The sequence below is a fragment of the Streptomyces sp. NRRL F-6676 genome (assembly GCF_000725625.1).
GTDB lineage: Bacteria > Actinomycetota > Actinomycetes > Streptomycetales > Streptomycetaceae > Streptomyces.
In genome coordinates this window covers 345,603-403,273 of sequence record NZ_JOHS01000010.1, presented here as the reverse complement: position 1 = coordinate 403,273, position 57,671 = coordinate 345,603, and the positions used below count along the sequence as shown (strand labels likewise).

At 72.7% G+C, this 57,671-nt stretch carries 48 protein-coding genes and 2 tRNA genes (2 of these 50 cut by a window edge); 15 read left to right on the top strand and 35 right to left on the bottom strand.

The annotated features are described in order from the left end of the window. The 6 genes from IO29_RS10585 to IO29_RS10560 form a co-directional block, all read left to right on the top strand. Positions 1 to 458 carry the end of a GH1 family beta-glucosidase gene (locus IO29_RS10585; protein ID WP_267882000.1) on the top strand. The gene continues 943 nt to the left of window position 1, outside the view, so 458 of the gene's 1,401 nt are visible here — the last part of the coding sequence; its start codon lies off the left edge, out of view; its stop codon occupies positions 456 to 458. A gap of 156 nt (positions 459 to 614) precedes the next feature. After that, positions 615 to 1,709, top strand: a complete 1,095-nt coding sequence (locus IO29_RS10580; RefSeq protein WP_078618461.1) for a PhoH family protein — start codon at positions 615 to 617, stop codon at positions 1,707 to 1,709. Positions 1,710 to 1,724: 15 nt separating this feature from the next. Then, on the top strand, positions 1,725 to 2,222 hold the full coding sequence (ybeY, locus tag IO29_RS10575) for an rRNA maturation RNase YbeY (protein WP_030382051.1): 498 nt from the start codon (positions 1,725 to 1,727) through the stop codon (positions 2,220 to 2,222). After that, positions 2,219 to 3,526 (top strand): hemolysin family protein, encoded by a 1,308-nt coding sequence (locus IO29_RS10570; protein WP_030382050.1) that lies wholly within the window; start codon positions 2,219 to 2,221, stop codon positions 3,524 to 3,526. The genes ybeY and IO29_RS10570 overlap by 4 nt, the downstream gene beginning before the upstream one ends. After that, positions 3,523 to 3,882 carry an MmcQ/YjbR family DNA-binding protein gene (locus tag IO29_RS10565; protein ID WP_030382049.1) on the top strand — a complete coding sequence of 120 codons (360 nt, stop codon included), beginning with the start codon at positions 3,523 to 3,525 and terminating at the stop codon, positions 3,880 to 3,882. Before IO29_RS10570 ends, IO29_RS10565 begins: the two co-directional genes overlap by 4 nt. Positions 3,883 to 3,919: 37 nt before the next feature. Further along, positions 3,920 to 4,273, top strand: a complete 354-nt coding sequence (locus IO29_RS10560) for a cytidine deaminase (RefSeq protein WP_030382048.1) — start codon at positions 3,920 to 3,922, stop codon at positions 4,271 to 4,273. Between the two features lie 175 nt (positions 4,274 to 4,448). Here the strand turns inward: IO29_RS10560 and era are convergent, their stop codons facing one another. The 15 genes from era to hrcA all read right to left on the bottom strand — a co-directional run bounded on the left by era (position 4,449) and on the right by hrcA (position 21,339). After that, positions 4,449 to 5,402 (bottom strand): GTPase Era, encoded by a 954-nt coding sequence (gene era / locus IO29_RS10555; RefSeq protein ID WP_030382047.1) that lies wholly within the window; start codon positions 5,400 to 5,402, stop codon positions 4,449 to 4,451. 101 nt (positions 5,403 to 5,503) lie between these two features. Beyond that, positions 5,504 to 6,631 (bottom strand): carbohydrate kinase family protein, encoded by a 1,128-nt coding sequence (locus tag IO29_RS10550; protein WP_030382046.1) that lies wholly within the window; start codon positions 6,629 to 6,631, stop codon positions 5,504 to 5,506. A gap of 106 nt (positions 6,632 to 6,737) precedes the next feature. Then, the gene (locus tag IO29_RS10545) at positions 6,738 to 8,033 is read right to left on the bottom strand and encodes a glucarate dehydratase family protein (protein WP_030382045.1); all 1,296 of its coding nucleotides are present in this window, start codon (positions 8,031 to 8,033) and stop codon (positions 6,738 to 6,740) included. Continuing rightward, positions 8,030 to 8,926 carry a 5-dehydro-4-deoxyglucarate dehydratase gene (locus IO29_RS10540; RefSeq protein WP_051707913.1) on the bottom strand — a complete coding sequence of 299 codons (897 nt, stop codon included), beginning with the start codon at positions 8,924 to 8,926 and terminating at the stop codon, positions 8,030 to 8,032. The genes IO29_RS10545 and IO29_RS10540 overlap by 4 nt, the downstream gene beginning before the upstream one ends. Positions 8,927 to 9,025: 99 nt before the next feature. Further along, the gene (locus IO29_RS10535) at positions 9,026 to 9,913 is read right to left on the bottom strand and encodes a methyltransferase domain-containing protein (RefSeq protein ID WP_030382043.1); all 888 of its coding nucleotides are present in this window, start codon (positions 9,911 to 9,913) and stop codon (positions 9,026 to 9,028) included. A 205-nt stretch (positions 9,914 to 10,118) separates the two neighbouring features. Then, the gene (locus IO29_RS10530; RefSeq protein WP_030382042.1) at positions 10,119 to 11,111 is read right to left on the bottom strand and encodes an adenosine deaminase; all 993 of its coding nucleotides are present in this window, start codon (positions 11,109 to 11,111) and stop codon (positions 10,119 to 10,121) included. A gap of 20 nt (positions 11,112 to 11,131) precedes the next feature. Beyond that, positions 11,132 to 12,037, bottom strand: a complete 906-nt coding sequence (locus IO29_RS10525) for a ribonuclease Z (protein WP_030382041.1) — start codon at positions 12,035 to 12,037, stop codon at positions 11,132 to 11,134. Positions 12,038 to 12,052: 15 nt separating this feature from the next. Next, on the bottom strand, positions 12,053 to 12,406 hold the full coding sequence (locus IO29_RS10520; protein WP_030382040.1) for a histidine triad nucleotide-binding protein: 354 nt from the start codon (positions 12,404 to 12,406) through the stop codon (positions 12,053 to 12,055). A 395-nt stretch (positions 12,407 to 12,801) separates the two neighbouring features. Beyond that, complete coding sequence (locus IO29_RS10515) at positions 12,802 to 16,002, bottom strand: S41 family peptidase (RefSeq protein ID WP_030383347.1); 3,201 nt, start codon at positions 16,000 to 16,002, stop codon at positions 12,802 to 12,804. A 46-nt stretch (positions 16,003 to 16,048) separates the two neighbouring features. Next, a complete protein-coding gene (locus IO29_RS10510; RefSeq protein WP_234307707.1) occupies positions 16,049 to 16,594 on the bottom strand; it encodes a hypothetical protein in 546 nt (181 codons plus the stop codon). A 76-nt stretch (positions 16,595 to 16,670) separates the two neighbouring features. Then, the gene (locus IO29_RS10505) at positions 16,671 to 17,063 is read right to left on the bottom strand and encodes a VOC family protein (protein WP_030383349.1); all 393 of its coding nucleotides are present in this window, start codon (positions 17,061 to 17,063) and stop codon (positions 16,671 to 16,673) included. A gap of 22 nt (positions 17,064 to 17,085) precedes the next feature. Beyond that, positions 17,086 to 17,835: a 16S rRNA (uracil(1498)-N(3))-methyltransferase gene (locus tag IO29_RS10500; RefSeq protein WP_030383350.1), complete on the bottom strand. Its 750-nt coding sequence runs from the start codon at positions 17,833 to 17,835 to the stop codon at positions 17,086 to 17,088. Next, a complete protein-coding gene (locus IO29_RS10495) occupies positions 17,832 to 18,917 on the bottom strand; it encodes a nitronate monooxygenase (protein WP_030383351.1) in 1,086 nt (361 codons plus the stop codon). The genes IO29_RS10500 and IO29_RS10495 overlap by 4 nt, the downstream gene beginning before the upstream one ends. Before the next feature lie 264 nt (positions 18,918 to 19,181). Continuing rightward, entirely contained in the window at positions 19,182 to 20,318 is a 1,137-nt protein-coding gene (dnaJ, locus tag IO29_RS10490; RefSeq protein WP_030383352.1) for a molecular chaperone DnaJ, read from the bottom strand. Position 20,319: 1 nt separating this feature from the next. Then, complete coding sequence (hrcA, locus tag IO29_RS10485; protein ID WP_030383353.1) at positions 20,320 to 21,339, bottom strand: heat-inducible transcriptional repressor HrcA; 1,020 nt, start codon at positions 21,337 to 21,339, stop codon at positions 20,320 to 20,322. Positions 21,340 to 21,516: 177 nt separating this feature from the next. Between hrcA and IO29_RS10480 the strand changes: the two genes are divergently transcribed. Both IO29_RS10480 and IO29_RS10475 read left to right on the top strand, forming a co-directional pair. After that, positions 21,517 to 22,290, top strand: coding sequence for an MBL fold metallo-hydrolase (locus IO29_RS10480; RefSeq protein WP_030383354.1), 774 nt, complete (start codon positions 21,517 to 21,519; stop codon positions 22,288 to 22,290). A 31-nt stretch (positions 22,291 to 22,321) separates the two neighbouring features. After that, a complete protein-coding gene (locus IO29_RS10475) occupies positions 22,322 to 23,143 on the top strand; it encodes a DUF3097 domain-containing protein (protein WP_030383355.1) in 822 nt (273 codons plus the stop codon). A 236-nt stretch (positions 23,144 to 23,379) separates the two neighbouring features. Here IO29_RS10475 and hemW read toward each other — a convergent pair whose 3' ends face one another. Both hemW and IO29_RS39360 read right to left on the bottom strand, forming a co-directional pair. Continuing rightward, positions 23,380 to 24,612 carry a radical SAM family heme chaperone HemW gene (gene hemW / locus IO29_RS10470; protein WP_033226283.1) on the bottom strand — a complete coding sequence of 411 codons (1,233 nt, stop codon included), beginning with the start codon at positions 24,610 to 24,612 and terminating at the stop codon, positions 23,380 to 23,382. 67 nt (positions 24,613 to 24,679) lie between these two features. After that, positions 24,680 to 26,968 (bottom strand): ATP-binding SpoIIE family protein phosphatase, encoded by a 2,289-nt coding sequence (locus IO29_RS39360; RefSeq protein WP_234438076.1) that lies wholly within the window; start codon positions 26,966 to 26,968, stop codon positions 24,680 to 24,682. Positions 26,969 to 27,435: 467 nt separating this feature from the next. Between IO29_RS39360 and IO29_RS10460 the strand changes: the two genes are divergently transcribed. The 3 genes from IO29_RS10460 to IO29_RS10450 are packed head-to-tail and all read left to right on the top strand — an operon-like array spanning position 27,436 to position 32,343. Next, positions 27,436 to 31,353 (top strand): HAMP domain-containing protein, encoded by a 3,918-nt coding sequence (locus tag IO29_RS10460; RefSeq protein WP_234307615.1) that lies wholly within the window; start codon positions 27,436 to 27,438, stop codon positions 31,351 to 31,353. After that, positions 31,260 to 31,727, top strand: coding sequence for a response regulator (locus tag IO29_RS39355; RefSeq protein ID WP_234307616.1), 468 nt, complete (start codon positions 31,260 to 31,262; stop codon positions 31,725 to 31,727). The genes IO29_RS10460 and IO29_RS39355 overlap by 94 nt, the downstream gene beginning before the upstream one ends. A 28-nt stretch (positions 31,728 to 31,755) precedes the next feature. Continuing rightward, positions 31,756 to 32,343, top strand: a complete 588-nt coding sequence (locus IO29_RS10450) for a response regulator (RefSeq protein WP_030381688.1) — start codon at positions 31,756 to 31,758, stop codon at positions 32,341 to 32,343. 81 nt (positions 32,344 to 32,424) lie between these two features. Here the strand turns inward: IO29_RS10450 and IO29_RS10445 are convergent, their stop codons facing one another. Further along, positions 32,425 to 34,311, bottom strand: coding sequence for an AMP-dependent synthetase/ligase (locus IO29_RS10445; protein WP_030381689.1), 1,887 nt, complete (start codon positions 34,309 to 34,311; stop codon positions 32,425 to 32,427). Positions 34,312 to 34,635: 324 nt separating this feature from the next. After that, positions 34,636 to 36,504: a translation elongation factor 4 gene (lepA, locus tag IO29_RS10440; protein WP_030381690.1), complete on the bottom strand. Its 1,869-nt coding sequence runs from the start codon at positions 36,502 to 36,504 to the stop codon at positions 34,636 to 34,638. 256 nt (positions 36,505 to 36,760) lie between these two features. On the opposite strand from lepA, the gene rpsT reads away from it, so the two are divergent. Continuing rightward, a complete protein-coding gene (gene rpsT / locus IO29_RS10435) occupies positions 36,761 to 37,027 on the top strand; it encodes a 30S ribosomal protein S20 (protein WP_030381691.1) in 267 nt (88 codons plus the stop codon). Between the two features lie 342 nt (positions 37,028 to 37,369). On the opposite strand, the gene holA is transcribed toward rpsT, so the two are convergent. From holA to leuS, 8 genes are all read right to left on the bottom strand, one after another. Continuing rightward, positions 37,370 to 38,362, bottom strand: coding sequence for a DNA polymerase III subunit delta (gene holA / locus IO29_RS10430; RefSeq protein ID WP_030381692.1), 993 nt, complete (start codon positions 38,360 to 38,362; stop codon positions 37,370 to 37,372). 48 nt (positions 38,363 to 38,410) lie between these two features. Next, entirely contained in the window at positions 38,411 to 38,656 is a 246-nt protein-coding gene (locus IO29_RS10425; protein ID WP_030381693.1) for a hypothetical protein, read from the bottom strand. A 61-nt stretch (positions 38,657 to 38,717) separates the two neighbouring features. Next, on the bottom strand, positions 38,718 to 39,599 hold the full coding sequence (locus tag IO29_RS10420) for a YceI family protein (RefSeq protein WP_030381694.1): 882 nt from the start codon (positions 39,597 to 39,599) through the stop codon (positions 38,718 to 38,720). A 241-nt stretch (positions 39,600 to 39,840) separates the two neighbouring features. Continuing rightward, complete coding sequence (locus IO29_RS10415; RefSeq protein ID WP_234307617.1) at positions 39,841 to 42,390, bottom strand: ComEC/Rec2 family competence protein; 2,550 nt, start codon at positions 42,388 to 42,390, stop codon at positions 39,841 to 39,843. A gap of 326 nt (positions 42,391 to 42,716) precedes the next feature. Continuing rightward, positions 42,717 to 43,781, bottom strand: coding sequence for a helix-hairpin-helix domain-containing protein (locus tag IO29_RS40195; RefSeq protein WP_420705392.1), 1,065 nt, complete (start codon positions 43,779 to 43,781; stop codon positions 42,717 to 42,719). Positions 43,782 to 44,128: 347 nt separating this feature from the next. Then, positions 44,129 to 44,974, bottom strand: a complete 846-nt coding sequence (locus tag IO29_RS10405) for a DegV family protein (protein WP_030381697.1) — start codon at positions 44,972 to 44,974, stop codon at positions 44,129 to 44,131. Between the two features lie 108 nt (positions 44,975 to 45,082). After that, complete coding sequence (locus tag IO29_RS10400; protein WP_030381698.1) at positions 45,083 to 45,877, bottom strand: hypothetical protein; 795 nt, start codon at positions 45,875 to 45,877, stop codon at positions 45,083 to 45,085. 205 nt (positions 45,878 to 46,082) lie between these two features. After that, positions 46,083 to 48,968: a leucine--tRNA ligase gene (leuS, locus tag IO29_RS10395; protein ID WP_030381699.1), complete on the bottom strand. Its 2,886-nt coding sequence runs from the start codon at positions 48,966 to 48,968 to the stop codon at positions 46,083 to 46,085. Positions 48,969 to 49,422: 454 nt separating this feature from the next. Here leuS and IO29_RS10390 point away from each other — a divergent pair, with 454 nt between their 5' ends. Beyond that, on the top strand, positions 49,423 to 50,715 hold the full coding sequence (locus IO29_RS10390; protein WP_051707864.1) for a ferric reductase-like transmembrane domain-containing protein: 1,293 nt from the start codon (positions 49,423 to 49,425) through the stop codon (positions 50,713 to 50,715). Beyond that, positions 50,712 to 52,343, top strand: coding sequence for an NADH-quinone oxidoreductase subunit NuoF family protein (locus tag IO29_RS10385; protein ID WP_030381701.1), 1,632 nt, complete (start codon positions 50,712 to 50,714; stop codon positions 52,341 to 52,343). The genes IO29_RS10390 and IO29_RS10385 overlap by 4 nt, the downstream gene beginning before the upstream one ends. A gap of 114 nt (positions 52,344 to 52,457) precedes the next feature. On the opposite strand, the gene IO29_RS10380 is transcribed toward IO29_RS10385, so the two are convergent. The 3 genes from IO29_RS10380 to IO29_RS38860 all read right to left on the bottom strand — a co-directional run bounded on the left by IO29_RS10380 (position 52,458) and on the right by IO29_RS38860 (position 53,100). After that, positions 52,458 to 52,530: transfer RNA gene (locus IO29_RS10380), tRNA-Ala, on the bottom strand. A gap of 159 nt (positions 52,531 to 52,689) precedes the next feature. Then, on the bottom strand, positions 52,690 to 52,923 hold the full coding sequence (locus tag IO29_RS10375) for a hypothetical protein (protein WP_006137425.1): 234 nt from the start codon (positions 52,921 to 52,923) through the stop codon (positions 52,690 to 52,692). Positions 52,924 to 52,926: 3 nt separating this feature from the next. After that, positions 52,927 to 53,100 carry a hypothetical protein gene (locus IO29_RS38860; RefSeq protein WP_199806918.1) on the bottom strand — a complete coding sequence of 58 codons (174 nt, stop codon included), beginning with the start codon at positions 53,098 to 53,100 and terminating at the stop codon, positions 52,927 to 52,929. 346 nt (positions 53,101 to 53,446) lie between these two features. Here IO29_RS38860 and IO29_RS10370 point away from each other — a divergent pair, with 346 nt between their 5' ends. Next, entirely contained in the window at positions 53,447 to 54,103 is a 657-nt protein-coding gene (locus tag IO29_RS10370; RefSeq protein WP_030381702.1) for an eCIS core domain-containing protein, read from the top strand. 110 nt (positions 54,104 to 54,213) lie between these two features. Here IO29_RS10370 and IO29_RS10365 read toward each other — a convergent pair. The 5 genes from IO29_RS10365 to nadD form a co-directional block, all read right to left on the bottom strand. Beyond that, a tRNA-Ala gene (locus IO29_RS10365) sits at positions 54,214 to 54,286 on the bottom strand. A gap of 76 nt (positions 54,287 to 54,362) precedes the next feature. Next, positions 54,363 to 55,049: a histidine phosphatase family protein gene (locus IO29_RS10360; protein WP_030381703.1), complete on the bottom strand. Its 687-nt coding sequence runs from the start codon at positions 55,047 to 55,049 to the stop codon at positions 54,363 to 54,365. Then, positions 55,046 to 55,492 carry a ribosome silencing factor gene (rsfS, locus tag IO29_RS10355; RefSeq protein ID WP_030381704.1) on the bottom strand — a complete coding sequence of 149 codons (447 nt, stop codon included), beginning with the start codon at positions 55,490 to 55,492 and terminating at the stop codon, positions 55,046 to 55,048. Before rsfS ends, IO29_RS10360 begins: the two co-directional genes overlap by 4 nt. Before the next feature lie 160 nt (positions 55,493 to 55,652). Next, positions 55,653 to 57,437, bottom strand: coding sequence for an LCP family protein (locus IO29_RS10350; protein ID WP_030381705.1), 1,785 nt, complete (start codon positions 57,435 to 57,437; stop codon positions 55,653 to 55,655). Positions 57,438 to 57,453: 16 nt separating this feature from the next. Then, on the bottom strand, positions 57,454 to 57,671 hold the 3' end of the coding sequence (nadD, locus tag IO29_RS10345) for a nicotinate-nucleotide adenylyltransferase (RefSeq protein ID WP_030381706.1). Its footprint extends 457 nt past the window's final position; 218 of the gene's 675 nt are visible here — the last part of the coding sequence; its start codon lies beyond the right edge, outside the window; the stop codon is at positions 57,454 to 57,456.

Below are 57,671 nucleotides of genomic sequence, written 5' to 3'. Positions count from 1 at the left end.
TGGGCGCCCCGCAGGGCACCGAGATCGAGTTCGGGGGCGTGCAGATGCCCGCCGAACTGCCCTTCTCGGTGCGGGAGATCGAGGGCCGCCCGGTGACGGACTTCGGCTGGCCGGTGGTCCCGGAGGGGCTCACCGAACTGCTCACCGCCTTCCGCGACCGCTACGGCGACCGGCTGCCCCCGGTGACGATCACGGAGAACGGCTGCTCCTACGAGGGCCTCGACGACCGGGAGCGGATCGCCTACCTCGACGGGCATGTGCGCGCGCTGCACGAGGCGATCGAGGCGGGCGTGGACGTACGGGGCTACTTCGTGTGGTCGCTGCTCGACAACTTCGAGTGGGCCGAGGGGTACGCCCGGCGCTTCGGTCTGGTGCACGTCGACTTCGCGACGCTGGAGCGGACCCCGAAGGCGTCGTACCACTGGCTGCGGGAGGCACTGCGGGCCCAGCGCGGCTGAACCGGACGGTCCCGCCCTCATGCGGGGCCGCTCCCGGAAAAGTCCTACGGCAGTGTCAGTCCCGCGTCGTACCCTGGAATGACTGGAATCACCAGGGCGCCCGTGTGGCGGGCGAGACGTTCCGAGGAGGACGAGCAAGGCCTACAGAGCCGGCCCATGACTCAGACATCCACAGCGCACGACCCCGCGAAGGGGCAGGCACGAGCGCAGATCACCGTGCCCGCTCAGCACCCCATGGTGACCGTGCTGGGCTCCGGAGACTCCCTGTTGCGCGTGATCGAGAAGGCGTTCCCCGAGACGGACATCCATGTCCGGGGCAACGAAATCAGCGCGGTCGGCGACACCCACGAGGTGGCCCTCGTCCAGCGCGTGTTCGACGAGATGATGCTGGTGCTCCGCACCGGACAGCCGATGACGGAGGACGCGGTGGAACGGTCGATCGCCATGCTCAAGGCGAGCGAGAACGGGGAGGGCGACGGCCAGGAGACGCCGGCACAGGTGCTCACCCAGAACATCCTGTCCTCGCGCGGCCGCACGATCCGCCCCAAGACGCTCAACCAGAAGCGGTACGTCGACGCGATAGACAAGCACACGATCGTCTTCGGCATCGGCCCCGCCGGCACGGGCAAGACGTATCTCGCGATGGCCAAGGCGGTCCAGGCCCTGCAATCCAAGCAGGTCAACCGGATCATCCTGACCCGCCCGGCGGTCGAGGCCGGCGAGCGTCTGGGCTTCCTGCCCGGCACGCTCTACGAGAAGATCGACCCGTATCTGCGCCCGCTCTACGACGCGCTGCACGACATGCTCGACCCCGACTCGATCCCGCGGCTGATGGCGGCGGGCACGATCGAGGTCGCCCCGCTGGCGTACATGCGCGGCCGGACACTGAACGACGCCTTCATCATCCTGGACGAGGCCCAGAACACCTCGCCCGAGCAGATGAAGATGTTCCTCACCCGGCTCGGCTTCGACTCCAAGATCGTGATCACGGGTGACGTGACGCAGGTGGACCTGCCGAGCGGCACCAAGTCCGGTCTGCGGCAGGTGCAGGACATCCTGGAGGGCGTGGACGACGTCCACTTCTCCCGGTTGTCGTCGCAGGATGTCGTCCGGCACAAGCTGGTCGGCCGTATCGTCGACGCCTACGAGAAGTACGACAGCACGCACGGCACCGAGAACGGCACCCACAAGAGCCCCGAACGGGGCGACAAGGGCGGCCGGGGCCGGTCGTCCGCGCACAAGGGGAAGTAGAGACACGGCACGACCATGTCGATCGACGTCAACAACGAGTCCGGAACCGAGGTCGACGAGCAGGCGATCCTCGACATCGCCCGCCACGCCCTCGCGCGGATGCGCATCCACCCGCTCTCCGAGCTCTCGGTGATCGTCGTGGACGCCGACGCCATGGAGCAGCTGCACCGGCAGTGGATGGACCTGCCGGGGCCCACGGACGTGATGTCCTTCCCGATGGACGAACTGCGTCCGCCGGGCAAGGACGACGACGAGCCCCCGCAGGGCCTCCTCGGTGACATCGTGCTCTGTCCCGAGGTCGCGGCCAAGCAGGGCGCCGAGGCGCCCACGCAGCACTCCATGGACGAGGAACTGCAACTGCTCACCGTGCACGGGGTGCTGCACCTGCTGGGCTACGACCACGAGGAGCCCGACGAGAAGGCCGAGATGTTCGGTCTCCAGGCCGCCATCGTGGACGGCTGGCGGGCGGAGAAGGGCATGACCGGCCCGTCCCCGGCTCCGACCGTCTCATGACCCAGCTGATCGCCGGGGCCGTCGCCCTGGTCGTCGTCGCCTGGCTCGCCGCCTGCGCGGAGGCGGGCCTGGCACGGATCTCCAGCTTCCGCGCCGAGGAGGCCGTGCGGTCCGGGCGGCGGGGCGGCACCATGCTGGTGCAGGTCGCCGCCGACCCGACGCGCTACCTCAACCTGGCGCTGCTGCTGCGGGTCGCCTGCGAGATGGCCGCCGCGGCCGTGGTGACGTACGCCTGCCTGAAGGAGTTCGACGGCACGGCGGAAGCGCTGACCGTCGCCATCGCGGTGATGGTGCTGGTGTCGTACGTGGCGGTCGGCGTCTCGCCGCGCACCATCGGCCGCCAGCACCCGCTCAACACGGCGACGGTGGCCGCGTACGTGCTGGTGCCGCTGGCCCGGGTCCTCGGCCCGCTCCCGTCGCTGCTCATCCTCATCGGCAACGCGCTCACCCCCGGCAAGGGCTTCCGGCGGGGCCCGTTCGCCTCCGAGGCGGAGCTGCGGGCGCTGGTGGACCTCGCGGAGGCGGAGTCGCTGATCGAGGACGAGGAGCGCCGCATGGTGCACTCGGTCTTCGAGCTGGGCGACACGCTGGTGCGCGAGGTGATGGTGCCGCGCACGGACCTGGTGGTCATCGAGCGGTACAAGACGATCCGGCAGGCGCTGACGCTGGCGCTGCGCTCCGGTTTCTCGCGCATCCCGGTCACCGGGGACAGCGAGGACGACATCGTCGGGATCGTCTACCTCAAGGACCTGGCCCGCAAGACGCACATCAGCCGGGACGCGGAGAGCGACCTGGTCTCCACGGCGATGCGGCCGGCGTCCTTCGTGCCCGACACGAAGAACGCGGGCGATCTGCTGCGCGAGATGCAGCAGGAGCGCCACCACGTGGCCGTCGTGATCGACGAGTACGGCGGCACGGCGGGGATCGTCACCATCGAGGACATCCTGGAGGAGATCGTCGGCGAGATCACCGACGAGTACGACCGCGAGCTGCCGCCGGTGGAGAAGCTGGACGGGGACCGCTTCCGGGTCACCGCGCGCCTGGACATCGGCGACCTCGGCGAGCTGTACGGCGTCGAGGAGTACGACGACGAGGACGTGGAGACGGTGGGCGGCCTGCTCGCCAAGGCGCTCGGCCGGGTGCCGATCGCGGGCGCGTCCTCGGAGGTCGAGCTGCCCGACGGGCGCCGGCTGCGGCTGACGGCGGAGGCGGCGGCCGGGCGGCGGAACAAGATCGTGACGGTGCTGGTGGAGCCGGTGGTGCCGGCGGCGGTGCCGGACCGGGAGGAGGCCAGGTCCGAGTGACCCCGCAGCGGCTGCGCGCACTGTGCCTGTCCTTCAACGCGGCGGTGGAGGACTTCCCCTTCACCCCCGACGCCTCGGTCTTCAAGGTGCTGGGCAAGATGTTCGCGCTGACGGACCTGGGCGCGCGGCCGCTGACGGTCAACCTGAAGTGCGACCCGGAGGACGCGGTGCGGCTCCGGGAGGAGCATCCGGGGCTGATCATCCCCGGGTACCACATGAACAAGCGGCACTGGAACACCGTCACGGTGGACGGGCCGCTTCCGGACCGGCTGGTGCGGGAGCTGGTGGAGGACTCCTACGACCTTGTGGTGGCGGGGTTGCCGCGCGCCGAGCGGCTCCGCCTCGACCGCCCCTGAAGCACGCGCCGGGCGGCCGGGTTCGTATGCTCGGCTCATGACCGACAGCAACGCGCTCGACGCCGAGGACCGCAAGATCGTCACCCTGGCCCGTTCGGCCCGGGCCCGCAACGGTGTGCCCGAGGGGGCGGCCGTGCGGGACGAGACGGGGCGTACGTATGTGGCGGGGAGTGTGGAGCTTGCCTCGCTGCGGCTGAGCGCGCTGCGCACGGCGGTGGCGATGGCGGTGGCGTCCGGGGCGAAGTCCCTGGAGGCGGCGGCGGTGGTGTCCGAGGCGGACGGGGTTCCGGCGGAGGATCTGGCGGCGGTGCGGGATCTCGGCGGGTCCGGCACGCCGGTCCACCTGGCGGGGCCGGACGGGGTGGTGCGGGCGTCGCTCGCGGCGGGCTGACCAGGGAATTTTCGCCCCCGCCGCCCCCGCCGCCCCCGCCGCCCCTGCCCGTCCCGTCCTCAAGGGGCTCAGCCCCTTGGACCCCGGCATGGGGCTTCGCCCCGTTTCGCGCCCACGCGGCGGAGCCGCATGGCGACACAGCCCCGCGCCCCTTTCAGGGGGGCGCGGGCGGCTGCTAGAAGCCCAGGCGTCGGAGTTGCTTGGGGTCCCGTTGCCAGTCCTTGGCGACCTTGACGTGCAGGTCGAGGAAGACCGGCGTGCCCAGCAGCGCCTCGATCTGTTTGCGGGACTTGATGCCGACGTCCTTCAGCCGCTTGCCCTTGGGGCCGATGATGATGCCCTTCTGGCTGGGGCGCTCGATGAAGACGTTGGCGTGGATGTCGAGGAGGGGCTTGTCGGCGGGGCGGTCCTCGCGCGGCAGCATCTCCTCGACGACCACCGCGATCGAGTGCGGCAGCTCGTCGCGGACGCCTTCCAGCGCCGCCTCACGGATCAGCTCGGCGACCATGACCTGCTCGGGCTCGTCCGTCAGGTCGCCCTCCGGGTAGAGCGCGGGGCCCTCGGGGAGCAGCGGGACGAGCAGGTCGGCGAGGAGGCCGACCTGCTTGCCGGCCGTCGCCGACACCGGCACGATCTCCGCCCAGGTGATCCCGAGCTCCGCCCCGAGCTGGTCGACGGCGATGAGCTGCTCGGCCAGCGCCTTGGCGTCCACGAGGTCCGTCTTGGTGACGACGGCGACCTTGGGCGTCTTGCGGATCCCGGCCAGTTCCTTGGCGATGAAACGGTCGCCGGGGCCGAGCTTCTGGTCGGCGGGCAGGCAGAAGCCGACGACGTCGACCTCGGCCCAGGTGGTCCGCACGACGTCGTTGAGGCGCTCGCCGAGCAGCGTGCGCGGCTTGTGCAGTCCGGGGGTGTCGACCAGGATGAGCTGGGCGTCCGGCCGGTGCACGATGCCGCGGACCGTGTGCCGGGTCGTCTGCGGCCGGTTGGAGGTGATCGCCACCTTCTGGCCGACCAGAGCGTTCGTCAGGGTGGACTTGCCCGCGTTGGGGCGGCCCACGAAGCAGGCGAAACCGGCGCGGTGGACGGCCTCGGCCGGCTCTTCGGATGACTGGGTAGCAACGCTCATGGCGCCCATTGTCCCTGATCCCCGGAGCCCCGCCGCACCGTCGTGCCCCGCACCGTCCCGCCCGCCGCGGTGTCCCTCCTCACGCCGGCCCCACGCCGGCCTCACGCCGAGCGGCCGAAGCCGATCGTCGGGACCGCGCGGCGCAGGGGCCAGGGGCGTACGTGGTCCTTGGGGAGCAGGTCGGCCAGGAAGGCGTAGCGGCGCAGCGCGGCCGGGTCCTGGTCGTCGTAGGACTGCACCCGGCGCCACCAGGCCGCCACCTCCGACCAGCCGGGTGCCGACAGGGAGCCGCCGAACTCCTGGACGGAGAGCGCGGCGGTGAGGCCGGCGAAGGCGAGGCGGTCCGCGAGCGGCCAGCCGGCCAGGGAGCCGGTGACGAAACCGGCCACGAAGACGTCACCGGCGCCGGTCGGATCGAGGGCCTCGACCGCGATCGCCGGGACCTCCGCCGTCTCGCCGGTGCGCGCGTCCACCGCGTACGCCCCTTCCGCGCCCAGGGTCACCACGGCCACCGGCACATGCGCGGTGAGCGCGCGGGCGGCGGCGCGCGGGCAGTCGGCGCCGGTGTAGCGCATGGCCTCCTCCGCGTTGGGCAGGAACGCCTCGCAGTGGGCGAGGTCGGTGAGGCCTGCCAGGTCCCAGGCGCCGGTGTCGTCCCAGCCGACGTCGGCGAAGATCCGCGTGCCCGTGCGGGCGGCCTCGGCGATCCAGGGGGCCGGGACGCCCGGTACGAGCGAGGCGATCGCGGCGCGGGCGCGCGGCGGGTGGTCGGGGGCGCTCTCCTGGGCGAGCGCTGCCTCCTGCGGCGGCTCGTGCCCGTGGGAGACCATCGTGCGCTCCCCCTCGTACGCCATGGAGACGGTGACCGGGGAGTGCCAGCCGGGGACCGTCCGGGAGAGGGCGAGGTCGATGCCCTCGCCCCGTGCGAGGGCGTCCCAGCAGTACTCGCCGTAGTGGTCGTCGCCAAACGCGGCGGCGAGGGAGGTGCGCAGACCGAGCCGGGCGAGCGCGGTGGCCATGTTGGCGACGCCGCCGGGGCTGGAGCCCATGCCGCGCGCCCAGGACTCGGTGCCGCGCACGGGGGCGGAGTCGAGTCCGGTGAAGACGATGTCCAGGAAGACGGTGCCGGTGAGGTACACGTCCCAGGGCGGATCGCCCGGGGCGCGCAGGGCGGCCAGCGGGTCGACGTGGGCGGGGCTGTGCGGTCCCTCTCCGGTGGACGGGGTCACGGTGCGCTCCCTGAACGTGGTGCGGTTCCGGCCAGTGTGCACCACCGGGCCCGTCCTGCGGGGGTACGCGCGCCCGCGCACCCCCGTCCCCGTACGGCAGGGCCCGCTACCAGCGCGGTACGGCCGGGGTGACCCACGCCGGGTCGGCGATCCGCATGGCGGCCGCGTCGTCCCGCTCGCGCAGTCGGCCGTCGTCGTCCAGCCAGCGGCGGTGCAGGAACTCGAGCCGGTCGCGGTCGAGTTCGACGCCGAGCCCGGGGGCGTCGGAGACCGTCACCCGGCCGCCGTCGAACGTCAGCCGTTCGGTGAGGACGTCCTCGGACTGCCAGGGGTAGTGCGAGTCGCAGGCGTGGTGGAGGTTCGGGACGGTGGCCGCGACATGGGTCATGGCGGCGAGGCTGATGCCGAGGTGGGTGTTGGAGTGCATGGAGACCCCGACGCCGAACGTGCGGCACAGCGCGGCGAGTTGCTGGGTCTGGCGCAGCCCGCCCCAGTAGTGGTGGTCGGAGAGGACGACCTGGACGGCGTCCTTGGTGAACGCCTCCTTGATCTCCGCGAACGTCGTCACGCACATGTTGGTGGCGAGGGGGACGTCGGTGCGGGCGGCGACCTCGGCCATGGCGGGGGTGCCGAGCGCCGGGTCCTCCAGGTATTCGAGGACGTCGCCGAGTTCCGCCGCCACCTTCAGCGAGGTCGGAACGGACCAGGCGCCGTTGGGGTCGAGCCGCAGCGGGTGGCCGGGGAAGGCCTCGGCGAGCGCGCGGATCGCGGCGATCTCCTGCTCGGGCGGGAAGACACCGCCCTTGAGCTTGAAGGAGGTGAAGCCGTACCGCTCGGTGAACTTCCGTGCCTGCGCGACGATTCCGGCCGGGTCGAGGGCGGCGCCCCAGTCGTCCCGCTCCGAGGGGACGCCCTCGGGGTGGGCGGCCCACTTGTAGAAGAGGTAGGCGCTGTACTCGACGGCGTCGCGCACCTTGCCGCCCAGCAGCGCGTGCACGGGCAGGCCGAGTGAGGTGCCGAGCGCGTCCAGGCAGGCCACCTCGAAGCCGGAGACGACGGACAGCCGCAGCTTGTCGGCGGTCTGGACGCCGCGCAGTCCGCCGACGTCGACCTGTCCGGAGACATGGGAAGAGTCGACGGCGACCTCGTCCATGAGTGTGAACAGCCCGTTGAGGTCGGTGAGCCGGTGACCGACCAGCTTCGCGGCGAACGGCCGGGCCAGTTCCAGGTACTTGGTGTCGCCGTAGGTCTCGCCGACGCCGGTGACGCCGTCGGCGGTGGTGACCTCGATGATCAGCCGGGGGGTGTACGGCTGGTGCACGCCCTGGGTGTTGAGCAGTGGCGGGTCGGCGACGAGGATCGGCGTCAGCCGGACGTCCGTGAGGGTGAGATCGCGGGTCACAGGGCGGCTCCTACGAGGTCGAGTCCGGTCGTCAGCAGGGCGGTGAGGTCGGCCAGGTCGGCGGCCGAGGGGTCGGTGAGCGGGGCGCGCACGGGGCCGACCGGGCAGCCGCGCAGCCGGGCGGCGGCCTTGACCAGGGACACGGCGTACCCGGGCACACGGTCGCGCAGTTCGACGAGCGGGACGTAGAAGTCGCGCAGCAGCTTCTCCACGGTGCCGTCGTCGCCGTCGCGGAGGGCGGCGAAGAAGGCGTTCGCGATCTCGGGCGCGAAGGCGTGCACGGCGGACGAGTAGGCGGGGATGCCGACGGTGGCGTAGGCGCGGGCCTGCATCTCGGCGGTGGAGGCGCCGTTGAAGAAGAGGAAGCCGTCGGGGGCGGTGAGGGTGAGGCGCTGGAGGCGGTCGAGGTCGCTGTGCCCGTCCTTGAGCCCGATGACGCCGGGGTTCTCCGCGATCCGCCGGAAGGCGTCGAGCCCGTAGGCGACCTGGCCGCGCTGGTAGGCGATCAGCGGCAGCCGGGTGCGGGCGGCCAGCTGTTCGAGCTGGGCGACCAGGCCGTCCTGCGGGGCGGCGGTGAGGTAGTGCGGCAGCACGAGCAGCGCGTCGGCGCCGGCCTCCTCGGCGATCCGCGCGAACCGGGCGGCCTGCGCCCAGCCGTACCCGGTCCCGGCCACGACGGGCACGCGGCCCGCCGCGGCCTCGACGGTCGCCGTGACGACCTGCCGGTACTCCTCCTCGTCCAGCGAGAAGAACTCGCCCGTCCCGCAGGCCGGGAAGACGGCCCCGGGCGCGGTGGCCAGCCGCCCGGCGACGTAGTCCCGGAACCCGTCGGGATCGAGCGAGCCGTCCTCGTGGAAGGAGGTCAGCGGAAAGGACAGCACACCCCCCGCCATCCCGTCCCGCAACCGTTGCGCCACGCCACTGGTACCGCCATCGGGGCTCACCCTCGCTCATCTCCCTACGTAGACGTCATTCACGTATACAAATGAAGGTTAGATACTCGAACGACGTCCCGTCAATCGTGGGCGGACCCGGTAGGCGGTGGCCAGCACGGAGACGGTGACCCGGCCGCCCAGAAGGCCGCCGCTCTCCAGTTCGGCCCGGCTCACGTGCCGGGCGGACGGCGTCATCCCCACGAGGTCCAGGGCCTCCGCCGCGCCCAGAGCCATGACGTACTCGACCCGCCCGGCGGCGGCGACCTCGAAGAAGGGGTCGAGCGCCCGGTGCAGACGCCGCTCCTTCCCCGGATCGACCGCGACCATCGCGGGCACCCGGCCCCGCAGCTCGGCCAGGTGCCGCTCGGTGGGGCGGACCACGACCAGCCGGCCGGCCGGCCGGAGCACCCGGTGGAACTCGGCCGGATTGCGCGGCGCGAACACGTCCAGCACGACATCGGCCACCGCGTCGGCCAGCGGGAGGGGACGGAAGACGTCCCAGGCCGCCGCGGCGGCACGCTCATGGGCCCGGGCCGCCGCGCGCAGTGCGCGCACGGAGGTGTCCAGCCCGAGGCCGCGGGCGCCGGGCAGCCGGTCGAGCACACCGGCCAGGTAGTAGCCGGTGCCGCACCCGACGTCCACCACCGTGCCCGGCCGCCCGGCCGGGCCCCCGGCCGCGAGGCGGGCCACGGCCCGGCGGACGGGCGTGTAACCGCCCCCGGCAAGGAACCGCTCCCGGGCCCGGACCATGCCGGCGTCGTCGCCGCTGGTGGCACGGACCCCCGTCAGCAGCCCGGCATAGCCCTGACGGGCGACGTCGAAGGCATGCCCCGCCGGGCAGCGCAGCGCGCCCCGCGGGTCAGGGGACAGAGGGTGCGTGCGGCACGCCGGACAGCGCAGCAGGTCGAGGGAGCGTACGAGGGCAGGGGGAAGCGACACGGGCACGGGGCACTCCTGGCCGGGGCGAAGGGAAGGAACCGTGCCTGCACGCGCGCGGAAGGCCGCCGCCTCACGGGAGAACGGGCAGCGCCGGAAAGGTCATGCACGCCCAGGCACGCCGAGGAGGGCGGTGCCGTCCGGCGCCGCCCTCAGTGTCTTCCGGTCACAGGAAGCAGCAGTGCGGGGTGCTCATGAATGCCACGCCGCGAGTCTACGAGAACGCGTACGCCTCCACCTCCGCCAGATACCGCGCCCGCAGTTCCTCGTCGTCGTCCAGGAAGGAGGCGAGGAAGGAGTTGCGGGCCAGTTCGCGGAGGCGGTCCTCGGGGAGGGCGAGGGTGTCGCGGAGGGCGGTGAAGTTGTCGCCGGCGTAGCCGCCGAAGTAGGCCGGGTCGTCGGAGTTGACCGTGCAGAGGAGGCCGGCGTCGAGCATGGCGGGGAGGGGGTGGTCCGCCAGCCTGTCCACGGTGCGCAGGCGGACGTTGGAGAGGGGGCAGAGGGTGAGCGGGACGCGGTCGCGGACCAGGCGTTCGACCAGCGCCGGGTCCTCCACGCAGCGCAGGCCGTGGTCGACGCGTTCCACGCCGAGGACGTCGAGGGCCTCGGTGATGTACTCCGGCGGGCCCTCCTCCCCCGCGTGCGCCACCCGGCGCAGGCCGAGCGCGGCGGCGGCCTCGTAGACCTCGCGGAACTTCGCGGGCGGATTGTCGACCTCGGCGGAGTCGAGTCCGATGCCGGTGATGCGGTCCAGGTAGGGCTTGGCCTCGTCCAGGGTGCGCAGGGCCGACTCGGCGGACTCGTCGCGCAGGAAGCAGAGGATCAGCCGGGTGGAGATCCCGTGGTTCCAGGCGCTGCTGCCCAGCGCCCGCCACAGCCCCTCGACGACCGTGCCCATCTCCACGCCGCGCGCGGTGTGGGCCTGCGGGTCGAAGAAGATCTCCGCGTGCCGCACGCCCTGGGCGGCGGCCCGGGCGAGGTAGGCGTCGGCGAGGTCGGCGAAGTCCCGCTCGGTCCGCAGAACGGTCATCAGCTCGTAGTACAGGTTCAGAAAGGATTGCAGGTCCTCGAACCGGTACGCCTCGCGGAGGGCGTCCGTGTCGGCGTACGGCAGGGACACGCCGTTGCGCGCGGCGAGCTCGAACACGAGCTCCGGTTCCAGGGTGCCTTCGATATGCAGGTGCAGTTCGGCTTTGGGGAGGGACATCAGAGCATTTTACGGCTCTTTCATACCCGTTTCGGAACCGGTACGCGTTGGAGATCGCGGGCGACGGTCAGCTCGCCCGTGAAACCGGCGGCCCGGGCCTGCCGCTCGAACTCGGCGGGGTCGGGGTAGCGCTGGCTGAAGTGGGTGAGGACGAGATGCCGTACCCCGGCGTCCCGGGCGACGCGGGCCGCCTGGCCCGCCGTGAGGTGGCCGTGGTCGGTGGCCAGCTCCTCGTCCTCGTCGAGGAAGGTCGACTCGATGGCGAGCAGGTCGCAGCCCTCGGCGAGCGCGTGCACGCCCTCGCACAGCCGGGTGTCCATGATGAACGCGAACCGCTGTCCGCGCCGTTCCTCGCTCACCGCCTCCAGCGGGACCCCGTCGAGGGAGCCCTCGCGCTGGATGCGGCCGATGTCGGGGCCCGCGATGCCGTGCGCGGCGAGCCGGTCCGGCAGCATGCGGCGGCCGTCGGGCTCGACGAGGCGGTAGCCGTAGGACTCGACGGGGTGGTCGAGGCGGTGCGTGTGCAGGGTGTACGCGGGGGTCCGCGCCAGGACGCCGTCGGTGTCGACGGGGGCCTCGGTGAGCGCGACCGTCTCGCGGTACGCCGTCGCGTACCGCAGCCGCTCGAAGAACCGCTGCCCGGAGGCCGGGTAGTGGGCGGTGATCTCGTGCGGGACGCGGTCGAGGTTGATGCGCTGGATGACACCGGCGAGGCCGAGGGAATGGTCGCCGTGGAAGTGGGTGACGCAGATCCGGTTCAGGTCGTGCGCGGCGACGCCGGCGCGCAGCATCTGCCGCTGGGTGCCCTCGCCGGGGTCGAACAGGATGCCCTCGGCGTCCCAGCGGAGCAGGTAGCCGTTGTGGTTGCGGTGCCGGGTCGGGACCTGGCTGGCGGTGCCGAGGACGACGAGTTCGCGGGCGGACATGGTGGGTGCTCCGGGCTAGCCGGGGGGCCACTGGAGGCCGCGGCCGCCGAGGACGTGGGCGTGGGTGTGGAAGACGGTCTGGCCGGCGTCGGCGCCCGTGTTGAACACGATGCGGTAGCTGTCGAGTCCCTCGTCGGTGGCGACCGCCTGAGTCTCGCGGAGGACGTCCGCGGCGAGGGCGGGGTCCGCGGTGGCGAGGGTGGCGGCGTCGCGGTGGTGGGCCTTGGGGATGACGAGGACGTGGGTGGGGGCCTGGGGGTTGATGTCGCGGAACGCGAGGGTGGTGTCGGTCTCGCGGACGATGGTGGCGGGGACCTGGCCCGCGACGATCTTGCAGAACAGGCAGTCGTCCTGCGGCTCTCCGGCCATGGGGTTCCTCCTCGCGGGCGGGTGGATCACGCTGCGGGCATGCTATCGGCCGCACCGGGCAGTTTTTTTCGCCCCCGCCGCCCCTACCCTTCCCGTCCCTTCAAGGGGCTCCGCCCCTTCGACCCCGGCGCCCTCCGGGCGGGGATAGGCGGAAGGACTCGGGTGGGTGGGTGCGTTGGCGGGTGCGGGTGCGTCGTGGTTGTTCGCGCAGTTCCCCGCGCCCCTAAAAAGCCGGGGGGTGCCCCCGGCTTCCAAGGGGCGCGGGGAACTGCGCGAGAAGTCCCCACCCACCCGCACGCCCCCACACAACCCCACCCACCCGAGCTCTCCGGGGTGCAAGGGGCGGAGCCCCTTGAAGGGACGGGAAGGGTAGGGGCGGCGGGGGCGGAAAACCCCTACGGAAGCGTCGGCGGCTGCTTCGCCGGCGTCTCCTCCAGGGCCGCCAGGGCCAGCCGGATCGCTTCGTCCAGTTGAGGGTCGCGGCCCGCCGCATAGTCCTGCGGCGCCATCACCACCTCCACGTCCGGGTCGACGCCGTGGTTCTCCACGCCCCACCCGTACCCCTCCAGCCAGAACGCGTACTTCGGCTGCGTCACCAACGTCCCGTCCACCAACCGGTACTTGCTGTCGATGCCGATGACACCGCCCCACGTCCGGGTGCCCACCACCGGCCCGATCCCGAGCGCCTTCACCGCCGCGTTCACGATGTCCCCGTCCGACCCGGAGAACTCGTTCGCGACGGCCACGACGGGGCCGCGCGGCGCGTCCTCCGGGTAGCTGTACGGCCGCATCCCGCGCGGCAGGTCCCAGCCCACGATGCGCCGCGCCAGCTTCTCCACCACGAGCTGGGACGTGTGCCCGCCCCGGTTCTCCCGTACGTCGACCACCAGGCCCTCCCGGACGACCTCCACCCGCAGGTCGCGATGGAGCTGGGCCCAGCCGGAGCCGACCATGTCCGGCACGTGCAGATAGCCGAGCCGACCGCCGGACTTCTCGTGGACGTAGGCCCGCCGGTCGGCGACCCACGCGTGGTAGCGCAACGGCTCCTCGTCCTCCAGCGGCACCACGACCGCGTGCCGCAGGTCGCCGCCGCCCGCCGGGGACACCGTCAGCTCCACCGGCTTGCCCGCCGTGCCGACGAGCAGCGGCCCGGGCCCGGTCACGGGGTCGACCGGCCGCCCGCCGACGGCGACGATCGCGTCGCCCGCGCGCACGGCGACGCCCGGTGCGGCGAGCGGGGCGTGCGCGTCGGGGTCGGAGGTCTCCGAGGGCAGCACCCGGTCGATGCGCCAACTGCCGTCCTCGTGACGGGAGATGTCCGCACCGAGCAGCCCCTGCCGCCGGTCGGACCAGCCGCCCCAGGCTCCGCCGGGGGTGACGTAGGCGTGCGAGGTGCCCAGCTCGCCGTGGACCTCCCAGAGCAGGTCGACGAGGTCGTCGTGGGTGGCGAGCCGGTCCAGGACCGGCCGGTAGCGGTCGAGCACGGCGGACCAGTCGGTGCCGCCGAGGTCGGGCCGCCAGAAGTTGTCGCGCATGAGGCGGCCGGTCTCGTCGTACATCTGCCGCCACTCGGCGGCCGGGTCGACGGTCCCCCGGACGCGGGTGAGGTCGACGGAGATGTTGGTGTCGCTGTCCTCGTCGGCGGAGGCGCGGCGGTCGCTGGGGACGACCTTGAGCCGGCTGTCGGTCCACAGCAGCACCCGCTTGCCGTCGCCGGTGACGGCGTAGTGGTCGGCGTCCCCGGAGAGGTGTTCGACGCGCTGCTGGACGAGGTCGTAGCGCTCCAGGTCGGTCTTGGGATCGGGGTCCTCGGGGGTGGCGCGCGAGGAGCCGAGGACGCCCTGGAGGGGGTGGCGCAGCCACAGCACGCCGTCCTTGGCGGCCCGCAGGGTGGAGTAGCGGGCGGCCTCGACGGGGAACGGGACGATCCGGTCGGCGAGTCCGTCCAGGTCGATACGGGTGGTGGGGGTGCCCTCGCTGTCGGGGGTCTCGTCCTTGTCGGGCGCGTCGAAGGGGCGGCCGTGCCGCTGCGGTCCGAACGGGGACGGGGTGGTCGCCGCGAGCGTGATCAGATGCGGGCGTACGCCGCCGACGAACGCCAGGTCGAAGACGTGTTCGTCGTAGACCGGGTCGAAGGAGCGGGCGGAGAGGAACGCCAGGTGCTTGCCGTCGAGGGTGAAGGCGGGCGAGAAGTCGCGGAAGCGCAGCGGGGTGGCCTCGGTCACCGACAGATCGGCGGTGTTGGCGAGCTTGAGCTGGCGCAGCGGGCGCGCGCCGGGGTGGGACCAGGCGAGCCAGGCGGAGTCGGGCGAGAAGACCAGCCCGCTCGCCTCGCCGTCCTCGCTGCGGTCGACCTCACGGACCTCGCCGCTGTCCCGTTCGACGAGCAGGATCCGCCCGTCGTGCGAGGCGACGGCGGCCTTGCTGCCGTCGGGCGCCATGGCGAGCCCGAGCACCCGGCCGAGCTGCCCGGCGGCGAGCCGGCGCGGGGTGGCGCCGGGGGCGCTGCCGGTGGCGGGCGCGAACTCCAGCGCGTCCTCGCCCTCGGCGTCGGTGACCCACACCACCCACTCCTCGCCCTCCGAGCGGAAGGTGCGCGGCAGCCGGGCGCGTACGCCGTGCTCGTCGGCGAGCGCGCGGGCGGGGCCCGAGCGGTGGGTGACCCAGTGCACGGCACCGCGTACGGCTACGGCGCTGCCGCGGCCGGTGTGGTCGGGGGCGGCGGCACCGAACCAGCGGGCGGCGCTAACCGGTTGGGGCTGGAGGTCGACGCGCTGCCCGCCGAGCCGGATCTCCAGGCGGCGCGGCTCGGCGCCGTCGAGGTCGTCCAGGATCCACAGCTCGCCGGCGGAGGAGTAGACGACACGGGTGCCGTCGGTGGCCGCGTGGCGGGCGTAGAAGCCGTCGATCGGGGTGTGGCGGCGCAGGTCGGAGCCGTCGGCGAGGGAGGAGTAGAGGGCGCCGGTGCCCTCGTGGTCGGAGAGGAACGCCAGCCGGTCACCGACCCACGACGGGTACTCCAGGTTGCCGTCCAACTCCTCGTGCAGCCGGACGAATTCGCCGTCGCCCTCGCGGTCGATCCACAGCTTGCCCGCGGTGCCGCCGCGGTACCGCTTCCACCAGGCGGCCTCCCGGCCCATGGTGGCGGAGAGCAGCACCGTGTGCGGCCCGTACGCGACGTCGCCGACCGGGCCGTAGGGCAGGGTGGTGGCGGGGCCGCCGTCGAGCGGGATCGCGCGGGCCCAGGTGCGGCGCAGCGAGGACTGGCCGTGGGTGCTGAGCGCGAGCACCTCGCCGTCGGGGGTCCAGCCGCGGACCTGGGTCCTGGTCCCCCAGTACGTGAGACGGGTCGCGGACCCGCCGTCCAGGGGCGCGAGGTGCACCTCGGGGGCGCCGTCGCGGGTGGAGGTCCAGGCGAGCCGGGTGCCGTCCGGGGAGATGCGGGGATGGTTCACGGGGACGTTGTCGGCGCTGACGCGCCAGGCGCGGCCACCGTCCAGGGGCGCGACCCAGACGTCGTCCTCGGCGGTGAAGGCGACCGTGTCGCCGTGCAGATGCGGGAACCGGAGATACGCGGGCGATGCGGGCTGTGTCACCAGCTCACCCTATGCACCGACCGGGCCGCGCGGACAGGGTTCCGGATCACTTGCCCTCCACGGGCCAGCAGGTGGGGTCGCCGTGGCACCAGATGGTGCGGGTGGCGGTGACCGTGACGGTGGGTCCGGGGCGGCCGGGGGTGTTCGGCCGGTAGGTGGCCGGCGGGGTGGGGGTCGCGCCCTCGCAGTCGCCGAGGCCGTCGACGCGGAAGACCTGCTTGCCGCCGACGGTGGCCCGCAGCCCGCCGCGGACGCACTTGCCGTCCACCGCACGGGTGATGCGGCCCTTGACGGTGACGTCCTTGCCGTCGTCCGTCCTGCCCCGGCAGTCGACGGAGACGACCGTCTTCGCGGCGGCGGACGGGGACTTGGTGCCGGACGCCCTGTCCCCGTAGTCGGCGGTGCAGCTCAGCCAGCTCAGGTCGACATGCCGTCGTTCGAGCTCGTGGGTGGCGGCCTGGTCGGTGGTGTAGGCGACCGACATCCCGCCCAGGGCGCCGGGTTCGCAGGCGACCACGGCACCGACGGCGACCACGACGAGACCGGCGACGGCGGCCGCCCGGCCGCCCTTCGAGCGCGTCATTGCCCTCATGCGCGGCAGCCTGCCACCGCCCCCGGCGCGGCGGTAGGGCGCATACGGCCACCCCCGGCGGCAAAGGGCGCGCGCGTCAGGCGCGCAGCAGCAGCCACTCCTGCAACTCGACGACGTTGCCCTCGGGGTCCTTGAGGTGGGCCACGCGCATCCGGTCCGTCATGGGCGCGGGACCGTGCAGCACGGTCGCGCCCCGGGAGGCGAGTTGTGCGCAGTAGGCGTCCAGGTCGTCGACGCGCAGTACCACCAGTGAGCGGTGGCCGGTCGCCTCGTCGCCCAGTTCGTCCAGGATCCGCGCCATCATCGCCCGGTCCTGCAACGCGATGCCCGCGGAGCCGGTGGCCGGGCTGAACTTCTCGTACGGTCCGTCCGCCGCGCCCGACTGGGGCCTGAGGCCGAGGACGTCGGCGTAGAAGCGGTAGCAGGCGGCGAAGTCGCTGACGAGCAGCCGGACTTGGGCGAGTTCCATGGACGAGGTCCCCCGAGGACTTCTACGACCAGCGGCCGGTGCGGCCGAGGAGCAGGGCGGCGGCCGCCGTGCCGGCGGTCGAGGTGCGCAACACGCTACGGCCCAGCACGTACGCCTTCGCACCCGCCTCCCGGAACAGCGCCAGCTCGTCGGCGGCGACGCCGCCCTCGGGGCCGACGACCAGCACGATCTCGCCGTCGGCGGGGAGTTCGGCGGTGGCGAGCGGTGTGCTGCCGTACTCGAAGTCCGAGTGCAGTACGGCGGCGAGGTCGGCTTTGGCCAGAAGTGCGGCAACCTGTCTGGTCGTCGCGGCGTCCGCGACCTCCGGGAAGCGGACCCGGCGGGACTGCTTGCCGGCCTCGCGCGCGGTGGCCCGCCACTTGGCGAGCGCCTTCAGGCCCCGCTCGCCCTTCCACTGGGTGATGCAGCGGGCGGCCTGCCAGGGGACGATCGTGTCGACGCCGACCTCGGTCATGGTCTCCACGGCGAGTTCGCCCCGGTCGCCCTTGGGCAGCGCCTGGACGACGGTGATCCGGGGCTGCTCCGCCGGCTCCTCGCGCACATGTGCCAGGCCGGTGACGATGAGCCGGTCCTTGCCCTCGGCGGCCTTGACGACGCCCTCGGCCCAGCGGCCCCGGCCGTCGGTGAGGACGACCTCCTCGCCGGGCCGCAGCCGCTTCACCGAGACGGCGTGCCGTCCCTCGGGGCCGTCCAGTACGAACTCGGGTTCCGCGTCGCGCAGTTCGTCCACGACGAACACCGGTGCCGTCATCGGGTCGTGCCTCCCGCCGGGTGGGACGGCAGGCCGGCCGCCGCCGCGTCGAGTTCCGCCGCCAGCAGTTCGACGAGCTGTCCGGCGGGCAGGGCGCGGGCCAGCCGGTGGCCCTGGCCGGCCCACAGTGCCATGCCCTGCGGGTCACCCGCCGCGGCGGCGGCGCGGCGCAGCGGGGCGGTGAGGTGGTGGACCTCGGGGTAGGCGGCGGGCGCGTAGCGGCCGTGTTCCCGCAGGAACCGGTTGACGAGGGCGCGCGCGGGTCTGCCGGAGAAGGCGCGGGTCTGCTCGGTGCGGACGAAGAGGGGGTCGGTCAGTGCCTGCTTGTGCAGGGGGTGGGCGCCGGACTCGTCGGTGGCGAGGAAGGCGGTGCCGAGCTGGGCCGCGCTGGCGCCGGCGGCGAGGACGGCGGCGATCTGGCTGCCGCGCATCAGCCCGCCGGCGGCGAGGACGGGCAGGCCGACGGTCTCGCGGACCCGGGCGAGGAGGGCGAGCAGTCCGATGCCGGTGCCGTCGTTCTCGGCGTGGTCGCGGTGGGTGCCCTGGTGGCCGCCGGCCTCGATGCCCTGGGCGATCACGCCGTCGGCGCCGCACTCCTGGACGGCGAGGGCCTCCTCGGCGGTGGTGGCGGTGGCCAGGACGAAGGTGCCGGCGCGGTGCAGGGCATCGACGGTGTCCCGGCCGGGGGCGCCGAAGTGGAAGGAGACGACGGGGACGGGGTTGTCGAGGAGGACGGCGAGTTTGGCCTCGTAGCCGTCGTCGCGGCCGCTGTCGCGGTCGCCGAGCTCCGTCTCGTACCAGGCGGCCTCGCCGGCGAGCTGGTGGGCGTAGACCTCGACGGCCGCGGGGTCGCCGTGCTCGGTCTGCGGGAGGAAGAGGTTCACGCCGAAGGGGCGGGCCGTGAGGCCGCGGATCTGCTTGATCTCCTGGTAGAGGCCGTCGGCGGTCTTGTAGCCGGCGGCGAGGAAACCGAGGCCGCCGGCGTCGCTGACGGCGGCGGCCAGCCGCGGGACCGATACGCCGCCGGCCATGGGGGCCTGCACGATCGGGTGCGGGAACAGATCGGTCAGCGGGGAGGACATGCCCGCATGGTGCCACGTCCCCCTGACAAGTCCGAATCGACGGTTCCGCAGGCTTTTCCGCCCCCGCCGCCCCTGCCCGTCCCACCCTCACGGGCTCCGCCCCCTGTGACCCCGTCGCGCCCACGCGGCGGAGCCGCACGGTGGCACAGCCCCGCGCCCCTTGAGGGGCGCGGGGAACTGCGCGACAAGCCACGACGCACCCGCGCCCGCCGGCGAACCCCACCCCACCCCGACCCGGCGGCGTTGCGAGGAACCCCCGGCCGCCTAGCGGCCGTTGAACGCGTCCTTCAGGCGCGAGAACAACCCCTGCTGCCCCGGCTGGAACTGCCCCGTCGGCCGTTCCTCACCCCGCAGCTTCGCCAGCTCCCGCAGCAACCGCTCCTGCTCGGGATCGAGCTTCCCGGGCGTCTGCACCTCGACATGCACCACGAGATCCCCCCGCCCCCCACCGCGCAGATGGGTGACCCCGCGCCCGTGCAGCGGGATCGACTGCCCGGACTGCGTGCCGGGCCGGATGTCGATCTCCTCCAGCCCGTCCAGCGTCTCCAGCGGCACCTTCGTGCCGAGCGCCGCCGCCGTCATCGGGATCGTCACCGTGCAGTGCAGGTCGTCGCCGCGGCGCTGGAACTGGGAGTGCGCGGTCTCGTGGATCTCCACGTAGAGGTCGCCGGCGGGACCACCGCCCGGACCGACCTCGCCCTCCCCCGCGAGCTGGATCCGCGTGCCGTTGTCGACACCGGCGGGGATCTTCACCGTCAGCGTGCGCCGGGACCGGATCCGCCCGTCGCCCGCGCACTCCGGGCACGGGGTCGGGACGACCGTGCCGAAGCCCTGGCACTGGGGGCAGGGCCGGGAGGTCATGACCTGGCCGAGGAAGGACCGCGTGACCTGCGAGACCTCGCCGCGGCCGCGGCACATGTCGCAGGTCTGCGCGGAGGTGCCGGGCGCGGCCCCCTCGCCGTTGCAGGTCGTGCAGACGACCGCCGTGTCGACCTGGATGTCCTTCGTCGTGCCGAAGGCCGCCTCGTCGAGTTCGACGTCGATGCGGATCATCGCGTCCTGGCCCCGGCGGGTGCGCGAGCGCGGCCCCCGCTGCGACGCCGTACCGAAGAACGCGTCCATGATGTCGGAGAAGTTGCCGAAGCCGCCGGCGCCGAAGCCACCCGCACCGCCCCCGCCGCTCTGCGAGAGGGGGTCGCCGCCGAGGTCGTAGACCTGCTTCTTCTGCGGGTCCGACAACACCTCGTAGGCGGCGTTGATCTCCTTGAAGCGCTCCTGCGTCTTGGGATCGGGGTTGACGTCCGGATGCAGCTCGCGGGCGAGCCGCCGGAAGGCCTTCTTGATCTCATCCTGCGACGCGTCGCGGCGCACGCCGAGTACGGCGTAGTAGTCCGTGGCCACCTTAAGACTCCGCCAGGATCTGTCCGACGTACCGTGCCACCGCTCGTACCGCTCCCATCGTTCCCGGGTAATCCATGCGGGTCGGTCCGACCACGCCGAGTTTGGCTACTGCCTCGCCGCCCGAACCGTAGCCGACGGAGACGACGGACGTGGAGTTGAGTCCCTCGTGGGCGTTCTCGTGACCGATACGCACGGTCATGGCCGAATCCTTCGCCTCGCCCAGCAACTTGAGGAGCACGACCTGCTCCTCCAGCGCCTCCAGGACGGGCCGGATGGTGAGAGGGAAGTCATGTCCGAAGCGGGTGAGATTGGCGGTGCCGCCGATCATCAGCCGTTCCTCGGTCTCCTCGACGAGCGTCTCCAGGAGCGTGGAGAGGACCGTGGAGACCGTCGCGCGGTCCTCCGGTTCCTCGAACGCCTCCGGGAGGTCCTGGACGAGCGGCGGCACGTCCGCGAAGCGGCGCCCCGCGACCCTGCTGTTCAGCCGGGCCCGCAGATCCGCGAGCGCGGCCTCGCCGAACGGCGCCGGGCAGTCGACCATGCGCTGTTCGACCCGCCCGGTATCCGTGATCAGCACCAGCATCACCCGCGCGGGGGCGAGCGACAGCAACTCCACGTGCCGCACGGTCGAGCGGGTGAGCGACGGGTACTGCACGACCGCCACCTGCCGGGTCAGCTGCGCGAGCAGCCGCACCGTACGGGCGACGACGTCGTCCAGGTCGACGGCGCCGTCGAGGAAGTTCTGGATCGCCCGCCGCTCGGGCGCCGTCATCGGTTTGACGCCGGCCAGTTTGTCGACGAAGAGGCGGTAGCCCTTGTCCGTGGGGATGCGCCCGGCGCTGGTGTGCGGCTGCGCGATGTAGCCCTCGTCCTCGAGGGCCGCCATGTCGTTGCGCACGGTGGCCGGGGAGACGCCCAGGCTGTGCCGCTCGGTGAGCGCCTTGGAACCGACCGGCTCCTCGGTGCCCACATAGTCCTGGACGATGGCGCGCAGCACTTCGAGCCTGCGTTCACTGAGCATCCGCGCACACCTCCAGAAGGCCGTCTCCTTGGCGACTGCGTCTGGCACTCCATGTGCGCGAGTGCCAGCATCCCCGGTCCAGTGTACGGCCGGGGGGTACGGCCCGGGCAAGGGCGGGGCCGGGGGCGGGGCCTGCGACGTCGTGCCGCGGGGCGTTGTCGCCGTTAGCGTCCCGGTATGAGCGTGCTGTGGGAGGACTACGAAACGGCGGCGGGCTGGGAGCGGGTGACGGCCCGGGCCGGACGGTGCCGGCTGCCTCGGTGGGACTGCACGGCCGGGCTCGTCGTCGGCGAGGGCGCGGCGCTGCTGGTGGACGCGGGGTCGAGCCTGGCGGAGGGCGGACGGCTGCGCGCCGAGGCCGAGGGGCTGCTGGGCGGGGGCGCGGGCACGGGACGCGCGCGCCGTGTGACGCATCTCGCGCTGACCCACCCGCACTTCGATCACGTCTTCGGCGCGGCGGCGTTCCCGGACGCGGAGGTGTTCGGCGCGGTCGGCGTCGACTCGGCGTACACGCCGCGCGGCCGGGAGGAACTGCGCGCGGACGCCGTACGCAACGGGCTGGCGGAGGAGGCGGCGGCCGAGGCGGCGCAATCGCTGACCCCGCCACGCCACCACGTCACCGGCGAATGGACCCTCGACCTGGGCGGCGGGCTCACCGTGCTGCTGGCCAACGTGGGCCCCGGCCACACCGCGCACGACCTCGCGGTCCTGGTCCCCGCCACGCCGTCCTCCCCGGAGGTGGTCTTCTGCGGCGACCTGGTCGAGGAGTCCGGCGAGCCGCAGGCGGGACCCGACGCCGTACCCGCGCACTGGCCGGCCGCGCTCGACCGGCTGCTGGACCTCGGCGGCGAGGACGCGGTGTACGTGCCCGGTCACGGGGCGCTCGTGGACGCGCGGTTCGTCCGGGCACAACGGGACGCGCTGGCACGGCGCTTCGGCGTGTCGCCGTGACCGGCGGGGAGCTTTCCCTATCGTCGGTCGAATGCGCCAGTACTCTCCGGATCTGACCCCGCCGTGGAAGAAGCCCCGGGCCGTGCCGGAGGTTCCGGCGGAGCCCGGGCTCGTGGTGGAGGAGCCGGGAACCGGCTTCTGCGGGGCGGTGATCCGCTGCGAGGCCGGCACGGTGACCCTGGAGGACCGCTTCGGCAAGCACCGCGTGTTCCCGATGGAATCGGGCGGCTTCCTGCTGGAGGGGCGGCCGGTGACGCTGGTGCGGCCGGCCGCCGCGGCCGGGCGGGGACCGGTGCGGCCCACGCGGACGGCGTCGGGGTCCGTCGCGGTGCCGGAGGCGCGGGCGCGGGTGGCGCGGGCCGGGCGGATCTACGTCGAGGGCCGGCACGACGCGGAGCTGGTGGAGAAGGTGTGGGGCGACGATCTGCGGGTGGAGGGGGTCGTCGTCGAGTACCTGTCCGGTGTCGACGATCTTCCGGCGGTGGTCGCCGAGTTCGCGCCGGGGCCGGACGCGCGGCTGGGGGTTCTGGTGGACCACCTCGTGCCGGGCTCCAAGGAGTCCCGGATCGCGGAGGCGGTGACGAGCGAGTACGCGCTGGTGGTGGGGCATCCGTTCATCGACGTGTGGGAGGCGGTGAAGCCGGGGGCCGTCGGCATCGCGGGGTGGCCGCGGGTGCCGCGGGGGGTGGACTGGAAGACGGGGGTGTGCCGGGGGCTCGGGTGGCCGGAGAACACGGGGGCTGCGTGGCAGCGGATCCTGTCCGCGGTGCGGACGTACAAGGACCTGGAGCCGGAGCTCCTGGGCCGGGTGGAGGAACTGATCGACTTCGTGACGGCACCGGCGGAGGGCTGAGCGGATTCTTTCTCGCCCCCGCCGCCCCTACCCGTCCCATCCCTTCAAGGGGCTCCGCCCCTTGGACCCCGAACGTGCGGGTGGGTGGGGCTTCTCGCGCAGTTCCCCGCGCCCCTATCAGGGGCGCGGGGAACTGCGCAATCTTTTGGGGGTCCGGGGGCGAAGCCCCCCGGGGTTGGGACGGGTAGGGGCGGCGGGGGCGAGAAAAAAGTGGGCGCACCCCGCAGGGGGAATCTTCAGTCCACCAGATCCCGCACGACCGCGTCCGCGAGGAGGCGGCCGCGGAGGGTGAGCGCGGCACGGCCCTCGGCGTACGGACCGGGCTCAAGGAGCCCGTCGGTCAGGGCGCGGCGGGACGCGGCAAGGCCTTCCTCCCGCAGCAGACCCAACGGCACACCCTCCCGAAGCCGCAGCTCCAACAGGATCCGCTCCACCCGCCGGTCCTCCTCCGACAGCACCTCCCGCCCCGCCCCCGGCGACCGCCCCTCCCCCAACGCCCCCGCATACGCCCCCGGATGCTTGACGTTCCACCACCGCACGCCCCCCACGTGCGAGTGCGCCCCCGGCCCCGCCCCCCACCAGTCCGCCCCCCGCCAGTACAGCTCGTTGTGCAGACACCGCGCCGCCTCCGACGTCGCCCAGTTGGAGACCTCGTACCAGTCGTATCCCGCCGCGGAGAGCACCTCCTCGGCGATCAGATACCGGTCGGCGTGCACGTCGTCGTCGGTCATCGGCACCTCCCCACGCCGGATCCGCGCGGCGAGCCGCGTGCCCTCCTCGACGATGAGCGCGTACGCCGAGACGTGGTCGGGCCCGGCGCCGAGCGCGGCGTCGAGCGAGGCCCGCCAGTCGTCGTCGGACTCCCCCGGCGTGCCGTAGATCAGATCGAGGTTGACGTGCGCGAATCCGGCCGCCCGGGCCTCGGCGACGCAGCGCTCGGGCCGCCCCGGGGTATGCGTGCGGTCGAGCACCTTGAGCACATGCTGCCGCGCGCTCTGCATCCCGAAGGAGATCCGGTTGAAGCCGCCCTCCCGCAGGGCGGCCAGGTACGCCGGGTCGACGGACTCGGGGTTCGCCTCCGTCGTCACCTCGGCGTCCGCCGCGAGCCCGAACTCCTCGCGCACCGCCCCCAGCATCCGTACGAGGTCGGCCGCGTCCAGCAGCGTCGGCGTGCCGCCGCCGACGAAGACCGTACGGACCTCGCGGGGATCGTCGCCGAGGACCTTGCGGGCGAGCCGGATCTCGTCGATCAGCGTGTCGGCGTAGTTGTCGCGGGAGGCGAGCACACCGCCGCTGCCGCGCAGCTCGGTGGCGGTGTAGGTGTTGAAGTCGCAGTACCCGCAGCGGGTCGCGCAGTAGGGAACGTGCAGGTAGAACCCAAGGGGCCGATCGACGGCACCGACCAGGGCGGACTCGGGCAAGGCCCCGTCGCCGGGCACGGGCTCACCATCGGGAAGAGCGGAAGGCATGCGTTCCATTGTCCGCTACGGCGCGGGCAACCGGGGGCGCGGGCAACCGCGCCTCTTCTCGGGAACCTCACTCCGCCTGAAGCACCAACAACGCCAGGTCGTCCTCCGGAGGCCGATCGCCGAACTCATGAACGAGCCGGCGGAGGCGATCCGCAACGAGCTCCGCCGACAACCCCCGGCACCCCGCCAACGCCTCCGCCAGCCCCTCCCCGTCGTCGAACTGCCGCGACCCGTGCCGCCGCTCGGTCACCCCGTCCGTGACACACAGCAACGTGTCCCCGGAGCGGAGCTCGAACGTCTCGCAGTCGTACGTCGCGTCCTCCACCACGCCGAGCAGCGTCTGCGGCCGCGCCGCCGTCCGTACGCTCCCGTCGGGCGCCAGCACCAGGGGCAGCGGATGCCCGGCGGAGGCGAGCGTGCAGCGCACCCCACCCTCGACGGGGGCCAGCTCGCCGTAGAGCAGGGACAGGAACCGGTTCTGCGGCCCGTCGTCGGCGCCGAGATCCGGGACCCCGGCGGCGACCAGGGCCCGCGCGGCGGCGTCCGAGGTCTCGGTGGCGTCGTCGAGGAGGAGCTGGTTGAGCCGGTCCAGGACCTCCGGGACGGCGTACCCCTCGCGGGCCAGCAGCCGCAGCCACGGCCGGGCCAGCCCGATCACCACCGCCGCCTCGGGGCCCTTGCCCTGGACGTCGCCGATCGCGAACGACCAGCGGCCGAGCCCGGCGGGGAACAGGTCGTAGAAGTCGCCGCTGGGGCCGCCCTTGTCGCGCGGCTCGTAGACGAGGGCGCTGCGCATCCCCGGTATCTCGGCGACCGCGCCGGGCAGCAGACCGCGCTGGAGGACGCGGCTGATGTTGGCCTGCCGGGCGTACTGGCGGGCCGCGCCGACAGCCTGGGCGACCCGGCGGCAGACGTCCTCGACCAGCCCGGTGACCTCGTCGGGGAAGCGCGGCACGCCGGACCGGCCGATGACGACGGTGCCGAGCGGGCGGCCACCGGCGATCAGCCGGTAGGCGAGCGCGGCACCTTTGGGGTCGGCGTCCGCCCCCGTGCCGGCGTCCGCCCCCGTGCCCGCGTCCGCCCCCGTGCCGGTGGCAGGACCCGTACCGGTGTCCGGCCCGGTGGCAGGACCCGTGCCGGTGTCCGGCCCGGTGGCCTCCCGCGGGTCCGGATGCGGGTCCAGCGCCTCGGCGGGCCAGGGAATCGGCACCGGGCTGCTGTGTACGGCGTCGGGCAGCCTGAGCGGGTCCTTCTCCAGGACGCGGCGCAGTTCCTCGATGCGGTCCTCGCTGCCGTGCCAGACGCGGGCGAGCCGGGGGCCGGACGTGCTGCCGGCACCGGCGGGGCGCCGGTCGGTGGTCTCGTCCTCCAGCCAGACCGCGCACCATTCGGCGAGCCGGGGCACGAGGAGCTGACAGGCGAGCGCGGCGAGCAGGTCCTCGTCGAGCTGCCCGGCCAGCAGGTCGGACGCCTCGGCGAGGAAGGAGAGGGCGCCCCGGTCCAGCCAGTCCTGCTCGGGACCGTCGGGGGGCCGGGAGGGACGGGGGCCGGGGGATGCGGGGGGAGCCGGCGAGTCGGGCGGGGCCGAGGGGGCCGCGGTCCCCGCCGGGATTTCGGCGGGCCGGGGGTCCGCGCCGTGCGGGTCCGTCGCTTCCGGGGTGACCACGGCGGCCGCGGCGGCCGCCGCATTCGTGACGTCCGTAGCTTCCGTCACGTTCGTCACGTTCGTCACGTCCGTTACGGCGGCCTCGTACGCCACGGGCTCCTCCCCGGACAGCCGCGCCCATACGCACTTGGTGCCCCGGCGGTAGGTGACGCCCCACTCCTGGGTCAGCGCGGCGACGAGCCGCAGTCCGCGGCCGTACTCCGGCGTGCCGAAGCCGCGGCCGGCGCCCTCGTCCCGTACGGGCCGGGAGGGATGGCGGTCGGACACCTCCACGACGAGCGCGGCGTACCCGGCGGCACCCTCGGCACCGTCGGCACCGGCCCGGATGCACGGGCCACTGCTCTCCGGGCACCCCGCGTCCGGCAACGAACCGGTGTCCGGCTCCCGCAGCGGGCCGACGTCGGACACGGTCCCGGTCCCGGTGACAGCGCCGGGGCCGGCGTCCGCAAGGAGGCCGGTATCCCACTCCGCGTACTCCAGGCGGCACTCCACGCCCACGTCCGTGCCCGCGTGCACCACGGCGTTGGTGACCAGTTCGCTCACCACCACCTCGGCGTCGTCGCACAGCCGTTCCGTCAGGGCCCCGGCGCCGGGCACCGCGCGGCCCGTCCACGCGGCGAGCGTCTCGCGGACGAAGCGGCGGGCGGCGCCCGGCGCGAGCGCCCCGCCGGGCAGCGACGTACGCGCCACCGTGCGCCACCCCGCGCTCCCGTACGCGCCCACGAGGGACGCACCGTCACCCGTGGGGGTCGTTCCCTCGGGTGTGGCCGACGCGGCGGACGGACGGGCCCAGGTGTCCCGTTGTGTGGGAATGGCCCCCATGGACAGCTCCCGGAGCAGTCGGTCGAATTCGCCTGTACCGATGCGGACAGAGTGACAGACTGGCCCCGGCCATAAGCGCCGAGTTACCGAAGTGGGCCGCCGTGGGTAAGAACAGTGCTAAGGATGCGCTCCAAAGCGGGCAGGAAAACGATCAAATTCGAGCATCCGATCAGGAATCGGACTCGGCCTCCGCACCAACTCCGCACGCGGCCTCCGTGCCGACGCCGAACCCGGTCTCTGTACCGGCGTCGAACCCGGTCCCGGTACCGGCGTCGCACTCGACCTCCGTGCCGACGTCGATCGACCCGTCCGCCCTGCGCCCGCTCCTCGCGGCGATGACCGCCGTCCGGGACGGGAACTTCGTCCAGCCGGCGGAGTCCGACAGGGACCGGGGCCACGGCCGGGACACCGGCGGCCGGGCCTCCGGCCAGAGCTACTGCATCGTCGCCGAGCTGAACGCCGTCTTCCGCCAGATCGTGGACCGCGAGGCGCACTACGGGCGCGAACTCCAGCGCGTGCGCCGGGAACTGGTGCGCTACGGACGCCTCGACGAGCGCCTTTCGGCCAGCCCGGGCCTCGGCGGCTGGGCCGCCCGGGTCGACGACGCGAACGCGGTACTGGACGCCCTGGTGGCCCCCGCCGCCAACGCCACCCGCGTACTGGACGCGGTGGCCGGCGGCGATCTGACCCAGCGGGTCGATCTGCACGACGGCAACCGCCAGTTGCGCGGCGATCTGCGCCGGCTCGGCCGTGCCGTCAACACGATGGTCGACCAGCTCTCGCTGTTCACCGGCGAGGTGACCCGGGTCGCCCGCGAGGTCGGCACCGACGGCCGGCTCGGCGGCCGGGCCAAGGTGCGCGGGCTCTCGGGCAGCTGGCGGGACGTGACGGAGGCCGTCAACGCGATGGCGTCGCGACTGACCGCACAGGTCCGGGACATCGCGCTGGTCACCACGGCGGTGGCGCGCGGCGATCTCACCCGTACGGTGACGGTGGAGGCGACGGGCGAGCTGCTGGAGCTGAAGCTCACCGTCAACACGATGGTGGAGCAGTTGTCCGCCTCCGCCGACGAGGTGACGCGGGTGGTCCGCGAGGTCGGCACCGAGGGCAGGCTGGGCGGCCGGGCGCAGGTACGGGGCGTGTCCGGGGTGTGGAAGGACCTCACCGACAACGTCAACTTCATGGCCGCCAATCTCACCGGCCAGGTCCGCAACATCGCTCAGGTGACGACGGCCGTCGCCAACGGCGATCTCAGCCAGAAGATCACGGCCGAGACGCAGGGCGAGATCCTGGAACTGAAGTCGACCATCAACACGATGGTCGACCAGCTCTCCGCCTTCGCCGACGAGGTCACCCGCGTCGCCCGCGAGGTCGGCACCGAGGGCAAGCTCGGCGGCCGGGCGCGGGTGCGGGGCGTGTCCGGGGTGTGGAAGGACCTCACCGACAACGTCAACTTCATGGCGGACAACCTCACCTCCCAGGTGCGGAACATCGCGCTCGTGTCGACGGCCGTGGCCCAGGGCGACCTCGGCAAGAAGATCACGGTGGAGGCGAAGGGGGAGATCCTGGAGCTGAAGTCGACCATCAACACGATGGTCGACCAGCTCTCCGCCTTCGCCGACGAGGTCACCCGCGTCGCCCGCGAGGTCGGCACCGAGGGCAATCTGGGCGGTCAGGCGCAGGTGCGGGGCGCGTCGGGGGTGTGGAAGGAGCTGACGGACAACGTCAACTTCATGGCGCTCAACCTCACCTCCCAGGTGCGGAACATCGCCCAGGTGACGACGGCGGTCGCCAATGGCGATCTGTCGAAGAAGATCACCGTGGACGCGCGCGGCGAGATTCTGGAGCTGAAGGACACCGTCAACACGATGGTGGAGCAGTTGCGGGCCTTCGCGGACGAGGTGACGCGGGTGGCGCGCGAGGTCGGCACCGACGGCCGGCTCGGCGGGCGGGCGCAGGTGCAGGGTGTGTCGGGGGTGTGGCGGGATCTCACCGACAACGTCAACTACATGGCGGACAACCTCACCTCCCAGGTGCGGAACATCGCGCAGGTCGCCACGGCGGTGGCGTCGGGCGATCTGTCGAAGAAGATCGACGTGGACGCGCGCGGCGAGATACTCGAACTGAAGACCACCATCAACACGATGGTGGACACGCTCTCCTCCTTCTCCTCCGAGGTGACCCGGGTGGCCCGCGAGGTGGGCAGCGAGGGGCAGCTCGGCGGACAGGCGCGGGTCGAGGGCGTGTACGGCACCTGGAAGCGGCTGACGACGAACGTGAACGAACTGGCGTCGAATCTGACCACTCAGGTACGGGCGATCGCCGAGGTCGCCTCGGCGGTGGCGCAGGGCGACATGTCACGTTCGATCACGGTGGAGACGCGCGGCGAGGTCGCGGAGCTGAAGGACAACATCAACCTGATGGTGGCCAACCTCCGGGAGACCACCCGCGCCAAGGACTGGCTGGAGTCCAACCTGGCCCGGCTGGCCGCGCTGATGCAGGGCCACCGGGACCTGATGGAGGTCGCCGATCTGATCCTGCGCGAGCTGACCCCGCTGGTGAACGCCCAGTACGGGGCCTTCTTCCTGGCCGACCCGGCGGAGGACGGGGCGCTGCCCGGCACCGCCGTACCGGCCAAGGGGCTCGCGTTCATCGCCGGGTACGGGGCGGCGCAGGAGGCCACCATGGAGACGGGCGGGCTGCCGGTGCACGGGCTGGTGCGGCAGGCGGCGCGGGAGAAGAAACGGATCCTGGTGGAGGAGGCACCGCCCGGCTACATCAAGATCGGCAGCGGTCTCGGCGAGGCGGCGCCTGCCAGTGTCGTCATCATTCCGATCCTGTTCGAGAACAAGCTGCTCGGCGTGATCGAACTGGCCTCGTTCTCGCGCTTCTCGGACGTACACCTGGCGTTCTTCGACCAGTTCGTGAACACCATCGGCGTCGCCATCAACACGATCATCGCCAACTCCCGCACCGAATCACTGCTCGGCGAGTCCCAGCGACTGGCCACGCAGTTGCAGGAGCGGTCCGACGAGCTCCAGCGGCAGCAGGCGGAACTCCAGCGTTCGAACGCGGCGTTGGAGGAGAAGGCGGCGCTGCTGGCGACCAGTTCGCAGTACAAGTCCGAGTTCCTCGCCAACATGTCGCACGAGCTGCGCACCCCGCTGAACTCCCTGCTCATCCTGGCCCGGCTGCTCGCCGACAATCCCGACGGCCATCTCACCGACCAGGAGGTGCATTTCGCGGGAACCATCCACCGCTCCGGCTCCGATCTGCTGCAACTGATCAACGACATCCTGGACCTGTCGAAGATCGAGGCCGGCCGGATGGACGTCCGCCCCAAGCGGCTGCCGCTGATGAAGCTGCTCGACTACGTCCACGCCGTCTTCCGCCCGCTCACCCTGGAGCGTGGGCTCGCCTTCGAGATCGCGGTCGGCGAGGACGTACCGCGGGAGATGTTCTCCGACGAGCAGCGGCTCCAGCAGATCCTGCGCAATCTGCTCTCCAACGCGATCAAGTTCACCGCGTCGGGCCGGGTCGAACTGCGCGTCAACCGCGTGCACGACCCCGAGCAGCGGCCCGCGGACGGGGACGGGAACACGGGCAGAGGCGGCGGCGGGGAGGGTGTGATCGCCTTCGCGGTCTCCGACACCGGCATCGGCATCGCCCCGGAGAAACTGCCGGTGATCTTCGACGCGTTCCAGCAGGCGGACGGCACCACGCACCGCAAGTACGGCGGCACGGGCCTCGGCCTGTCCATCAGCCGGGAGATCGCGGGCCTGCTCGGCGGCCGCATCACGGCGGGGAGCCGGCCGGGGAAGGGCTCGACCTTCACGCTGTACGTGCCGGTCACCTGCCCCGGCCATGCGGAGGACCGTCCGCTGCCGGAGCCGTCTCCGGTGCCTTCGCCCGAGCTGTCCCCGGGGCTCTCCCCCGCGCCGCCGCCCGCCACCGGGTTCGCTCCCGGCGCCGGTCAGGGGGGCTTTCCGCCCTCCCCCGGTCAGGAGGTGTCCCGTCCGTCCCTGAGCCGGACGGCGTCCGGCCCGGTTCCGGCCGGCTGGAGGAGTGGGCGTCGGGCCGCGCGGGCCGGGTGCTGGCGGGCCGGCCGGTCCTCATCGTGGACGACGACATCCGCAATGTCTTCGCGCTCACCCACGTCCTGGGCCGGGTCGGCATGCCGGTCCTCTACGCGGAGAACGGCCGCGAGGGCATCGAGACGCTGGAGCGCCACCCGGACGTCGAACTGGTCCTGATGGACATCATGATGCCGGAGATGGACGGTTACGAGACGATGGCCGCCCTCCGCCGCACCCCGCGCTGGGCCCGGCTGCCGATCGTCGCGCTCACCGCCAAGGCGATGCCCGGCGACCGCGAGCAGTCCATCGCCCGCGGCGCCGACGACTACGTACCCAAGCCGGTGGACGTCGACAGGCTGCTGACGGTGGTGTGCGCGCTGCTGGACCCGGAGGGGGCCGAGGACTGTGACGGGGACGAGGCCTGTGACGGGGACGAGGCCTGTGACGGGGACGGGGACGGGGCCTGTGACGGGGACGGGGGCGGGGCCGGTGACGGAGCCGGCGAGCCGCACGCCGAGCCCGAGGCCGGCCGGGAAGCGAGTGACGGATGAGGAACACGGAGCGAGTGAGGCGCCGGCGATGAACCCTGAGCAGACGGCCGGCAGCACGGCCGAGGACCGTGCCGGCATCCTCCTGGTCGACGACATGGAGGACAACCTGATCGCCCTGGAGGCCGTGCTCGGTTCCCTCAACGAGCCGCTGGTCCGCGCGCGGTCGGGCGAGGAGGCGCTGAAGGCGCTGCTCAGGCAGCGGTTCGCGGTCGTTCTGCTGGACATCCGGATGCCGGGCATGGACGGCTTCGAGACGGCCACGCACATCAAACGGCTCGACCAGACCAAGGACGTGCCGATCATCTTCCTGACCGGCACGGACTCGGACGCGGGCTACGCGTTCCGCGGCTACGCCACCGGGGCGGCCGACTACCTCACCAAGCCGTTCGACCCCTGGGTGCTGCGGGCCAAGGTGAGCGTCTTCCTGGACCTGCACCGCAAGAACCGCCAGCTGGAGCGGATGCTGGCCCGCGAACAACGCCAGTTCGAACAGCTCTCGGCCCACCTGGACGAACTCGACACGCATCTGTCCTCGCACCCTGTCCAGGACATCTTCGAGCTGCGTCACCATGTGCGGCGGATGGAGGAGACCCTGCGGCAGCTTCGGAGCACATGAGCCGCGCGGGCGCCGCCGGGTCACTTCGCGCGACCCGGCGGCGCCCGCGGACGGCCCTGGCTATGCCTCGCGCAGCCCTGGCTATGCCTCGCGCGTGCCCGCGTACATCTCGTCGATCAGATGGCCGAACTCCCGTTCCACCACCGGGCGCTTCAGCTTCAGGCTCGGCGTCATCTCGCCGTGCTCGATGTCGAGGTCGCGCGGGAGCAGGCGGAACTTCTTGATGGTCTGCCAGCGTTGCAGCCCCTGGTTGAGCTCGGAGACGTACAGCTCGACGAGGGCGACCGTCGCCGGTGCCGCGACGACCTCGGCGTACGACTTGCCCGCCAGGCCGTTCTCCTTCGCCCAGCCGAGGATCGCCTCCTCGTCGAGGGCGATGAGCGCGGTGCAGAAGTTCCGGTCGGCGCCGTGCACCAGGATGTTGGAGACGTAGGGGCAGACCGCCTTGAACTGGCCCTCGACCTCGGCCGGCGCCACGTACTTGCCGCCGGAGGTCTTGATCAGGTCCTTCTTGCGGTCGGTGATGCGCAGATAGCCGTCGGGCGAGAGTTCGCCGATGTCGCCGGTGTGGAACCAGCCGTCCGCCTCCAGCACCTCGGCGGTCTTCTCCGGCAGCCCGTGGTAGCCCTCCATGATCCCGGGGCCGCGCAGCAGGACCTCGCCGTCGTCGGCGATCCGCACCTCGGTGCCGGGCAGCGGCTTGCCGACCGTGCCGGTGCGGTACGCCTCGCCGGGGTTGACGAACGAAGCCGCCGAGGACTCGGTGAGCCCGTACCCCTCCAGGATGTGGATGCCGGCGCCGGCGAAGAAGTAGCCGATCTCGGGGGCGAGTGCGGCGGAGCCGGAGACGCAGGCGCGCAGCCGGCCGCCGAAGGCCTCGCGGATCTTGGCGTAGACGAGGCGGTCGGCGACCTTGTGCTTGCTGGTGAGCGCGAACGGGGCCGAGACCGTTCCGGTGCGCCGGAAGCTGTCCTGGCTCGCCTTGGCGTACTCGCGGGCGACCCCGGCCGCCCACTGGAAGATCTTGTACTTGGCCGCGCCGCCCTCCCGGGCCTTGGCGGCGACGCCGTTGTAGACCTTCTCGAAGATGCGGGGCACGGCGGCCATGTACGTCGGCTGCACGATCGGCAGATTCTCGATGATCTTGTCGACGCGGCCGTCGACTGCGGTGACGTGCCCCGCCTCGATCTGCCCGGAGGTGAGCACCTTGCCGAACACGTGGGCGAGCGGCAGCCACAGGTACTGCACGTCGTCGCCGCTGATCAGTCCCGTCGCGACGGTGGCCTTGGCCATGTAGGCCCAGTTGTCGTGCGGCAGGCGCACGCCCTTGGGGCGGCCGGTGGTGCCGGAGGTGTAGATGAGGGTGGCGAGCTGGTCCCTGGTGATCGCGCCGACGCGTTCCTTGATCAGCTCGGGGTGCTTCTCCAGGTGGGCGGCGCCCCGGCTCTCCAGCTCGTCGAGGGTGAGGACCCAGTCGCCCTCCTCGGCGGTCCGCTCGACCCCGGCCGGGTCGACGACGACCACATGGGCCAGCTCGGGCAGCTCGGCGCGCTTGTCGCGGGCCTTGGCGAGCTGCTCGGCGTTCTCCGCGATCAGCACCCGGCTGCCGGAGTCGGAGAGGATGAACGCCGACTCCTCGGCGTTGGTCTGCGGGTAGACGGTGGTCGTCGCCGCGCCGGCGCACAGGATGCCGAGGTCGGCGAGGATCCACTCGACGCGGGTGGAGGAGGCGAGCGCGACCCGCTCCTCGGGCCGTACGCCGAGCTGGATGAGGCCCGCCGCGATGGCGTACACCCGTTCGGCGGCCTGTGCCCAGGTGAGCGTCCGCCAGTCGTCGGGCCCCTCGCCGGACGGGGACGGCACGGGATAGCGGTAGGCCTCGGCGTCCGGTGTGGCCGCCACGCGCTCCAGGAAGAGGGCCGCCACGGACGGCGGACGGTTCTCGATCATGGTCTGTGTGTCGCTCACGACATCCTCCGGGCCCGCGACGGTGCGGCTGACTCAAGGTGCGGCTGGTTTCACTCTCGGTGTTGTTCCACTCACGGGCAACGCCGTTGTCCGCTGTTGTTCGGCCCGCGGGTGGTGTTCCGCCCATGGACAACGGCGACTCTTGTTTAACTCGCGAGTAACTACCGAGCACAGCGTAAGGGCCGACCGGCCGGTTGGTAAGAGGCCCTGTGCACCCACTTCGTCCGGAGGGCGGCCGTCCGCACGACAGGGGGCCCGCCGCACTTCCGTGCGACAGGCCCCTTTATGTCCGGTTCATCCATCCGGCTGCGGCCGGATCGGCGGCTACTTCTTGCTCTTGCCGGCCCCGCCGCCGTCGTCGCTGGACAGGACGGCGATGAAGGCCTCCTGGGGAACCTCCACGGAACCCACCATCTTCATCCGCTTCTTGCCTTCCTTCTGCTTCTCCAGCAGCTTCCGCTTGCGGGAGATGTCACCGCCGTAGCACTTGGCGAGGACGTCCTTGCGGATGGCGCGGATGGTCTCGCGGGCGATCACCCGGGAGCCGATCGCGGCCTGGACCGGCACCTCGAAGTTCTGCCGCGGGATCAGCTCGCGCAGCTTGGCGACGAGCCGTACGCCGTACGCGTACGCCTGGTCCTTGTGGGTGATCGCCGAGAAGGCGTCGACCTTGTCGCCGTGCAGCAGGATGTCGACCTTGACCAGGCTGGAGGACTGCTCGCCGGTGGGCTCGTAGTCGAGGGAGGCGTAGCCGCGGGTCTTGGACTTCAGCTGGTCGAAGAAGTCGAACACGATCTCGGCGAGCGGGAGCGTGTAGCGGATCTCGACGCGGTCCTCGGAGAGGTAGTCCATGCCGAGCAGGGTGCCGCGGCGGGTCTGACACAGCTCCATGATCGCGCCGATGAACTCGGTCGGCGCGAGGATGGTGGCCCGTACGACCGGCTCGTAGACCTCGTCGATCTTCCCCTCGGGGAACTCGCTCGGGTTGGTGACGGTGTGCTCGGTGCCGTCCTCCATGATCACGCGGTAGACCACGTTGGGCGCGGTGGCGATCAGGTCGAGCCCGAACTCGCGTTCGAGCCGCTCGCGGATCACGTCCAGGTGCAGCAGCCCCAGGAAGCCGACGCGGAAGCCGAAGCCGAGCGCGGCGGAGGTCTCCGGCTCGTAGACCAGGGCGGCGTCGTTGAGCTGGAGCTTGTCCAGTGCCTCCCGCAGGTCGGGGTAGTCCGAGCCGTCCAGCGGGTAGAGCCCGGAGAAGACCATGGGCTTGGGGTCCTTGTAGCCGCCCAGTGCCTCCTCGGCGCCCTTGGACTGGCTGGTGATCGTGTCACCGACCTTGGACTGCCGGACGTCCTTCACCCCGGTGATGAGATAGCCCACCTCGCCGACGCCCAGGCCGTCGGCCGGGAGCATCTCCGGGGAGTTGGTGCCGATCTCCAGCAGCTCGTGCGTGGCGCCGGTGGACATCATCCGGATCCGCTCACGCTTGTTGAGCTGTCCGTCGATGACACGGACGTACGTGACGACGCCCCGGTAGGAGTCGTAGACCGAGTCGAAGATCATCGCGCGGGCGGGCGCGTCGGCGACGCCGACCGGGGCCGGGATCTGCTCGACCACCTTGTCCAGCAGCGCCTCGACGCCGAGCCCGGTCTTGGCGGAGACCTTGAGCACGTCACCGGGGTCGCAGCCGATGAGGTTGGCCAGCTCCTCGGCGAACTTCTCCGGCTGCGCGGCCGGCAGGTCGATCTTGTTGAGCACCGGGATGATCGTGAGGTCGTTCTCCATCGCCAGGTAGAGGTTGGCAAGGGTCTGCGCCTCGATGCCCTGGGCGGCGTCGACGAGGAGGACCGTGCCCTCGCAGGCGGCGAGCGACCGCGACACCTCATAGGTGAAGTCGACGTGCCCGGGGGTGTCGATCATGTTGAGGATGTGGGTGGCGCTCTTGTCGTGGGTGGGGGCCCACGGCAGGCGCACCGCCTGGGACTTGATCGTGATGCCGCGCTCGCGCTCGATGTCCATGCGGTCGAGGTACTGGGCGCGCATCTGCCGCTGCTCGACGACACCTGTCAGCTGGAGCATCCGGTCGGCGAGCGTGGACTTGCCGTGGTCGATGTGCGCGATGATGCAGAAATTGCGGATCAGCGCCGGGTCGGTACGGCTCGGCTCGGGCACGTGGCTGGGGATCGCGGGCACGCAGGGTCCTGATTCTTGAGGCGTCCGCAGCGTCTGCGGTCTCGGGTCGGATCGTTACGCAGCCTCCATGGTCCCACGGGCCGGGGGCGGCGGGCGGTTTGGGCGGCCCTGCGGGCGACTGGTAGCCTGGGCAGCTGTGTCTTCTGTCCTCCTCCGGGAGGTCACGGGAGGCGCGTCATCAAGAAATCACCGGCGCGCGAGGCGGTTCCCGTCCGCGGTTGTCTTCTCGTGTGCCAGAACCTGAAAAGGCTCCTTCGTGGCGAACATCAAGTCCCAGATCAAGCGGAACAAGACGAACGAGAAGGCGCGGCTGCGCAACAAGGCCGTGAAGTCCTCGCTCAAGACCGCGGTCCGCAAGGCTCGCGAGGCCGCTGCCGCGGGTGACGTCGAGAAGGCCACCGAGTACCAGCGCGTTGCCGCGCGGGAGCTCGACAAGGCCGTCTCGAAGGGCGTCATCCACAAGAACCAGGCCGCCAACAAGAAGTCGGCCCTGGCCACCAAGGTGGCGGCGCTGAAGGGCTGACGCCCTTCGGCCCCTGATCTGACGGACCCGTAAGGGTCCACGCGCCGGAGGATCACGAGCGGGCCCTCTCTCATCCGCTCCCGTCCGGCACCCCGGGTTCGCACGCGGCCTGCGTTCGCCACGCGGGTGCGAGCCCTTTGCTTCACCGGGGCCTCGTCGGTTTCCCTTCCCCAGGGGGACGGACGGGGCCTTTCGGCGTGCCCGGGGGCCGGGGGCCGCTGGAGAGTTCGGGTGAACGGGGTACGTCGGCGGGTGCGGGTTCGCTGTGGCTCGTGGCGCGGTTCCCCGCGCCCCTGAGTCGGCCGGGGTCGCCCGGGGGCCACGGGACCTCCCGGCCCCCGTTCACCCCCGGCCGCGGGAGCGGGCCGCGCGGGCGATCGCGACCACCGCCTTCTCCAGGGCGTAGCCCACATCCTCCCCGCCCCCCTTCACTCCCGCGTCCGCCTCGGCCACCGCCCGCATCGCCATCGCCACCCCGTCCGGCGTCCATCCCCGCATCTGCTGCCGCACCCGGTCGATCTTCCACGGCGGCATCCCCAGCTCCCGCGCCAGATCCGCCGGCCGCCCGCCCCGCGCCCCGAGCAGCTTCCCGATCCCCCGCACCCCCTGCGCCAGCGCGCTGGTGATCAGCACCGGCGCCACCCCCGTCGCCAGCGACCACCGCAGCGCCTCCAGCGCCTCCGCCGCCCGCCCCTCGACCGCCCGGTCCGCGACCGTGAAGCTCGACGCCTCGGCCCGCCCGGTGTAGTACCGGCCGACGACGGCCTCGTCGATCGTCCCCTCCACGTCCGCGACGAGCTGCGACACCGCGGATGCCAGTTCCCGCAGATCGCTGCCGATCGCGTCGACCAGCGACTGGCACGCCTCGGGCGTGGCCGACCGCCCCTGCGTCCGGAACTCCCCGCGCACGAACGCCAGCCGGTCCGCCGGCTTCGTCATCTTCGGGCACGCCACCTCGCGTGCCAGCCCGGACTTGCGGGCCGCGTCCAGCAGTCCCTTGCCCTTGGCGCCGCCCGCGTGCAGCAGCACGAGGGTGATCTCCTCGACGGGCGAGCCGAAGTACGCCTTGAACTCCTTGACCGTGTCGGCGGAAAGATCCTGTGCGTCGCGTACGACGACGACCTTGCGCTCGGCGAAGAGCGACGGACTGGTCAGCTCGGCGAGCGTGCCGGGCGGAAGCCGGTCCGGGGTGAGGTCACGTACGTCCGTGTCGGCGTCGGCGGCCCTGGCGGCGGCCACCACCTCCCGTACGGCACGGTCGAGCAGGAGGTCCTCCTGGCCCACGGCAAGGGTGACGGGGGCGAGAGGGTCGTCTGTTGCGGTCTTCCTGGCCATCGCTCACAGCATCGCACGCGCCACTGACAACGCCCTCCGCGAGGTGGGCTACGGCTCCTCCCGCCAGCCCTCCCACTCGCCCGCGAACGCGTCCAGCTCCGCCGGGTCGAGCCGGTCCGCCTCGTCGCGCAGCACCAGCAGCCACTGCGCGTCCTCGGCGTCGTCCTCGCCGGCCAGCGCGTCCCGGACGAGCTGCGGCTCCTCGTCCAGCCGGAACCGCTCCCCCAGCGCCTCGGCAGCCTCCTCCGCGGCGTCGCGGTCGGGCAGCACCAGCACGTGTCTCACATCGCTCACGCCGCCATTGTCCGCGACCGCCGCCGCGCCGGGGCACGGCCCTCCCCGGCCGGGGCCCCGCTCAGCCCTGCTGCACGATCTGTATGTCCAGCTCGACCTGGATGCTGGGCCCGACCACCGCGATGCCCCGCGCCAGCATCGTCTGCCAGCTCACCGTGAAGTCGTCTCGGTGCAGCTCGGTGGTGGCCCGGCAGGCCGCCCGCACTTCGCCCTCCATGCCGTTGCCGAGCCCGAGGTACTCGACGTCGAGCGTCACCGTCCGCGTCACGCCGTGCAGCGACAGCGCCCCCGGCACCGCCCACCGCGCCCCGCCCCGGTGGACGAACCGGTCGCTGTAGAACTCCAGCGTCGGGAACCGCTCCACGTCCAGGAAGTCCGCGGACCGCAGATGGTCGTCGCGCATCTTGACGTTGGTGTCGATGGACCCGGCGTCGATCACCACGTGCAGCGCGGACTGCTCCGCCGGGTCGGCGATGCGGACGGCACCGGCGAAGGAGTTGAACCGCCCGTGGATCCGGGCCAGTCCGATGTGACGCGCGGTGAACCCGATGGAGGAGTGCGCCGGTTCGACCGCCCAGTCACCCGTCGCCGGCAGCTCCGGCGGCCGGGACACCTGGAGGATGACGTCGCCCAGCGAGGCCAGCGTGTCCGCCGCGACGACGGCGTTCCCCCGGAAGGGCGCGTACCCCTCGGCGGACACGGCCAGCCGGTACTCCCCGGCCGGCACCGTCGCCAGGATCTGCCCGTAGGGGTCCGTGCCCCCGCTCACCACCACGCGCCCCATGGCGTCGGTGACCGTGAACTCCGCCTGCGGCACCGGCTGGTCGACGGGATCGAGCACACGGCAACTGACCACCCCGGCATCCGGCGGCGTCCGCACGGAGGCGAGCGGGCCGCTCCGCTGTCCCCGGTTCGATCGGTTGCCCAGCCAGCGGACCCTCATCGACAACACACCTCTGCACGACGTGACTACATCTGTTACCGAAGATACATTCGATCACTGTTGCGGCTTTCGAGGCAACTCGGCGCCACATCGCGGGAATCCGGCAGATACGCCGGGTTCTGCGCACAGGAAACCCACATCACCCCTTTTCATCCCGCTCGCGGGGGCGCCGTGACACGGCCGGCGCCCGTTTCCGGTGCTGCGGCAGCGGCGCGGGAGCGCCCGGCCCGGCCCCGTGACCTCAGTCACGCGCCACCGCCAGCCGGTCGCCCTCACCGGTGACCGCGACCGCGCCGTCCTCGTCCGTGCGCAGTACCGTCGCGCCCTCCGCCCGCAGCGCCGCGACCGTGCTCGGGGCCGGGTGGCCGTAGGGGTTGTCCCGGCCGCAGGAGATGAGGGCGAGGCGTGGGGCCACCCTGCGTATCAGGTCCGCGTTCTGGTGGGCGCTGCCGTGGTGCGCCACCTTCAGGACGTCCACTCCGTTCAGCTCCTGGGCGGCGGGGGAGGTCAACAGGGCCTGCTGGGCCGGGGGTTCGAGATCGCCGAGGAGCAGCAGACGCAGTCCGGCCGACTTCACCAGCAGGGTGACGCTGGCGTCGTTGGGTCCGTCCGGCTCCGGCGCGGGATCCGGAGGTGGCCAGAGCACCTGCCAGGTGAGCGCCCCGGCCCGCCGCTGTTCCCCCGCCACCGCGCGGGTCAGCGGAATGTGCCGGGCGGCCGCCACGGCCCGTACCCACAGCGCCTGCTCGGCGGGCTCGGCGAACCCGGTCGTCTCGATCGCCCCCACCGCACGGCCCCGCAGCACACCGGGGAGACCGGCCACGTGGTCGGCGTGGAAGTGGGTGAGCACCAGCAGCGGAACGCGGGTGATGCCGAGCGCGCTCAGGCACCGGTCCACCAGCACCGGGTCGGGGCCGGCGTCCACGACGATGCCGGTGCCCTCACCTGCCGCCAGGACCGTCGCGTCGCCCTGGCCCACGTCGCACATCGCGTACCGCCACCCCGGCGGCGGCCACCCCGTGATCACCCTGGTCAGCGGTGACGGCCGGACCACCACCAGGGCGAGGAACAGCGCGGTCGCGGCCGCGAGCCAGGGCCGCCGCAGGATCCGCCGCCCGACGGCCACGACACCCGCCGTGACCACCGCCAGCAGCAGCGCCCCGGTCCAGCTGCCCGGCCAGTCCACCCCCGCGCCCGGCAGTGACGCCCCGGTGCGGGCGATGTCCGCGATCCAGCCGACGGGCCACCCCGCGCACCACGCGAGCCCCTTGGCGAGGGGCATCGCCACCGGCGCCGTCGCCAGGGCCGCGAAGCCCAGTACGGTGGCCGGGGCGACCGCGAACTCCGCGAGCAGATTGCACGGCACCGCCACCAGGCTCACCCGGGCGGACAGCACCGCGACCACCGGGGCGCACAGTGCCTGCGCGGCTGCCGCCGCCGCCAGCGCCTCGGCCGGGCGCGGCGGAACCCCTCGTCGCCGCAGCGCGGCACTCCACCGGGGGGCCACGGTCAGCAGCGCGCCGGTCGCGAGCACGGAGAGCAGGAAGCCGTAGCCGCGGGCCAGCCACGGGTCGTACAGCACCAGCAGCAGCACCACCGCGGCCAGTGCCGGGAGCAGCGATCTGCGGCGCCCGGTGGCGAGGGCGAGCAGGGCGACCGCGCCGCAGGCCGCCGCCCGCAGCACACTCGCGTCCGGCCGGCACACCACGACGAAGCCCAGCGTGAGCACCCCGCCGAGCAGCGCGGTCCCGCGCAGCGGGATGCCGAGCCGGGGGGCGAGCCCGCGCCGCTCCGCGCGCTGGGCGAGCCCCGGCGGGCCGAGGAACAGGGCGAGCAGCAGCGTGAAGTTGCCTCCGCTGACCGCCAGCAGATGCGTGAGGTCGGTCGCCTTGAACGCGTCGTCCAGTTCCGGGGTGACCCGTGCGGTGTCCCCGACGACCAGTCCCGGCAACAACGCCCGCGCGTCCGGGTCGAGGGCGGCGGTCGCCTCCCGGAGCCCGGCCCGCAGCCGTCCCGCCCAGCGCTGCGGTGCCGAGGGCGCCCCCACCGTTTCGGGCGGCCCCTTCCCCCGTACCCGCAGCACGGCCGCCACCCGGTCCCCGCCGGACAGCGCCGGCGCGAGCCGTGCGACCACCCTCAGCCGGGTCGACGGCAGCAACTCCAGCCAGGGCGACCGCCGGTCACCGCCCGCGCCGGGTCCTGGCTCGGGCGTCCCGGCCCGAGCCGCGCCGGCCGCCGCCTCCCTCGCCGCTGTGCCGGTTCCGGCCGTCCCGGCCCCGGTCGCGCCGGCTCCCGCCTCCGCCGTACCGCTTCCTCGCCCGGCCGACCCGGTCCCCTCGGCCGTGATCCGGTGGCCGCGGGCGTCGACCAGGAGCAGTACCGGGGTACGGACCGCCGCCGTCGTGCCGTCCGGTCTCGTCAGCCGCCGTACGTCCGCGTGCAGCAGCACCGCGGTCGGTGCCGCGTGGTCGCCGACGACCTTCGGGCGGACGAGCCGTGGGTCGGAGGTCAGTTCGACCTCCACGGTCACCGTGGCGTAGTGCCGGGCGAGGCCGGGAACCGGGCCGCGCCGCAGGTCCGCGCCGTGCAGCCCGGCGGAGGCGGCGGCCGCGGCGACGCACAGCAGTACCGCGGCGACGGGCACCACGGGCCAGGCGGCCCGCCGCGACAGCAGCAACCCGGCGGCGACCAGCACGCAGCCGACGGCCACGCCGGTGACCCACCCCGGCGGCGCGGTCAGCGCCCAGGCCGCCGCCGCCCACGCGCCCAGCGCCGGCGGCACCAGCCGCAGGTCCGCCGGGCCCCGCTGCCGGGGAGACGCCTCTCCCAGCCGCCCGCCTCCCGAAGCCTCCCCGCGCCGACCACCCGTCGGAGCCTCCCCCCGCCGACCACCCGCCGGGACCCCTCCGAGCCGGCCTCCCGCCCGGGCCTCCCCGGCCCGCCCGGTGCCGGTCCGCCCGGTGCCGGTCCGCCCGGTGCCGGTCCGCCCGGCGCGGAGGCCGCGTGCGGCTCCCGTCCGGCCGGGCCGCGTCCGGTCCGCCGGGCTGCTGCCGCCCGGGGGCCGGGGGCGAGAGCCGCGCACCGGCACCGGTCCCCGCGCCGCCGTCCGTGGTGTGCTCATGGCCGCACCAGTTCCCGCAGGTCCGCGAACCGCCGGTCCCCGATGCCGGTCACCTCGCGCAGTTGGTCGACCGATGTGAAACCGCCGTGCTGCGTGCGGTAGTCGATGATGTGCTGGGCGAGGACCGGGCCCACGCCCGGCAGCGTGTCCAACTGGTCGGCGGTGGCCGCGTTCAGGGACACGGGGCTCGCCGGTCCCGCGCCGCCCGGTGCCGCTCCGGCGCCTTGGGAGCCCGGCGCGGGCGCGGCACCGGGCGCCGGGGCGGGTGCCGGCCCGCCGACCACGACCTGTTCGCCGTCCACCAGGACCCGGGCGCGGTTCAGGGTGCCGAGGTCCGTGCCGGAACGCACTCCACCGGCCGCGCGCAGAGCGTCCGCGACCCGGGAACCCGCGGGCAGCCGCTGGACGCCCGGGTGCCGCACCTTGCCGCTGACGTCCACGACGACCGTCGCACCGGGGCTGCTCCCCGCCGCCGTCGTCGCGAACGCTCCCGGAGCCGTGGCATCGCGGGCACGTGGCGAGGGCCCCGCGCTCGCTCCCGTGCCGTCGCCGCCGTGCCCGCCGTACGGGACCGCCGCCCGTACCGGCCGCGGTGCCGTGACCTCCTCGGTGCGGCCGGACCAGAAGTGTCCGCCTGCGAGGACCGCGGCCACCACGAGCAGGACGGCGAGCGCCGCCAGGCTCCCGCGTTCCAGTCCGCACCGGGTCCGCAGCCACAGCGGCGTCCGCTCGCGCACCGCGAGCCCCACCCGCTCCCGCCATGTCGGCCGGGGTGCTGCGTCCGTTCCGGGTACGTCATCCGTATCGGGCACCTCGGCCGCGGCCGTGCCCGTGCTCCTTCCCCGCTCACGGCCCACCGGCGGCTCCGCCGCCCCGGGCGGTCCGTTCCCCGCCTCGTCCCGCTCCGGTTCCGGTCCCGCCTCCGCCTGCGTGAAGAACGGGTGCGTCCCCGGCGGCGGCAGCCGGTCCTCGGTCGGCGGCGCCGGCACGGGTGGACGACGGTCCGCCACGGCTCCCTCCGTGAAGAGGGCCTCCGCGCGCACCCGCAGTGCCTCGGCCACCGGGACATCCCGCTGTCGTTCGCGCGGACGCCGGCCGGAACCACGCCATACGGAGTCACGCGCGCCGGAACCACGCCATGCGGAACCCTGCCGCCCGGTAGCGCGCCGCGCGGCACGATGCCGGGCGCGGCCGTCGGAGCCCGGGGCACGCCCCGGACCACTGGTGAGAGTCGCCGTACGTGAAGGTGATCGAAGTGCCATGCGGGCAGGATCGGACAGACCGCGCCAGTCGCGATGATCTTGGTCAAATCCCGTGGATTACTCGCCGGTTGTGGATATCTCCGTCACCCGCGAGGGTGACCGGCATCAACCCGACGCCGACCGTCGCACACCACCACCGCCCGACGTCAACGGTGCGACACGACCGCACCCAGCAACCCCGGTCCCGTATGCGCCCCGATCACCGCGCCGACCTCGCTCACATGCAGCTCCGCAAGACCAGGGACCCGCGTCCGCAGCCGCTCGGCGAGCGCCGCCGCCCGCTCGGGCGCGGCGAGATGGTGCACCGCGATGTCGACCTGCGCGCCGGCGGCCCGCTCGGCCACGATCTCCTCAAGGCGGGCGATCGCCCGGGAGGCCGTGCGGACCTTCTCGAGCAGGTCGATACGGCCGTCGTCCAGCTGGAGCAGCGGTTTGACGGCGAGGGCGGAGCCGAACAGCGCCTGGGCGGCGCCGATCCGGCCGCCGCGCCGCAGATAGTCGAGGGTGTCGACGTAGAAGAACGCGGAGGTCCCGGCGGCCCGCTTCTCCGCGGCCGTGACCGCCTCGTCGACCGTGCCGCCCGCCTCCGCAGTCTCGGCCGCGGCGAGGGCGCAGAAGCCGAGCGCCATGGCGACCATGCCGGTGTCCACGACGCGCACCGGCACGGGCGCCTCCCGCGCCGCCAGCACGGCGGCGTCGTACGTGCCGGAGAACTCGGAGGAGAGGTGGAGGGAGACGATGCCGGTGGCTCCCGTCCCGGCGACCTCGCGATAGGTCTCCGCGAACACCTGGGGGCTGGGCCGCGAGGTGGTGACGGACCGTCGCTTCTGGAGTGCCTCGGCCAGGGAGCGGGCCGAGATCTCGGTCCCCTCTTCGAGCGCCCGGTCGCCCAGCACCACGGTCAGCGGCACCGAGGTGATGCCGTGGCGCTCCATCGTCCACGGCGGCAGGTAGGCCGTTGAATCGGTGACGATCGCGACATGGCGGGACATGAGCTGGAGGTTACCTGCCGTGGCGAACCGGAGGCAGCCCGACCCCTTCCGCCCGCGGTGACACCGACGGGATCACGTCAGCGGCCGGGCGGCGGCCGGGGGCGCCGGTCATGTCGTCGTCTCGGGACGGGGCTTCTTCTCCCAGGGGTAGGCCATCCGCGGCCCGGACGGCGGCGCGACGGCGGGACGGACCGGCCGCTCCGCCTCCGACGCGGAGGCCTTCGACACGGGCGCGGACGCCTTCGACGCAGACGGCCCCGACGCCTTCGACGCCGGATCCTCGGCGGACGCCGCCGAGCCCGGCTCCGGCGCCGCCCCCGGCGTCGTGCCCGACCACGGCCCCGGCCCCGGCCCCGGTTCCTTCGTCCAGTGCCTGAGCGCCCCCGCCTCGATGTCTATCTGGCCGCTCAGCGTCGACAGGTCGTCCTCCGTGAAGCGGCGGGCGCGCTCGTGGGCCGCCCAGCGCAGGGAGTCGGCGGACTTCGTGATCCGCTCGGTGCGCTCGCGCAGCTCTGGCAGGCGCCGGGCGAGGCCACTGCGGTCGGGATCGCCCTCCAGGCGCCGGAGTTCGTCGTCGAGTTGCCGGCCGTGACCGCTGAGCCGCTCGAAGAGGCCGAGGGACTCCTTGAGCGACGCGTCCTCGACGGCCCCCGCCTCCAGCGCCTCCTGGGTGGCGCGCAGAGACGTGCGCAGCTTCAGCCTGAGCTGTGCCAGCTCGCCCGCCGGACCCGGCAGCGCGAACGTCCTGGCGCGCAGCGTGGTGTCCTCGACGGTGCGCCGGGCCTGGGTGAGCGTCCGGTCCACGCCGCGCTTCGCGGCGCCGACCGCCTTGACGGTGGCGTACGCGCCGAGGGCGACGAAGAGCACGAAGAGCAGTGCGACGACCGCGATGACCGTTTCCACGGCGCTCCTCCTCCACGCAAGGGTGCACGGCTGCTCCGCCGCTCTTCCACGGTAAACGCACCGGGCAGGCCCCGGGTTCCCGCGGAACCCCGAACCTGCCCGTAGGGGTTCACCCCCAGACGCAACGCCCATGCGTGCCGCCAGGGGCTCACCCCCGGACACACGCCCACGCATGCCGCCACGGGCTCACCCCCGGACGGCACAGCTACGCCGGAACGATGTTCACCAGCTTCGGCGCCCGCACGATCACCTTGCGGATGTCCGCCCCGCCCAGCGCCGCCACGACCTTCTCGTCGGCCAGCGCCACCTTCTCCAGCTCGTCGTCAGAGATGGACGGCGAGACCTCCAGGCGGGCCTTGACCTTGCCCTTGACCTGCACCACACACGTGACGGTCTCGTCGACGACGTACGCCGGGTCGGCCACGGGGAAGTCCTGGTGGACCACCGAGTCGGTGTGGCCCAGCCGGCGCCACAGTTCCTCGGCGATGTGCGGGGCCAGCGGCGCCACCATCAGCACCAGCGGCTCGGCCACCGCGCGCGGCACCGGCCCGCCCGTCTTCGTCAGGTGGTTGTTCAGCTCGGTGACCTTGGCGATGGCGGTGTTGAACCGCATGCCCTCCAGGTCCTGGCGCACGCCGTCGATCGCCTTGTGCAGCGCGCGCAGCGTCTCCTCGCCGGGCTCGGCGTCCGCGACGGTGACCTGGCCGGTCGCCTCGTCGACGACGTTGCGCCACAGCCGCTGCAACAGCCGGAACTGCCCGACGACCGCACGCGTGTCCCACGGCCGGGACACGTCCAGGGGGCCCATCGCCATCTCGTACAGGCGCAGGGTGTCGGCCCCGTACTCGGCGCAGATCTCGTCCGGGGTGACCGCGTTCTTCAGGGACTTGCCCATCTTGCCCAGCAGCCGGGAGACCTGCTCGCCCTGGTAGTAGTAGGCGCCGTCGCGCTCCTCCACCTCGGCGGCCGGCACCGCGATGCCCCGGCTGTCGCGGTAGACGTAGGCCTGGATCATGCCCTGGTTGAACAGCTTGTGGAACGGCTCGGCGGAGGAGATGTGCCCCAGGTCGTACAGGACCTTGGACCAGAAGCGGGCGTACAGCAGGTGCAGCACGGCGTGCTCGGCGCCGCCGACGTACAGGTCGACGCCGCCGTGCGGCATGCCCTCGCGCGGGCCCATCCAGTACTGCTCGATCTCGGGGTCGACCAGCTTCTCGCTGTTGTGCGGGTCCAGGTAGCGCAGCTCGTACCAGCAGGAACCGGCCCAGTTGGGCATGGTGTTGGTCTCGCGGCGGAACTTCCGGGGCCCGCGTCCGTCGCCCAGGTCCAGGGTGACGTCGACCCAGTCCTCGTTGCGCGACAGCGGGGTCTCGGGCTGGGTGTCGGCGTCGTCCGGGTCGAAGGTGCGGGGCGAGTAGTCCTCGACCTCGGGCAGTTCAAGGGGCAGCATCGACTCGGGCAGCGGGTGGGCGATGCCGTCCTCGTCGTAGACGATCGGGAAGGGCTCGCCCCAGTAGCGCTGGCGGCTGAACAGCCAGTCGCGCAGCCGGAAGTTGACGGTGCCCTCGCCGACGCCCTCGCGCGCCAGCCACTCGGTGATGCGGGCCTTGGCCTCGACGACGCCCAGGCCGTCCAGGGTGATGGAGTCGTTCGCGGAGTTGACGAGTGTCGCGTCGTACGAGGCGAAGGCGTCCTCCCACTCCGTGGTGTCGGTGCCGCGGCCGTCGGTGGGTTGCACGACGCAGCGGACCGGCAGCTCGAAGGCGCGTGCGAACGCGAAGTCACGGGTGTCGTGGGCGGGGACGGCCATGATCGCGCCGGTGCCATAGCCCATCAGGACGTAGTCGGCGATGAAGACGGGGACGCGCTCGCCGTTGACCGGGTTGGTGGCGTAGGCGCCGATGAAGACGCCGGTCTTGTCCTTGGCCTCGGCCTGACGCTCGACGTCGGACTTGGACGCGGCCTGCGCGCGGTAGGCGGCGACGGCCTCGGCGGGGGTGGCGTGACCGCCGGTCCACACCTCGTGGGTGCCCTCGGGCCAGGCGGCCGGGGTGAACTTCTCCACCAGCGGGTGCTCCGGCGCCAGCACCATGTAGGTGGCGCCGAACAGGGTGTCGGGGCGGGTGGTGAAGACGGTGATGCGCTCGCCGTCCAGGGGGAAGTCGACGCGGGCACCCTCGGAGCGGCCGATCCAGTTGCGCTGCTGGAGCTTGATGGCCTCGGGCCAGTCCAGCTCGTCCAGGTCGTCCAGCAGCCGGTCGGCGTAGGCCGTGATCCGCATGTTCCACTGGCGCAGCTTGGACTTGAAGACCGGGAAGTTGCCGCGCTCGGAGCGGCCGTCGGCGGTGACCTCCTCGTTGGCCAGCACGGTACCCAGCCCCGGACACCAGTTCACGGGCGCGTCGGAGGCGTAGGCCAGGCGGTACTCCCCCAGGACGTCGGCGCGCTCGGCCTCGCTCAGCGCGCTCCACGCGCGCGTGGTGCCCGGTACGGGCCGCTCACCGGACTCGAACTGTTCGACCAGCTCGGAGATCGGGCGGGCCCGGCGCGCCTGCTCGTCGTAGTAGGAGTTGAAGATCCGCAGGAAGATCCACTGGGTCCACTTGTAGTAGTCCGGGTCGATCGTCGCGAAGGACCGGCGCTTGTCGTGGCCCAGGCCCAGCCGGCGCAGCTGGGAGGTCATGTTCTCGATGTTGGCCTCGGTGGAGACCCGGGGGTGGGTGCCGGTCTGCACGGCGTACTGCTCGGCGGGCAGGCCGAAGGCGTCGAAGCCCAGGGTGTGCAGGACGTTGTGGCCGGTCATCCGCTGGAAGCGGGCGTAGACGTCGGTGGCGATGTAGCCCAGCGGGTGGCCCACGTGGAGGCCGGCGCCGGAGGGGTACGGGAACATGTCCATGATGAACTTCTTGGGCCGGGCGGCCAGGGCCGGGTCACCGGCCAGGTCGCCCTTGGGGTTGGGCGCCTCGTACGTGCCCTCGGCGGCCCAGAAGTCCTGCCAGCGTGCCTCGATGTCGGCCGCCATGGCGGCCGTGTAGCGGTGCGGCGCTGCCTCCGCCGGCAGGGCGGCGGCAGCGGGGTTCGTCTCGCTCATGATCCTCAAAGCTCCATCGATCGTCTGCGCCCACGGCTGCGGATTCCGGGAACGGACTCCCGGAAACGAAAAAACCCCTCGCACAGGAGGGGACGCCGCGCCGATTCCGACCGTCTCACTTGCCGGTCGGGACTGATCAGCGCGGCTCGCTAAGCAGAAGGCGTACGGCACGCATGGCGACAGGGTACCGCAGCGGCCGAGCGCCCCGCGACGGACTCCCGCCCGCCGGACACTCCCCCCGGCTCCCCGCCCGTGGCCCCGGCACCGGCACCGGCCGGGAAAACCTGAACAATATTCAATTGTTACTTCGCGTAATGCTCTCTAGTGGGACAACGCACACCCCTGGAGACCCTTGGATAACAAGGCAATAACTCAAACCTCGTACCGCTCGGTTTGGAGCCGCCTTAGAGTGCACCGGCGGGACCGCTTTACCGAACCGCTCGGAGTCGCCCCCATGAATCCTCGTCGTAGTGCCAGCTCGCTGCCCAGGCCAGGCCGTTCGGCCTACGGGCCGGCGAGCGCCGTCGTCCTGCTGCTGATACCCGTCGTCGTGCTGGCCGGCGGGAACGCGGTACGGGACTTCCTCAACTTCGGCGCCGGCGTGCTGTCGCTGGTCGCCCTCTCCTGCTCGGTGATCTGGGGCCTGATCGCGACCGACCGCATCTTCCTCAACACGCGCCAGCGCATCGTGGCGCAGGCCGTGCACCGCACGACGGCCATCTCCTCGGTGGCCTTCCTGCTGCTGCACGTGACGGTCAAACTGGCGCTCGACCACACGCGGTTCATCGCCGCGGTGATCCCCTTCAGCCTCGGCTTCACCGGCATCGCCGGGCTCGTCGGCCTCGGCTCGGCGGCCGGACTGCTCATGATCTTCACCGCCGTCACCGGCGCCCTGCGCAGCGTCTTCGCGTCCCCCGCGCCGGTCGCCGCCCGCTGGCGGGCGATGCACATGCTGGCCTACCCCGCCTGGTGCTGCGCCCTGGTCCACGGCCTGTACGCGGGCCGCGCGGTGAAGTCTCCCCTCTTCACCGTCCTGTACGAGCTGTGCCTGCTCGGCGTCATGGCCGCGCTCGCCCTGCGCAGCGCCCCGCGCCCCTTCAAGCGCAAGGTCGCCGACCGGATCGTCGCCCTCATCGGCACCGACAACCGGATCGGCCGCGAGGGCCTGGAGGCCAGCCGCGCCCGCAACGCCGAGACGGCCGCCACGGCGGGCTTCGCGTCCCGCTCCGGCCGCCGCTCCCCCGGCGCGGCCGGCCCGGCGGGCGCCGGCGCCACCGGGCCCGCGCCGCGCTACGACACCTCCGGCTTCCGCGCCATGAGCCCGGAGCCCGGGAGCGGCTTCGCGGCCGCCTACCGGACCGTCTCGAACACCCCCCGGGCACAGGGCACCTTCACGGACGCCACCCAGCGCATGGACGTGCAGGGCACCGGCCCGCTGCCGCGCATGGACGGCGGCGCCCCGGCGGGCCCGCGCTGGCCCGCCCCGTCCCCGCCGCCGGTGGGCGAGGCCCCGCCCTCCGCGTACGACCCGATGACCGACACCTTCGCGGGCGGGATGACGTACCAGAGCGGCTACGAGAACTCCTCCGGGACTTTCTCGGCCGCGGGTGAGTCGAACACCCCCTTCGGTACGTACAACCCCGATGACACGTACAACAGCGGTCCCGCCAGCGACACCCTGCCCGGTGCCTTCGACGCCCCGGGCTCCGGAGAACCATGGAACACGCCTTCCGGAGGCTTTAAGTGAACGAGGCCCTGCCCGACGTCCCCGAGGTCCGCGTCGTCGGACTTCCCCAGCTCACGTCGGGCTTCGACCTTGTGGAACGGCTCGATCTGCCCATGCATCTGAAGGTGCACGGGCCGCTCGAACCGATGGGCGGCGAGCAGCTCGCACAGCTCGCCGAACAGATATCCCTCAAGGGAAGGGGCGGCGCAGGCTTCCCCTTCCACAAGAAGCTGCGGTCGGTCGCCGAACAGGCGATCCGCCGCGGCACCCGGCCGGTGGTCGTGGTCAACGGAAGCGAGGACGAACCCGCCTGCCGCAAGGACACGGTGCTGATCAACCGGGCACCGCACCTCATCCTGGACGGCGCCCTGCTGGTCGCCGAGGCCCTGGGCGCGCGCACCCTGGTGGTGGGCGTGACCCGGGAGTCCACCGAGCGCTCGATGGAGCAGGCGCTCTCCGAGCGCGGACTCGGCGACCGGCGCGGCGCGGCCATCCGCGCGCGCGTGCAGCGCAACCCGGTACGGATGGTGACGGGCGCCGCCGCCTCGCTGATCCGTTCGATCGACGGCGGCCCGGCCATCCCGCCGGGCCGCAAGATCAGCGCCTCGCAGAGCGGGGTGGGCGGCGCGCCCACACTGCTCTCCAACGCGGAGACGTTCGCCCAGCTGGCGATCGCCGCCCGCATCGGCCCGGACCGCTACCGCAACACCGGCCTCTACGACGAGCCGGGCACCGTGATGCTCACGGTCTCCGGCGCCGTCGCCCGCCCCATGGTGATCGAGGTCCCCACCGGCGTGCCCCTGCGGTACGTCCTGCAACTGGCCGGCGCCCCGCCGGTACCGCAGGGCGTGCTGACGGGCGGTTACCACGGCAAGTGGATCGACGCGGCCACGGTCGACGAGGCGATCGTCTCGCGCAACTCCCTGGACGCCGTCGGGGGTTCGCTGGGCGCGGGCGCCATCCTGCCGATCCGTCAGGAGACCTGCCCGCTGGGCGAGTCGCTGCAAGTGGCGAAGTGGCTGGCGGAGGAGAGCGCGGGCCAGTGCGGCCCCTGCTACCTCGGCCTACCGGCCGCCGCGCGCGGCATGGAGGACATCCTCAACGGCGGCGGTCCCGCCGCCCTGGAGGCCCTCAAGCAGGTCGCCAAGGCCGTGAAGCGACGCGGCGCCTGCTCGCACCCGGACGGCTCGGCGATGTTCCTGGAGTCGACCATCAAGGCGTTCACGGACGACCTGGCCGCCCATGTCCTGGGCAACGGCTGCGGACGGCCCGTGGAGGGCGTACTGCCCCTCTTCGAGGACGGCAGGGCGCCGACCGGCATCCCGGGCGGCGGCCAGGCCGCACCCGAGGCGGGCGACAGCCGGCAGAAGATCTACGTCGACTGGACGCTGTGCCGGGGCCACGGACTGTGCGCGGACATCCTCCCCGAGGTGTTCGAACTCGGCGCCGACGGCTTCCCGACCGTCGCTCAGGCCCCCGTGCCCCGGTACGCCGAGGCGAAGGCGCTGCGGGCGGTACGGCGGTGCCCGGCGCTGGCGCTGCGCATCGAGGAGGACACCCGCTCCTCGGCGCCGTCCCGCAATCTGCCCGTCCTCTCCCAGGGCCGCGGTGGAGGCCGGGGCCGGCGGGCGCTGGGCAGCGGCCGCTGAGGTCTTGAGGGGGCGGTCTCCGGCGGCAGCGCGGCCGGGAACCGCTCCCGTCCTCTTTCACCCATGCGAAAGGCGGGCCATCCGTTCCGGATGACCCGCCTCATCTTCTGTGTGTGGAGCTAAGGAGAATTGAACTCCTGACCTCCTGCATGCCATGCAGGCGCTCTACCAACTGAGCTATAGCCCCGTACGGTCACGCGGTGAAACCGCGTTTCCGAGCGGTCCGCCCGGTCTCCCCGGCGGCGACGCCAACATTACACGGTCCGGGGGGTCGACCACCAAATCGATTCCGGTGCCCGCGGGCGGCCGGAACGAGGGCCCGGGCGGCGGGCGCGGCCCCGCGGGCTCAGGCCGTCGCGAACGAGTAGAACCGCTTGAGCGTGCAGTGCTCGTCGAGCAGCCGGCCGTAGATCGGCTCACCCTCGAGTTCGCGGTACGTCTCGATGGGGTCGCCTTTTATGATCAGCGCCCGCGCGCACTCCTCGCACCAGTACTGGTAGTCCTGGTTCACCGGCTCCATGTCGCGGACGATCGGCGTGCCGCTGCCGCACCAGTCGCACTTACGCCTGTGTGCACCCATCGATCAGCTCCAGCTGTGGCCGCAGGCCGTGCACACGTAGGAAACGCCGCCGTTGTCGCCGAGGACCTGGGCGACGTGGGACGAACCGCAGGAAGGGCAGTCCAGGGAGGTGGCCTTCTTTCTCGGCACCGCCACTGCGAGGAGGCCCCGGACCTCCCCGCGGATGCTCGCAGGCATCGCCACTCCCTCCCGTCGGGCCGCGCTCCCTTCCGGCCGTTTGATTCTGCCACGGCCGGGCCAATACGGTCAGCGACGCCTTCGTACCAGTCCGGACACGGCACCCCGGACACCCGCCGCGACCGGCGCGTACGTCCGGATGAGGAGCGCGTCCGCAGAGATATACGCCCGCAGAACCCGAAGTGACTCAAGCCGGTCCGCACGAGTGTGCGGAGAGTGCTCTACCCCGCTCCGCTGCCCTTGATTCCGGGGAGCGGTTCCCCGAGGACTGCCCCGGAGGCCGGTCCGCGCGCCGCCCGGTGCGCCTACCGTGAGAGCTTTCCTCCGTCATCGGAAAGGTCCGCGTATGCGCGCCAACGAGTCGCCGGCCGAGCACACGTCCGAGGCTGCCCGAGCCCTGCCCCCCGGCATCACCGCACGGAAGCGGGACACGGGACGGGCCGCCGACACGGCCGGGCACGGCGATCCCGCGTCACCGCACACGATCCGCGCCCTCCAGCGCAGCGCGGGCAATGCCGCCGTGACGCGGATCGTGCAGCGGCGACGGGAGGAGGAGCGGCACACGCACGGCGCCGGGTGCGGGCACGAGCAGCCCGCGCCGGTCCAGCGGCGCTCCATCGTGGACAAGGTGCTGAGTTCTCCCGGGAGGCCGCTGCCCGAACCCGTGCGGGAGGACATGGAGAGCCGCCTCGGCGCGGACTTCTCCGATGTGGTGCTGCACACGGACAGCCTCGCCAAGGAGTCGACCGTGGAGTTGGATGCGACCGCCTGGACCTCGGGCAACCACATCGCCATGAATACGCCACGCATCGACCCGCATACTCTTGCGCACGAACTCGGGCATGTGAAGCAGCAGCGCCAGGGGCCGGTGGCGGGCACGGACATGGGTGACGGGACGAAGGTGTCCGATCCCTCGGACGCCTTCGAGCGGGAGGCCGAGGCCAACGCGCGCCGCGTCATGTCAGGACCGGCGCCCAGCAGCTGGCAGGACGGTCAGGAGTAGGGGGAGGAGACCGGGGCGGACTGATGAGGTCCGCCCCGCTCGGGACACACATGAAGCGGGGGGCCCGGGCGATGCCCGTGCCCCCCGCTTCACGAGAGTGTTGAAATATGTGGAGCTAAGGAGAATTGAACTCCTGACCTCCTGCATGCCATGCAGGCGCTCTACCAACTGAGCTATAGCCCCTTGTCGTTCTTCCCGCTCGGCGGGCGAACAAGAAGAACTTTAGCCTGCGACCAGCCGGAAAGTGAAATCCGGTGGTTCAGACGTCGTCGCCGAGGACCGGCTCCGGGAGGGTGCCCGCGTTGTGCTCCAGGAGGCGCCAGCCGCGGGTGCCCTCGCCGAGGACGGACCAGCAGCAGTTCGACAGGCCGCCGAAGCTCTCCCAGTGGGGCGACTCCAGGCCGAGCAGCCGCCCGATGGTGGTGCGGATGGTGCCGCCGTGGCTGACCACCACCAGCGTGCCGTCCTCGGGCAGCTTCTCGGCATGCCGCAGCACGACGGGGGCGGCCCGGTCGGCGACCTCCGTCTCCAGCTCGCCGCCACCGCGGCGGACCGGTTCGCCGCGCTTCCACGCGGCGTACTCCTCGCCGTGACGGGCGATGATCTCCTCGTGCGTCAGCCCCTGCCAGACGCCCGCGTAGGTCTCGCGCAGCCCCTCGTCGTACGCCACGTCCAGACCCGTGAGCGCGGCGAGCTCGCCGGCGGTGGCGGCGGCCCGCCTGAGGTCGGAGGCCACGATGGCGTCCGGGCGCAGGGAGGCGAGCAGCCGGGCGGCCCGGCGGGCCTGGCCGACGCCCACCTCGGTCAGTTCGACGTCAGTGGAGCCCTGGAAGCGCCGCTCCACGTTCCACCGGGTCTGGCCGTGCCGCCACAGGATGACGCGGCGTCCGCGGCCGGGCCGCCGGCCGGCGTCGCCGCCCGGGCCGCCGTCCGTGACGGGGTTCACCGCAACTCTCCGCCGAACTCCGCCGCCTCCTCGGCCGCGCGCAGCTTGGCGTGCTCCTCGGCCTTGCCGCGGGTGGCCCGGGCGTCCTCGGGGAGGTCGAGCTCGGGGCAGTCCTTCCACAGCCGTTCCAGGGCGTAGAAGACGCGCTCCTCGCTGTGCTGGACGTGCACCACGATGTCCACGTAGTCGAGCAGCACCCAGCGGGCCTCGCGGTCGCCCTCGCGGCGTACCGGCTTGGCGCCGAGTTCCTTGTTGAGCCGTTCCTCGATCTCGTCGACGATCGACTTGACCTGGCGGTCGTTGGGCGCGGACGCCAGCAGGAAGGCGTCCGTGATCGACAGGACGTCGCTGACGTCGTAGGCGATGATGTCGTGCGCGAGCTTGTCGGCGGCCGCCTGGGCGGCGGCGTTGATGAGTTCGAGAGAGCGGTCGGTAGCGGTCACTGCGCGGCTTTCCGTGTCGGCGGTCGGGGCGGTGCGGGGGCCCGGGGCCGCACCAGGCGGCGACCGCCCGCACGGGGTATCACTCCCCAAGGGTCTCACGGTCCGCCGGGGACCCTTGGCGATTAACGGACCGCCCCGGGGGGCCGGGGCGGTCCGGGGCTCATGTCGCCGGCCGGTAGTCCTGGCCCAGCACGACCGACACGTTGGCGCCAGAGGTGACCGTGCCCTTCGTCACGGCACCGGTCGGCAGTCCCAGGGTCTTGGCGACCTCGGCGGCGTTCTCCTTGTCGGCGGCGTCCTCGTAGGTGACGGCGGACGTGGCCCGGGCGGTGTCCGTGCCGGCGTCGAGGAAGGTGTAGCCGCCGTTGACGAGGGTCACGCGGGCCTTCTCGGTGTCGTCCTTGTCGCCGGTGGCGTTCTTGATGCCGACGCGTACGGCGTCCCCGGCCTCCGGGCTCTTCACCGTGCCGCCGAGCAGCTTCTTGACCACACCGTCGGCGGCCGAGTCGTCGACGCTCCCGTCGGCCCGCACCGGCACCATGTCGGTGGTGTAGTCGCCCTCCTTGGCGTGCGCGGCGAGCTTGGCGAGGAAGGCGCCGAGGTCCTTGTCGGTCAGGGAGGGGTCGAGGATCTGGGCGAGGGTCTGCACGGTGGTCGTGGCGGCGCCCGCGTCGGAGGACAGCTTGCGCAGCACGCCCTGCATGACCTGCCCGAACCGCTTCAGCTGGACGTCCTGGGACTCCCCGGAGGCGCGGTAGGTGGCGTAGGCGACGGCCATCCTGCCGCTGAGGGTCTGGCTCTCGCCCTTGTGGACGAGGATCTCGGCGTCCTTCTTCTTGCTGCTGGGGTCGGGCACGTCGGCGTCGGTGTCGACCTCGATGGTGCCGACCAGCTCGACGAGGTTGTTCAGGTACGGGGTGTCCAGGCGCCAGGTGCCCTCGATGTCGGTGCCGAGGACGGTGTCGAGTTCGTCGCGGGTGCCGGTGGAGCCGTCGTCGTCGACCGACTTGGCGAGGGTGGTGGTGGACCCGTCGTCGGAGGTCAGGGTGAGGGAGTTGGGCAGGAGCACGGTGGCGCCCTGCTTGGTGGTGGTGTTGTCGACGAGGAGCGCCGTGGAGGTGCCGCCGCCCCTGGTGTTGTGCAGGTGGACGACGATGACGTCCCGGCTCTGGGCGCCGGCCGCGGTCGTGGCGCCGGCGGTGCCGTCGTCGGAGGAGCCGCCGGTCAGCTTGCCCGCGTACCAGAGGTAGCCGACCCCGCCGACGGCGACGAGGGCGAGGACGACCACGAGGGCGACGACACGGCTGCGGGCGCGGCGCTTGGCCTCCTCGCGGCGCTCGGTGCGGTTCTCGGTGAACTTGAGCCAGTCGATGACGTCCTCGGAGTCGCCGTCGGGCTCCTCGACGAAGGCGAACTGCTCGGTGCGGTACTCGGGGGCGGCGTCGGGGTCGGTACCGGGGTCCGGCTCGGTCTTCCCCCGCGTCTCCTGGGTGACCGGGTCCGCCGGGCGGGCCTGCTGGGGGATGTGGGCGGTCCGGTCGGCACCCCGGCCGGCCGGCTGCCCGTAGGGGTCCTCGGGGGCGCCCGGGGCGCCGCCGGTGGTCCCGTACGGGTCGTAGGCCCCGCCGTACGAGGAGCCGCCCGCGCCGGTGTCGTACGGCGCGGCCTGCTGCTGGGGGGCGGCGGCGTACGGGTCGTAGCCGTAACCGGAGTAGTCCTGCCGGCCGGACTGGCCGGAGTAACCGGTCTGGTCCACGTGGCCCGACCGGCCCGACTGGTCGGCGTAGCCCTGGGATTGCTGCGGCGGGCGGCCGGCGTAGGGGTCGTAGCCCTCGGGTGCCCGGGGCGCGGGCACCTGCCGGTACACGGGCTGCCCGAAGTCGTCGTAGCCGACGAGCTCGTACTGGTCGCCGCCGCCCGCGTATCCGTCGTATCGGTCGTTCACCGGTGCCCCTCTCGGCTCACTCGCCGCGGTACAGCTGGCGTTTGTCGATGTAGCGCACCACGCCGTCCGGCACCAGGTACCAGACCGGCTCGCCGCTCGCGACCCGCGCGCGGCAGTCGGTGGAGGAGATGGCCAGCGCCGGGACCTCGATCAGCGAGACACCGCCCTCGGGCAGGCCCGGGTCGGTCAGGGTGTGGCCGGGGCGGGTGACGCCGATGAAGTGGGCGAGGGAGA

Excerpts from the sequence above, each read along its gene's own strand:
- era (WP_030382047.1), bottom strand. The coding sequence starts at position 5,402 with ATGAGCGTTGCTACCCAGTCATCCGAAGAGCCGGCCGAGGCCGTCCAC.
- IO29_RS10480 (WP_030383354.1), top strand. The coding sequence starts at position 21,517 with ATGAGCGTGCTGTGGGAGGACTACGAAACGGCGGCGGGCTGGGAGCGG.
- hrcA (WP_030383353.1), bottom strand. The coding sequence starts at position 21,339 with ATGCTCAGTGAACGCAGGCTCGAAGTGCTGCGCGCCATCGTCCAGGAC.
- IO29_RS10500 (WP_030383350.1), bottom strand. The coding sequence starts at position 17,835 with ATGACGGCACCGGTGTTCGTCGTGGACGAACTGCGCGACGCGGAACCC.
- IO29_RS10505 (WP_030383349.1), bottom strand. The coding sequence starts at position 17,063 with ATGGAACTCGCCCAAGTCCGGCTGCTCGTCAGCGACTTCGCCGCCTGC.
- IO29_RS10370 (WP_030381702.1), top strand. The coding sequence starts at position 53,447 with ATGCGCGCCAACGAGTCGCCGGCCGAGCACACGTCCGAGGCTGCCCGA.
- IO29_RS10450 (WP_030381688.1), top strand. The coding sequence starts at position 31,756 with ATGAACCCTGAGCAGACGGCCGGCAGCACGGCCGAGGACCGTGCCGGC.
- ybeY (WP_030382051.1), top strand. The coding sequence starts at position 1,725 with ATGTCGATCGACGTCAACAACGAGTCCGGAACCGAGGTCGACGAGCAG.
- IO29_RS10530 (WP_030382042.1), bottom strand. The coding sequence starts at position 11,111 with ATGTCCCTCCCCAAAGCCGAACTGCACCTGCATATCGAAGGCACCCTG.
- IO29_RS10510 (WP_234307707.1), bottom strand. The coding sequence starts at position 16,594 with ATGAGGGCAATGACGCGCTCGAAGGGCGGCCGGGCGGCCGCCGTCGCC.
- leuS (WP_030381699.1), bottom strand. The coding sequence starts at position 48,968 with ATGAGCGAGACGAACCCCGCTGCCGCCGCCCTGCCGGCGGAGGCAGCG.
- IO29_RS10540 (WP_051707913.1), bottom strand. The coding sequence starts at position 8,926 with ATGGCGGGGGGTGTGCTGTCCTTTCCGCTGACCTCCTTCCACGAGGAC.
- hemW (WP_033226283.1), bottom strand. The coding sequence starts at position 24,612 with ATGCCTTCCGCTCTTCCCGATGGTGAGCCCGTGCCCGGCGACGGGGCC.
- IO29_RS10495 (WP_030383351.1), bottom strand. The coding sequence starts at position 18,917 with ATGTCCTCCCCGCTGACCGATCTGTTCCCGCACCCGATCGTGCAGGCC.
- IO29_RS38860 (WP_199806918.1), bottom strand. The coding sequence starts at position 53,100 with ATGCCTGCGAGCATCCGCGGGGAGGTCCGGGGCCTCCTCGCAGTGGCG.
- IO29_RS10405 (WP_030381697.1), bottom strand. The coding sequence starts at position 44,974 with ATGTCCCGCCATGTCGCGATCGTCACCGATTCAACGGCCTACCTGCCG.
- IO29_RS10420 (WP_030381694.1), bottom strand. The coding sequence starts at position 39,599 with ATGAGGGTCCGCTGGCTGGGCAACCGATCGAACCGGGGACAGCGGAGC.
- IO29_RS10525 (WP_030382041.1), bottom strand. The coding sequence starts at position 12,037 with ATGTCCGCCCGCGAACTCGTCGTCCTCGGCACCGCCAGCCAGGTCCCG.
- holA (WP_030381692.1), bottom strand. The coding sequence starts at position 38,362 with ATGGCCAGGAAGACCGCAACAGACGACCCTCTCGCCCCCGTCACCCTT.
- IO29_RS10375 (WP_006137425.1), bottom strand. The coding sequence starts at position 52,923 with ATGGGTGCACACAGGCGTAAGTGCGACTGGTGCGGCAGCGGCACGCCG.
- IO29_RS10580 (WP_078618461.1), top strand. The coding sequence starts at position 615 with ATGACTCAGACATCCACAGCGCACGACCCCGCGAAGGGGCAGGCACGA.
- IO29_RS10520 (WP_030382040.1), bottom strand. The coding sequence starts at position 12,406 with ATGGCCGGAGAGCCGCAGGACGACTGCCTGTTCTGCAAGATCGTCGCG.
- IO29_RS10390 (WP_051707864.1), top strand. The coding sequence starts at position 49,423 with ATGAATCCTCGTCGTAGTGCCAGCTCGCTGCCCAGGCCAGGCCGTTCG.
- IO29_RS10475 (WP_030383355.1), top strand. The coding sequence starts at position 22,322 with ATGCGCCAGTACTCTCCGGATCTGACCCCGCCGTGGAAGAAGCCCCGG.
- IO29_RS10570 (WP_030382050.1), top strand. The coding sequence starts at position 2,219 with ATGACCCAGCTGATCGCCGGGGCCGTCGCCCTGGTCGTCGTCGCCTGG.
- IO29_RS10460 (WP_234307615.1), top strand. The coding sequence starts at position 27,436 with ATGACCGCCGTCCGGGACGGGAACTTCGTCCAGCCGGCGGAGTCCGAC.
- IO29_RS10560 (WP_030382048.1), top strand. The coding sequence starts at position 3,920 with ATGACCGACAGCAACGCGCTCGACGCCGAGGACCGCAAGATCGTCACC.